The following is a 54977-nucleotide window of genomic DNA, read 5'->3' as shown; positions in this document are numbered from 1 at the left end:
CCGTGTCGCCGAAGCCGCGCGTCGCGAGCGCCGGCGTGCCGATGCGCAGGCCCGAGGTGACCATCGGCGGGCAGGAGTCGGGGAGGCGGTCGCCTCGATCCCTCTCGACGCCGGTGCGCCGACGGGATCGTGGGACGGCTTTTGTTGCGGCGGGCGTCCCGTCCTCCCGGGGGTCGCGCGCGTCGCTCCGGCATCGTCCGACGCGGCCCGTCCGGCCACGGCCGGCACCGTGCTCCTCGGAGCGGCGCCGGAACCCCTGGACCGCCCCGCCGGATCGCCGTCCGCTGCACTCGTCCGGTCCGCGGCCTCCGGGTCCGTCTCCGGTCGGTCGGCGCTCGCCGTCGCTCCTCCGCTCGACGCCGGCGCAGCCGCCTCGGCCGTTGCGCGCTCGTCCACCCGCGCGGAGGCGTCCTCCGCCGCCACGAGCGCGCCGCCCCCGTTCCCGGACAGCAGCACCGCGCCGACGACTCCCGCGACCGCGAGTGCCGCCGCAGCGGACGCGGCGACGACCACTCCTGTTCCGCTGCCCACTCTCGACGCCCTTACCGCCGATGCGCGGACCGCGCTCGACGCCCGGACCGCGCTCGGCAGCGGACCGGAGGCCGCGCCGGAGCCCCCGCCCGCCGCCCAGGCGGCTGCGCCGCTCACCCCGGCGGTCAGCGGCAGCAGCACCGACGCGAGGCGGCGCGCAGTGCTCTCGGCCTCCGCCAGCGCCTCCCGGCAGGAGAGGCACCCGTCCAGGTGCCGGTCGATGCGGTGCCTGTCCCGGACGGGGGCTCGTCCTCGCGCGTACGTCCCCGCCCGCTCGAGCACCCACTCGCACTCGCCCGTCGCCGAGGCGTCCGCCACGTGCTCCCGGATCCACGCGGAGCGCAGCCCCTCCCGCGCCCGCACCCCGAGCGCTGCGACCGCGTTGGGCCGCAGGCCCATCAGCGGTGCGGCGGCGGCGGGGGACAGGCCCTCCACCTCCGTGTACCAGAGCACCTCCTGCCAGCGCGGCGGCAGCGCCCGGAACGCGCGCGCGCCCAGGTCGCGCTCGAGGGCGGCGAGGGCGTGCGCCTCGGGATCGGGGCCGGCAGAGGGGAGGGCGCGGTCGGCCTCGTCGAACGGCCGCTCGTGCCGGTCCCGCCGGGCCCAGGATCCCGCGACGTTGCGGACGGCGGTGAAGAAGTAGGGGCGGAAGGCGCCCTCGGGTCCGCCGCCGCGCTCGATCGCCCGCAGGACGCGGAGGAACGCCTCCGAGACCAGGTCGTCGGGGTCGGAGCTGCTCGCCCACGCCCGGGCCACGGTGCGCCCGGCCGAGGAGTGGCGGCGCCAGAGCTCGGAGACCGCGTCGGTGCGGCCCTCCCGGACCAGCGCGACGAGCTCCTCGTCGCTGCGGCCGTCGATGCGCTCGGAGCGGCGTCGAGGACTCACGGCGACGCCCTCCCTCCCGGTCCCGCGCCGGGACCGCCCGAGGGATCGTCGCACGATCGCGCGTGCCCGCCCCCGACTGGCGCGACTCCCGCGCCACCCGGCCTGCTTGCTAGAGTGAGCCCGCCGCGACTGGCGTTCGGATGGGTGACCATCAGGGAGCGGCACCTCCTCCGGGGCAGCGCCCCGGACACTTTTCCCGCCGCACGCCTGGGCTGGAACGGATACCGTAGATCGGGTCGCCCGAACGAGCCGTGTCGCGCCGCCGCGACCTGCCGGGCCCCTTCCGTTTCCCAGCCAAGGAGCGTCCGTGTCCTCTTCCCCCGCCAGCCCCGGCGTCGCCGCCTCGTTCGACCAGCCCGTGTCGGTGGTCGACCCCGAGATCGCCGCCGTGCTCCAGCAGGAGCTCGACCGCCAGCGCGGCTACCTCGAGATGATCGCGAGCGAGAACTTCGTGCCGCGCGCGATCCTCGAGTCGCAGGGCTCCGTCCTGACCAACAAGTACGCAGAGGGCTACCCCGGCCGCCGCTACTACGGCGGCTGCGAGTACGTCGACATCGCCGAGCAGCTCGCGATCGACCGCGCCAAGGCCCTCTTCGGCGCCGAGTTCGCCAACGTCCAGCCGCACTCCGGAGCCTCCGCCAACGCCGCGGCGCTCGCCGCGCTCGTGCAGCCCGGAGACACCATCCTCGGCCTCGAGCTCGCGCACGGCGGCCACCTGACCCACGGCATGAAGCTGAACTTCTCGGGCAAGCTCTACAACGCGACCGCGTACGGCGTCGACCCGCAGACCTTCCGCATCGACATGGACGCGGTCCGCGAGAAGGCCCTCGAGGTCCGCCCGCAGGTGCTCATCGCCGGCTGGTCCGCCTACCCCCGTCAGCTCGACTTCGAGGCGTTCCGCGCCATCGCCGACGAGGTCGGCGCGAAGCTCTGGGTCGACATGGCCCACTTCGCAGGCCTCGTGGCGGCGGGGCTGCACCCGTCGCCGGTGCCCTACGCCGACGTCGTGACCACCACCGTCCACAAGACGCTGGCCGGCCCGCGCTCGGGGCTCATCCTCGCGAAGCAGGAGTACGCCAAGAAGCTGAACTCGGCCGTCTTCCCCGGCCAGCAGGGCGGCCCGCTCATGCACGTGATCGCCGCGAAGGCGACCGCGTTCAAGCTCGCCGGCGAGCCCGAGTTCGCCGATCGCCAGGCACGCACCATCCGCGGCGCGCAGATCCTCGCCGAGCGCCTCACGGCGGCCGACTCGAAGGCCGAGGGCATCGACGTCCTGACCGGCGGCACGGACGTCCACCTCGTCCTCGCCGACCTGCGCGCCTCGCCGCTGGACGGCAAGCAGGCCGAGGACCGCCTCCACGAGGTCGGCATCACGGTCAACCGCAACGCCGTGCCGTTCGACCCCCGCCCGCCGATGGTCACCTCGGGCCTGCGCATCGGCACGCCGGCGCTCGCGACGCGCGGCTTCGGCGACACGGAGTTCACCGAGGTCGCCGACGTCATCGCCGAGGCGCTCAAGCCCTCGGCCGACCTCGAGGCGCTGCGCGGCCGTGTCGCCCGCCTCACCGACGACTTCCCGCTCTACCCCGGGCTGTAGTCGATCCGCTGCACCACCCGCGCGGCGGAGGACGGGGCACCGCCCCCCTCCGCCGCGCCACGACCGAGGAGCCCGAGATGACGGCACAGGTACTCGACGGCGTCGCGACGGCGACGGCGGTCAAGACGGAGATCGCGGAGCGGGTCGCCGCTCTGCGCGAGCGGGGCGTCGTGCCCGGGCTCGGCACGCTGCTGGTGGGGGACGATCCCGCCTCCCGCTCGTACGTCGCGGGCAAGCACCGCGACTGCGCGGAGGTCGGGATCGAGTCGATCCGCGTGGACCTCCCCGCGACCGCGTCGGCGGACGACATCCGCGCCGCCATCCGGCAGCTCAACGACTCGGAGGCCGTGACCGGGTACATCATCCAGCTCCCGCTGCCGAAGGGCATCGACGAGAACGCGATGCTCGAGCTCATGGATCCGGACAAGGACGCCGACGGCCTGCACCCCACCAACCTCGGCCGCCTGGTGCTCGGCGTCGAGGGTGAGCTGGACAGCCCGCTGCCCTGCACGCCGAACGGGATCGTCGAGATGCTGCAGCGCCACGGCATCCCGACCTCGGGCCGGCATGTCGTCGTCGTGGGCCGCGGGCTCACCGTCGGCCGTCCGCTCGGGCTCCTGCTCACGCGGAAGGGCCTCGACGCCACCGTGACCCTCACCCACTCCCGCACGGCCGATCTCGCCGCGGAGGTGCGCCGCGCCGACATCGTGGTGGCCGCCGTGGGCGTGCCCGGGCTCATCCGCGCCGACTGGGTGAAGCCCGGCGCCGCCGTGCTCGACGTGGGCATCACGCGGGTCGAGAACCCGGAGACGGGCCGCGCGAAGCTGACCGGCGACGTCTCACCGGAGGTGGCGGAGGTCGCGGGCTGGCTCTCGCCCGTGCCCGGCGGCGTCGGCCCGATGACGCGCGCGATGCTCATCCACAACGTGGTGACGGCGGCCGAGCGCGCCCTGCGCTGACCGGTCCCGCGCCACAGGACCCGCGCCGGACCGCGCTCGGGGGCGACGTCCAGTCGCCTGCCGGTAGCGTGGCCCGGCGCTCTCGCGTCCCCCACCCCGTCGGACACGTCCTCGGAGCGCGCCCCGCCCTACGAGGAGAACCCATGCTCACCGTCACCGCCTACGCCGCCCCCTCCGCGACCGAGCCGCTCGTCCCCACCACCATCGAGCGCCGTGACGTCGGACCGCACGACGTGCTCATCGAGATCGCCTATTCCGGCATCTGCCACTCCGACATCCACACCGTCCGCGGCGACTGGGGTCCGGTGGCGTACCCGCTGACCGTCGGCCACGAGATCGTCGGCGTCGTCGCCGAGGTCGGCTCCGAGGTCACCAAGCACTCCGTCGGCGACCGCGTCGGCGTCGGCTGCATGGTGAACTCCTGCCGCGAGTGCGAGAACTGCCTCGCGGGCGAGGAGCAGTACTGCCTGAAGGGCAACACCGGTACCTACGCCTCCGTCGACCGCGACGGCACCATCACCCAGGGTGGCTACTCCACGCACGTCGTCGTCGTCGAGGACTTCGTGCTCCGCGTCCCGGAGTCGATCCCCTACGAGGCAGCCGCCCCGCTGCTGTGCGCGGGCATCACGACCTACTCGCCGCTCTCGCACTGGGAGGCGGGCCCCGGCAAGCGAGTGGCCGTCGTCGGCCTCGGCGGGCTCGGCCACATGGCCGTCAAGTTCGCGCACGCGATGGGCGCCGAGGTCACCGTGCTCTCGCAGACCCTCAGCAAGAAGGAGGACGGCCTCCGTCTGGGCGCCGACCACTACTACGCGACGCGCGACGAGGCGACCTTCACCGGTCTCGCGAACACCTTCGACCTGATCGTCAACACGGTCAGCGCGCCCCTCGACCTCGACGCCTACCTGGGGCTCCTGCGCCGCAACGGCACGATGGTGAACGTGGGCGCTCCGGCCGAGGCGCTGCCGCTGCACGTCTTCACGCTCTTCGGCGCCCGTCGCTCCTTCGCGGGCTCGGGCATCGGCGGCATCCGCGAGACCCAGGAGATGCTCGACTTCTGCGCCGAGAAGGGCATCGCGAGCGAGGTCGAGGTCGTCTCGGCCTCGCAGATCAACGAGGCCTACGAGCGCGTCCTCGCCTCGGACGTCCGCTACCGCTTCGTGATCGACGCCTCCACGTTCGAGAAGTGAGCGCGGCCGGGGCGCTAGCCTCGGCGGCATGAGCGAACGGAGCCACCCGGCCGTCGACCGCGTCCTCGCCGACCTCGACCGGCACGGTGTGCATCCGACCGTGCACTGGCTCGACTCGGCCGCGTCGACGGCCGCGCTGGCGGCAGAGGCGCTGGGCGTCGACGTCGGTCAGATCGCGAACTCGCTCGTGTTCCTGCTCGACGGTGCGCCGCTGCTGGTCCTGACCAGCGGCGGCCACCGCGTCGACACCGCGTGGCTGGGCGTGCAGCTCGGCGGATCGGTCACCCGGGCGCCGGCCGCCGACGTGAAGTCCGCGACGGGCCAGACGATCGGCGGGATCGCGCCGGTCGGTCATCCCGCGCCGCTGCGCACCGTGGTCGACACGGCCCTCGCCGCCTCCGACGTGGTCTGGGCTGCGGCCGGGCACGCGCACACCGTCTACCCGACGAGCTTCGCCGAGCTGGTCCGGGTCACCGGGGGAGAAGCGCGCGCCGTCGTTCCGCCGGATCCGGCGCCGTAGCGGCTGGACGAGGAACGCCCCCTGCGACGCGAGGTCGCAGGAGGCGTCGACGGGAGCAGAGGTCAGAGCACGCGGCCCGCGCCGTCGGCGGCCGTGACCAGGAAGAGCTCCGGAGTCGTGAAGCCCTTCTCGGCGAAGGCGGCGAGGACCGCGGCGCGGACCTCCTCCTCCTTCTCCACCGGGGTGAGGGCGATCGCGGAGCCGCCGAAGCCGCCGCCGGTCATCCGGGCGCCGATCGCTCCGGCGCCGCGCGCCGCCTCGACGGCGGTGTCGAGCTCGGGCACCGAGATCTCGAAGTCGTCGCGGAGTGAGACGTGGCCGGCGTCGAGCAGATCGCCGATCGCCCGGGGACCGTGCTCGCGCAGGGTGCGGACGGTCTCGAGCACGCGGACGTCCTCGGTCACGACGTGCTTCACGCGCCGGTAGGTGACGTCGTCGAGGAGCTCCTGGGCGCGCGGCAGGTCGTCGACCGTCAGCTCGCGGAGCGACGGCACGCCGAGGGTCGCGGCGCCGAGCTCGCAGGAGGCGCGCCGCTCGGCGTAGCCGCCGGTGGCGTGCGCGTGCTCGACGCGCGTGTCGACGACGAGCAGGACGAGGCCGGCCTCCTCGAAGCCGAGGGGGACGACCTCGGTGTCGAGGCTGCGGCAGTCCAGGAACACCGCGGCGTCGCGCTTCCCGAAGAGGGAGGCGGACTCGTCCATGATCCCGGTGGGGGCGCCGACCGCGACGTTCTCGGCGCGACGGCCGACGCGGGCCATCGTCGCGCGGTCGAAGCCGAGGTCCCAGAGCTCGTCGAGGGCGACGGCCATCGCGCACATCAGCGCCGCCGAGCTCGAGAGCCCCGCGCCGACCGGCACGTCGGAGTCGACGTACGCGTCGAAGCCCGAGCGGGAGCCCAGGTCGACGCCGTACTCGGTGAGCGCCCAGACCACGCCGAGCGGGTAGGCCGACCAGCCGGTCACGGCGCCGGGGCCGAGCTCGTCGAGAGCGACCTCGACCACCTCGGGGGAGAAGGCGCTGCTGATCCGGATCAGGCGGTCCTCCCTCGGAGCGACGGCCATCGCCGTGGCGCGGTCGATCGCGAAGGGGAAGACGAAGCCGTCGTTGTAGTCGGTGTGCTCGCCGATCAGGTTCACGCGGCCGGGGCCGGCCCAGACGCCCGCGGCGGGGCGGCCGAAGGTGCGCTCGAAGGCGGCGGCCGCGCTCTCGGCGACGGCGGTCAGGGATGCGGGAGCGGCGGTCATCGGTTCTCCTCGGCGATGTCGGCGGCGGTGGTGGCGGGAGTGGCGGCGCCGCCGGGAAGCGAGTCGTCGCTGTGCGCGGCGACCGGCAGCGCCGCGTCGGGGCGCTGTGCGATCCCGGCCTCGAGCACGGCCGCTTCGGCCCGCTCGATCGCCGCGCGCAGGGCCGCGGAGCTCGTCTCGGGGGCGATGTCGCCGATCCAGGCGCCCATCGCGGCCTCGCTCCCCGCGAGGTACTTGAGCTTCGTCTCGGCGCGGCGGGGCGAGGTGATCTGGAGCATCAGGCGCACCTCGTCGCGGCGCTCGTGCACCGGGGCCTGGTGCCAGGCGGCGATGTAGGGCGTCGGGGTGTCGTAGAGGGCGTCGATGCCGCGGAGCAGGCGCTGGTACATCACAGCCAGCTCGTCGCGCTCCTCCGGGGTCGTCGCCGCCAGGTCCGGGACGTGGCGGTGCGGCAGGAGGTGCACCTCGACGGGCCAGCGCGCGGCGAACGGCACGAACGCGGTGAAGTGCTCGCCGCGGAGGAGGACGCGCTCGCCGGCCTGCTCGAAGGCGAGGACGTCGGCGAACATCGACGGCCCGTAGCTGTCGAGCGAGGCGAGCAGGCGGGTCGTGCGCGGCGTGACGTAGGGGTAGGAGTAGATCTGCCCGTGGGGATGGTGCAGCGTGACGCCGATCGCCTCGCCGCGGTTCTCGAACGGGAAGACCTGCTGCACGCCGGGAAGGGCCGAGAGGGCGCCCACGCGGTCGGCCCAGGCCTCGACCACGGTCCGGGCTCGGGAGGCGCTGAGCGTGGCGAACGAGCCCTCGTGCTCGGGGCTGAAGCAGACGACCTCGCAGCGGCCGACGCTGGTCAGCGTCCGGCCGAGCCCGAGAGTGCGCAAGTCCTCCAGGGAGGCGGGCGCGTCCGCGTCCTCGAGGAGCGGGCCGAAGGAGGGGGAGCGGTTCTCGAAGACGGCGACGTCGTAGCGGCTGGGCACCTCCGACGGGTTCGTCGGCGACGCCGGGGCGAGCGGATCGAGCTCGGCCGGCGGCAGGAACACGCGGTTCTGGCGCGACGCGGCGATGGAGACCCACTCGCCGGTCAGCACGTCCTGGCGCATCCGCGCGGTGGCAGGGCGGGGGTCGAGGTGGCGGGCGTCGGCGGCGCGCTCCGGGGGGAGGGTCGTGTCGGCGTCGTCGAAGTAGAGGAGCTCGCGGCCGTCGGCCAGCGTGTGCGGGCGCTTGACGACGCCGGCGGAGAGTGTGATCGCTTCGTTCATGGCAGGAGTCAGACTAGGGCCGCACCTTCGAAAAGGAAAGCTCGTTTTCCCTTTGACAAGTCCACCGGCCCGCGGGCACGATGGGCGGATGAGGACGGACGGCGAGCAGGAGTCCACGTCGGCGATCGAGCGCCGGCTGCGGCTGCGTCTGGCCGCCGAGAGCTCGGGCTTCGTCGGGGTCGCCCCGATGGCCGACATGCTCGGGGTCTCGGTCGTCACGGTCCGCTCCGATCTCGCCCTGCTCGCGAGCGAGGGCGTCCTCCAGCGGGTGCGCGGAGGGGCGATCCCGGCGCCGAGGCCCACCGGTGAGCGCTCGCTCGAGGAGGGCCTGAGCGCCGCCTCCGACGAGAAGGCCGCGATCGGCGAGGAGGCCGCCGCCTCCGTCTCCTCCGGGCAGAGCATCGTGCTCGACGTGGGCACCACCCCGCTCGCCATCGCGCACGCGCTCGTGGCGCGGGAGGAGCTGCGCGACGTCACGGTGATCACGAACGGCCTCTCCACGGCGCTGGCGCTCGAGCCGGCCATCCCGCGCTTCACGGTCGTCGTCACCGGGGGCACTCTGCGGCCGCTGCAGCACTCGCTGGTCGAGCCGCTCGCGTCCGAGCTGCTCGAGCGGATCCGCGCCGACATCGCCTTCATCGGCTGCACCGGCGTGCACCCCGAGGCCGGCGTCACCAACGTCAACCTCCCGGAGGCGACCCTGAAGCGCCGGATGCTGCAGGCGGCGACCCGCCGGGTCGTGGTCGCGGACTCCTCGAAGCTCGGAGTGGTCGACCTCGGCCGGGTCGCCGCTCCCGACGAGTTCGACCGTCTGCTCACGGGGGCGGGGGCCGCCGACGGAGTCGTCGCCGCTCTGGAGGAGGCGGGGCTCGCGGTCACCCGCTGCCGGACGCTCGGCGAGCGCGTCAGTCCGTAGGATCGAGGAATGGCCGACTTCACCCCCGCCCCCGCCACCGGGCGCCAGTTCTCGCTCGACCTCACCGCCGAGGGACGCACCCTGCACGCCGTCGTGACGGAGGTGGCCGCAGCGCTGCGCCACCTCTCGGTCGACGGAGTGGAGATCACCGCCTCCTACCCGGAGAGCACCGTCCCGCCGTTCGGCTCGGGCATCGTCCTGATGCCCTGGCCCAACCGCGTCAAGGACGGGCGCTGGCACCACCGCGGCGAGACGCTCCAGCTCGCGATCACCGAGCCGAAGTACCACAACGCCATCCACGGCCTCCTGGTGAGCACCCCGTACCGCCTCGTCGACCAGGGCCCGTCCTTCGTCGAGCTGGCCGCGCCGGTCGTGCCGCAGGCGGGCTACCCGTTCCACCTCGAGACCTCGGTCCGCTACGAGCTGCAGGCCGACGGGCTGAAGGTCGTCCACCGCGTCGTCAACGTCGGAGCCGACGAGGCGCCCGTCGCCATCGGCACGCACCCCTTCCTCGCCATCGGCGACGTCCCGACCGACGAGCTCGAGATCACCGTCGACGCGGCGGTGCACATCGAGGTCGACGAGCGCCTCAACCCCACCGTGCAGAACCCGGTCGAGGGCACCGAGTGGGACCTCCGCTCCGGCCGCCGCATCGGCGACCTCGAGCTCGACGACGCCTGGGCCGACGTCCGGATGGTCGACGGCGAGAGCGTGCACGGCCTCCGCGCCGCGGACGGCCGCCGCGTGCTCCTCTGGGCCGACGCCTCGCACAACTTCATCCAGGTCTTCATCACCCGGATCTTCCCCGACGGCGACGACGTGAAGACCGCGATCGCCGTGGAGCCGATGACCGCTCCCGCCGAGGCGTTCAACAGCGGGCAGGGCCTGCGCTGGCTCGAGCCGGGCGAGGAGTGGACCGTCGCGTGGGGCATCCGCCACGAGGGGTTCCCCACCGCGTCATGACCACCCTCGCGGCGGTCGGGCGCGACGACGAGGCCAAGCGCGTCGCTCTCGTCCGGATGAAGCGGCTCGCCACGGGCCTGCTCGTGGTGATGGCCGTCGTCTTCGCCGTGTCGTTCGCCCTGCAGGAGCGCTACCCGTGGCTGCAGTGGGTCCGGGCCGCGAGCGAGGGCGGGATGGTCGGCGCGCTCGCCGACTGGTTCGCCGTGACCGCGCTGTTCCGGCGGCCGCTGGGCCTGCCGATCCCGCACACCGCGATCATCCCGACCAAGAAGGACGAGATCGGCGCGAGCCTCGCGCAGTTCGTCGAGGAGAACTTCCTCCGCGGCGCCATCGTGCGCGAGAAGCTCGACTCCTTCGGGATCGCCCGGCGGGCGGGGCTGTGGCTCGCCGAGCCGGAGAACGCGCACCGGGTCGGCGGCGAGAGCGCCGCGGCCGTCCGCTCGGCGATCGCCCTGCTGGACGACTCCGACGTGCAGCGCGTGATCGAGGCGCTGGCACGGCGCCACCTCCTCGACCCGCAGTGGGGCCCGCCGCTGGGCTCGCTGGTGGGCAGCGTGGTCGAGGCGGGCCACCACCGGCGCCTCGTGGACACGCTGGTGGAGCAGGCGGAGGCGTGGCTGACCGCGAACCCGCAGAGCTTCACCCGCATGGTCAGCGGCCGCCTGCCGAGCTGGCTGCCCTCCGCGGTCAGCCGAGCGGTGGACGAGCGGCTGTACCGCGAGGCGCTCGTCTTCGTCGCCGCGGTGCGCGAGGACCAGGTGCACCCGTTCCGGATCGCGATCGACGGCTACCTCGCCACGCTGGCGCAGGATCTGGGCACAGACCCCGACCTGATCGCCCGGGTCGAGGAGATCAAGAACCGCGCCTTCGACAGCCCGCGCGTCCGCGAGCTCGCCGGGGACGCCTGGGAGGCGACGAAGGCCTCCCTCCTCGGCGCGATGGACGACCCGTCGAGCCCCCTCCGCGGCAGCATCGAGTCGATCGTGGTCGATCTGGGCCGCCGGCTCTCGACCGACGCCGGTCTCGCGGCGACCGTCGACTCCTGGATCGGATCGGTCGCGGCCAACCTGGTCGACCGCTACCGCACCGACATCGCCAGCATCATCGGCGACACCATCCACCGCTGGGACCCGCGTGAGACGTCCGAGAAGCTCGAGCTGCAGGTCGGGAAGGACCTCCAGTTCATCCGGATCAACGGCACCGTCGTGGGCTCCCTGGCCGGGCTGGTCATCTTCACCGTCGCGCACGCGCTGCTCGGCTCGTGAAGCGGGGCGCCCGGGCCCGCTCCGCAAGCCCTCGTCGGCGTCGGTGGTCGGGCGTACGGTCGCACCATGAGCGATGACAACACCACCGATCCCGATGTCAAGACCGAGGGCGACGTCCTCGGCGCCCGTGCCGACGACGGCAGCGACACCAGCGCCAGCAAGGACCCGTCCGACTGGGTCACCGGCGACGAGCCGATGACCGGCCCGCAGCGCAGCTACCTCGACACCCTCGCGCGCGAGGCGGGCGAGACCCTGCCCGCCGACCTCACCAAGGCCCAGGCCTCCGAGCACATCGACCGCCTGCAGTCCTCCACGGGCCGTGGCGACGGCAGCAACGGGCACGACTGATCCCGCCGGGGCGCCCCGGGGCTGAGCATCAGTCCCCGTCGGCGCCCCCGTCCGGGGCGCGCACACCGCGCCCCGGCGTCCCTAGGGTTCCGTCATGGCGATCTCCCGCACCACGCGCAACGCCCTCGACCTCATCGACGCGATCCGGATCCCCGGCCGCATCGATCCCCGTCTGGCCCGGCAGGTGACCCTGTCCCTCCGCCAGCTCCTCGAATCCGGAGCCTTCGGCCCGAGCGAGCGGCTCCTCCGCCGCCGCGCGAGGAGGCTCCGCTCCCGCACCCGCGAAGCGGCCGCGTTCCGGCAGACGCGCCCGGCCGGCTGCACCGTCCACCCCTGAGCCTGCTGAACGGAGCCGCTCCGCTGTGACCGGCGACGGGACAGACACCGTCCGCGCGGTCGTCTAGAGTTCCTGGCATCCGGTCCGCCGGATGCCCGCCGCAGTCTCCCGGCCGGTCGACAACGGAGTCGTCCCGGTGCGGGTCATCCCCCCGTTCGCGCGTCGAACGTTCCGCTGGTTCCAGCACCCCGCTCCCTCCTCGAGAAGGGACTCCCGCGATGACGACCCGCGTCTCGCACACCGCGACCACTGTCCGCCTCGTCCGCTGGTACCGGATCGACTCCGACTGGCTCTCGGAGGTCGTCACCGGCCGCCTGCTCGAGCACCAGGACGGCCGCTGGCGCCTGCTCGTCGGCGAGAAGGTCCGTGACTACCCGGACGAGGTGTGGTCGCTCTGCCACGAGTGACGCCGTCGCGGAGCACCGCGGCCCGGACGAGGCGTCAGAGGTAGAGGTAGTACGTCTTCGCGCAGTCCGTCGAGCAGAACGGGTCACGGCGGCGGGCCGGCCGGACGCGGCACGCCTCGCACAGCCGAGGCCGGCGCAGGAGGACGCGGAGGACGGTCAGCACCTCTGCACGGTAGTGCGGCGACCTGGCTGCGCCCTGGCACTGTCCGGAAAGCGCGACCAGGCGGTCGAGTGGTGGGCCCCGTCGGGCTCGAACCGACGACCCGCGGATTAAAAGTCCGCTGCTCTGCCAACTGAGCTAGAGGCCCGCGCGCTCCAGGGTAGCGGGCCGTCGACGCCCCCGGAGCAGGTGCGGCCCGGAGCAGGTGCGGCCCGTAGCGCGGACGATCCCGGAGCGGACCGCGTCCTCCGCGCGGGCATACCCGCCCAGCCGCGGGCGTTACCCTCCTCGAACCCCCTACGGAGCGCGAGCGCGAGAGCGTCCGCGCGCACGACCGCGGAAGGCGGCCCCATGACAGACGGCTTCCACAAGCCGACCAAGTTCCCCTCCCACGTCTTCGAGGCGTTCCAGGGAGGAGAGGACCCGGCGCAGATCAGCCGTGTCGCCCACGAGACCGCGATCGCGCTGCTGAGCCGTGTCCGGAACGACCCCGACCCGGTGGTCATCGACCGCCTGGTCGAGTACACCGACCACAACGGCATCGACGCGCTCGCCGAGCTCTGGGCGCGCTCCAGCGCGGCGAGCCTGCCGGGCGCCCTCTGGCGGATCTACCTGCTGCGGCTGGTCATCCGGCAGGACCCGGAGAGCACGAGCTTCCTCTACCAGCGCGGAGTCGAGCTGTCCGCCACGATCGACCCGGTGGTCGCCGGAGCCAGCACTCCCACGGGGCCGGCCGAGATCACCGAGCTGGCCGACCGGATCCTCCGCGGCGTCTTCGACGGCGACTTCGCGGTGGCACTGGACCGCGCCGCGGCGTTCTGCCGCGTGAGCGCCTCCGGAGCCGTCTCGGTCGCCGACGACGTGGAGCCGGTGAACCCCGCCCGGGCGAGCGAGCTGACCACCCGCGCCCTGCGCCTCTCGACCACCGCGGCCGAGCTCGTGAGCTGCGCGCGGCTGTGGCGGAGCGACTCCCTGGAGTGACGCGCAACCCGCGTTCACCCATTGCGAACGCCGCTCGCCGCCACCGCGGAGGCCTTTGGTAGACTGGCGGAAGCCGGATCGCAGTAACCCCGGGCTCCACTTATAGCCGCTTCGAGCGGCCTCGCGCCGAGAGGCGTTCCTGCGGTCCGGCCCCTTCTCTGCTCGCATCGAGGCCACGGTGCGCGAGGCGAGGGCCCAGGAGGAGTCGATCCTCGCCCGAGTCCCCACAGACAGGCGCCAGCGGAATGAAGAACAGCAGAGCTCTCCGGATCGGCGCGCGCGTCTGGGCGGGGACGGGGCTGCTGGTCGTCGCCGCCCTCTACCTCCTCGCCGCGCCGAGCGTCGACGACGCGGAGGGCGCCCAGTTCGCCGCGGGGGTCTCGCTCTCGCAGGGCACGGTGATGCGCGTCCTCGCGGTCCTCGACGTGCTCGCCGGGCTCTGGGTCCTCATCCGCCCGCGCAGCTATCCGGGCATCACCGCTGCGGCGGTGGCCGTGATCTCGCTCTGGCTGGCCCCCCGGCTGGGCGACCCCGCGCTCGTGCCGATCGGCACGTTGGCGCTGGATGTCCGATTCGTGACGCACCCGATCGAGGTGTCGGTCGTCGTTGCAGGCCTGGCCGTGACAGCCTTCTGGATGACGCGGAATCTTTCAGCCCGGGCGCGGGCGAGGCGGGGCTGATGACGGACGACACCACAGCGGAGGCGGCTGTCCTCCTCGAGCGCATCGCCGGGGGAGAGCAGGCCGCGTTCGCCGCGCTCTACGACCAGATGGCCGGCCGGGTCCTCGGCCTGATCATCCGCGTCCTCGTCGACCGCTCCCAGTCCGAGGAGGTGGCCCAGGAGGTCTTCCTCGAGATCTGGCAAACCGCTGGGCGTTTCGCTCCGAATAAAGGAAGCGCGACGACCTGGATCCTCACGATGGCACACCGCAGGGCCATCGACAGGGTCCGCGCGGCTCAAGCCGGCCGTGATCGGGACATGCGCATCGGAATCCGAGACCTCGGACGCGACTACGACCAGGTCTCCGAGCAGGCGGAGGTGTCCCTCGAGCACGAGAAGGTCGCGGCCGCCATGGGCCGCCTGACGGAACTGCAGCGGCAGGCGCTGCAGCTCGCTTACTACGGCGGATACTCGCACAGCGAGATCGCGGGGATCCTGCAGTGCCCCGTGGGAACCGTCAAGACACGCCTGCGTGACGGAATGATCAGACTTCGAGAAGAGATGGGGGTGGCCCTGTGAACGATGTGCGACTCCCCGACGGGATGGACGACCCGCGCGATCTCGCGGCGGGTCACGCACTGGGCATCCTGACGCCCGAGGAGCAGGAGCGCTACGAGCGCTTCCTCTCCGAGCACCCGGAGGCGCGCGGCGAGGCCGACGCGTTCGCCGAGGTGGCGGAGGCGCTGGTCGCCGACGCACCCGCCGTGGAGCCCTCGCCGGGCTTCAAGGCCGACCTGATGGCGCTCATCGCCACCACTCCGCAGCTGCCGCTGGAGGAGCCCGACGAGGACCACGAGGCGCCCGCCGCGCCCCGTCTTGTCCCCGTCGCCTCCGAGGGCGAGCGGAGCGGTCCGACGGCTCGCCGGGACGGTGGCGGCAGCGCCGCGAACCGCGCACGGAGCCGCTGGTTCGCCCGCCCCGCGGTCTACCTCTCGGCGGCCGCGGCCGCCGCGGTGATCGTGGTCGGCGGAGTGACCCTTCCGCCGCTGCTCTCGTCCGGCCCCGGCCAGACGCAGCAGCAGACGGCTCTGGAGCAGATCCGCAGCGCCCCCGACGCGCAGGAGACGACCGGCACGGTCGCCACCGGCGAGCAGGCGACGCTGGTCTGGTCGAGCTCGCTCGGCCGCTCCGCCCTCGTGGTGGACGACCTGGCGCCGCTGCCGGAGGACAAGACCTACGAGCTCTGGTACATCGGCTCATCCGGTCCGGTCGCCGCAGGGACGTTCGACGGGGGAGAGGGCAGCACCGTGGCCCCGCTCGAGGGGAGCCTGACCGAGGGCGGAGTCGTCGCCGTGACGGTCGAGGACGCCGGCGGCTCGCCGACTCCGACCACCGATCCGATACTGGCGATCGACATCGCCTGACGGCCCGAGAACGAGAAGAGCCGCACTCCCATGACGGAGTGCGGCTCTTCTCGTTCCCGGAGGGAACGCGGTGGAACGAGAGCGAGCCGCGACCCCGGAGGGACGCGGCTCGCTCTCGTCTGCGGCGGATCAGCCGAAGCGGCCCGAGACGTAGTCCTCGGTCGCCTGGACGGACGGCCGCGAGAACATCGTCGCGGTGTCGTCGTACTCGATGAGCTTGCCCGGCTTGCCGGTGCCCGCGATGTTGAAGAACGCGGTGCGGTCCGAGACGCGCGAGGCCTGCTGCATGTTGTGGGTCACGATGACGATCGTGTAGTCGTTCTTGAGCTCCTCGATGAGGTCCTCGATCGCGAGGGTCGAGATCGGGTCGAGGGCGGAGCAGGGCTCGTCCATCAGGAGGACGTCGGGGGAGACGGCGATGGCGCGGGCGATGCACAGACGCTGCTGCTGGCCGCCGGAGAGACCGGAGCCCGGCTTGTCGAGGCGGTCCTTCACCTCGTTCCAGAGGTTCGCGCCCTGGAGCGAGCGCTCGACGAGCGCGTCCGCGTCCGACTTCGAGATGCGGCGGTTGTTGAGCTTCACGCCGGCCAGCACGTTGTCCCGGATGGACATCGTCGGGAACGGGTTGGGGCGCTGGAAGACCATGCCCACCTGCCGGCGGACCTGCACCGGGTCGACGCCCGGGCCGTACAGGTTGTTGCCGTCGATCAGGACCTCGCCCTCGACGTGCGCGCCGGGGATGACCTCGTGCATGCGGTTGAGCGTGCGGAGGAAGGTCGACTTGCCGCAGCCGGACGGGCCGATGAAGGCGGTGACCGTGCGGGGCTCGATGGCGAGCGAGACGCCCTCCACCGCGAGGAACTGGCTGTAGTAGACGTTGAGGTCGTTGACCTCGATGCGCTTGGACATTGCTTCCTTCGGGGATTCCGGCCGGAGCCGAGTGGTGGGTGTCAGCGGCCGAGCTTGGGGGCGAAGATCTTCGCGATCAGGCGGGCGACCAGGTTCAGCGCCATGACGATCAGGATGAGGGCCAGCGCGCCGGTCCAGGCCCTGTTGAGGAACGCCTCGGCGTCGGGGCCCTGGTTCGCGTACTGCGTGTAGACGAAGACCGGGAGGGTCATCATCCGCTCGCTGAAGAGGTCGTAGTTCATCGACGCGGTGAAGCCGGCGACGATGAGCAGCGGGGCGGTCTCGCCGATGACGCGGGCGATCGCGAGGGTGATGCCCGTCGTGATGCCGGCGATGGAGGTCGGCAGCACGATCTTGACGATGGTCAGCCACTTCGGCACGCCGAGGGCGTAGGACGCCTCGCGCAGCTCGTTCGGGACCAGCTTCAGCATCTCCTCCGACGAGCGGACGACCACGGGGATCATCAGCACGGCGAGGGCGATCGAGCCGGCGAAGCCCATCCGGACGCCGGGGCCGAGGAGCAGCGCGAAGAGCGCGTAGGCGAACAGGCCCGCGACGATGGAGGGGATGCCCGTCATCACGTCGACGAAGAAGGTGATCGCCCGGGCGAGGTGGCCGCGGCCGTACTCGACGAGGTAGATCGAGGTGAGCAGGCCGATCGGCACCGAGATCAGCGCGGCCATGGCCGTGATCTCGAGCGTGCCGATGATCGCGTGGAGGGCGCCGCCGCCCGCGTCGATGACGTTGCGCATCGACGAGGAGAAGAAGAGCGGATCGAACCGCGCGACTCCGTTGGAGACGACCGTGTAGAGCAGGGAGATCAGCGGGAGCAGCGCGATGATGAACGCGGTCGCGACCAGCGAGGTCACGAGGCGGTCGACAGCCTTGCGGCCGCCCTCGACCAGGCGCGAGACCACGTAGATGGCGACGTCGAAGAGGACGGTGCCCCAGAAGATCGCGCCGACGAGGCTGAAGTCGTTCATCATGCCGGCCGCCTGGAGGATCAGGAAGACGGCGGCGAACACGACCCAGCTGCCGACGAGCAGCATCCAGGGGGTGCCCTTGGGCAGCTTGCCCGCCTGCAGCGAGAAGGGCATCGACGAGGTGGCGGCGGACATCAGTTGGCTCCCGAGAAGGCCTTGCGGCGGTTGACGATGAACCGCGCGACCGAGTTCACGACGAGGGTGATGACGAAGAGGATGAGGCCCGAGGCGACGAGGACGTTGACGCCGACTCCGCTCGCCTCCGGGAACTGCAGCGCGATGTTCGCGGCGATGGTGTTCGAGTTCTGCGAGGTGAGCAGGAGGAAGGAGACGACCGTCGCAGGCGAGAGCACCATCGCGACGGCGAGCGTCTCGCCGAGGGCCCGGCCGAGGCCGAGCATGGCGGCCGAGACGATGCCCGGGGCGCCGAAGGGCAGGACGGCCATGCGGATCATCTCCCAGCGGGTCGCGCCGAGCGCGAGCGCCGCCTCCTCGTGCAGGCGCGGGGCCTGGAGGAAGATCTCGCGGCAGACCGCGGTGATGATCGGGATGACCATGACGGCCAGCACCACCGAGGCGGTGAGGATCGTCTTGCCGGTGCCCGACGCCTGGCCGCCGAAGAGCGGGAACCAGCCGATGTTCACGTTGAGGAAGAGGTAGAAGGGCTGCACCATCGGCGCCAGCACGGTCGCGCCCCAGAGGCCGAAGACCACCGAGGGGACGGCGGCGAGGAGGTCGACCACGTAGCCGAGGGCCATCGCGATGCGGCGCGGCGCGTAGTGCGAGATGAAGAGGGCGATCGCGATCGAGAGCGGCAGGGCGATCACCAGGGCGATCACCGCCGACCAGACCGTGCCGAACACCAGCGGGCCGACGTAGGCCCAGAAGCTCGTCGCGTCGCCGGGGAGGCTGCCGGCCGGCGCGGTGAACGCGGGGATCGACTGCGCGATGAGGAAGATCGCGACGGCGGCGAGGACGAGGAGGATGAGGGAGCCGGCGGCGACGGTCGAGATCGAGAAGACCCGATCTCCGACACGCACCTTCGCCTTCGGGCGGACGACGGTCTCAGTTGCCATTCCAGGGGACTCTCTTCAGACGAGGGGGTTCGGCGGGGCGCACAGGGAGATGCTAGGGCTCGGAGGGGCGTCCGGTGGGTCGAGCCCGGCACAGGCGGGGCCCGTCCCGCGGATCGTGCTGCGAGACGGGCCCTGCCGGTGGGACTACTTGATCGACTCGATCGCGGTGGCGACGGTCGAGGCGAGCTCGGAGCTCAGGGGAGCGGAGCCGGCCTGAGCGGCGGCGGCCTCCTGGCCCTCCTCGCTCGCGACGTAGGAGGCGAAGGACTTGACGACCTCGCCCTTGTCGGCGTCCGCGTACTCCTGGCACACGATGAGGTAGCTGACCAGGACCATCGGCCAGGCGTCCGCCTCGGTGCCGGTGCGGTCGATCTTGATCGCGAGGTCGTTGTCCTCGCGGCCGTCGGCGATGGGCGAGGCGGCGACGACCGCCGCGGCTCCGTCGGCCGAGATGGTCGAGAACGCGTCGCCGACCTTCAGCTGGGCCATGTCCATGCCCTGGGCGCCGGACTCGTCGGCGTAGCCGATCGTGTTGGTGCCGTTCTTGACCGCGTCGACGACACCCGAGGTGCCCTTGGCGCCGTCACCGCTCTGGTACGGGAAGGTCTGCGCGGCGGGAGCGTCCCAGACGTCGCTCGCGGTGGCCGCGAGATAGTCGGTGAAGTTCTGCGTGGTGCCCGAGTCGTCCGAGCGGTGCACGGAGGTGATGTTCGCCGACGGGAGGGTCGCGTCGGGGTTCAGGGCCTTGATCTCCGGGGCGTCCCAGGAGGTGATGGTGCCCTTGAAGATGCCAGCGATGGTGGCCGCGTCGAGCTTGAGCTCGTCGACGCCCTCCACGTTGAAGATGACCGCGATCGGCGAGATGTAGACCGGGAGGTCGATCGCCTTGGTGTCGGGGGCGCAGGCGGCGAAGGTGCCTGCGAGCTCCTCGTCCTTGAGCGCGGAGTCGGAGCCGGCGTAGTCGGCGGCGCCGTCGATGAAGTTGGTGCGGCCGGCGCCGGAGCCCTGCGGGTCGTAGTTGACCGTGACCTCGGGGTTCGCGGTCTGGAACGCGGCGGCCCAGGTGGTCTGCGCGGTGCCCTGAGCGGACGAGCCGATCCCGGTGATGGTGCCGGAGAGCGTGGAGGTGGTGGCGGAGCCGGAGCTGCCGCCTGCGGCCGGTGCCTCGTTGGCAGCGCAGGAGGTCAGCGTGATCGCTGCGACGGCGGCGACGACGGCCGCCTGGCCGAGACGCGAGAATCTCACAAGTATCCCTTTCGGGTAGGAAAGCGTGGAAAACAGAACAGGGCCTGGTGCAGCCCGCGAGCGAGAGTACGGAGGGGTCGTGTCCTGGCACCGACCGCTCGGTGAACGCGCGGTGAACGGGTCCGCCTCGGGGATTGCGGAGCGACGGGGCGGCGGGGAAGGCGCGGTGCGTCCGGCGGGTCCCGGCGGCGCGACCGGCTTGGTGCGGACGGACCCGTCGAGCCGGTCACGCAGCGCGCCCGGGCGGTCAGGCCAACGGCGTGTGCGTCTCGATCGCTACGATGCCGGATCCGGGATGACCGGTGGAGAGGTGCACCACGGCGAAGCCCCCGGTCGGGAGCGCTGCCGCCTCGTCGAGGTAGGCGCCGAGAGGGGTCGCCGTGGCGAGGGCGATCTCGCGCAGGATCTCGGGGATCACCGGCCGGTGGCTGCAGAGGACGGCGGTGCGGCGGGCGCGGACCCGCTTGCCGACCAGGGCGCGGACGTCGGCGGTGCCCTGCTCGTGCGCCTCCTGGCTGAGGTCGTCGCGCAGCTTGACCGGCTTCCTGACCAGACCGGACAGCGGGGCGATGGTCGACCGGCAGCGCTTGGCGGTGCTCGAGACGAGGCGGCGCGGGCGCCAGGCGGCCACGGCCTGAGCGGCGGCAGCGGCCTCGACCCGGCCGCGCCCGGTGAGGCGGCGGGTGGAGTCGCGGCCGTCCCAGGAGGAGGCGGGCACCGCCTTCGCGTGCCGCAGGACCACGATCGCGAAGGTCTCGAGCGCACCGCGTGCGGCTATCCGGGCGAACTCGTCGACGATCGTCACGTCGTGCGGATAGGTCAGGTAGCTCCGGGCCCGCTTGAGCGTCACCCACTCGAGCGCCTCGACCTCGTCGTTCGGGAGGAAGTCGGACGCCAGGACGGCCTTCTCGGTCACCTGCGCCGCCCAGTAGTAGACGGCCTTCGGGCGCCCGCTCGGCAGCGTGTACTCGGTGCACCCCAGCGGCACCCCGAGCGCCACCGAGAGCCCGGTCTCCTCGCGGATCTCGCGGACCGCGGTCTCCGGGAGGGACTCGCCCGCGTCGACCTTGCCCTTGGGCAGGCTGACGTCCCGGCGGTGCGGCCGGTGGATCACGAGGATGTGCGGGCGGCCCTCGATGATCCGCCAGCACACCGCTCCTGCTGCGTAGACGGTGCCCGTCACGGGCGTCAGCGGCTGGAGGCCCGGTTGGCGGACCGTGTCGCCGCGCGCTTGCGATGGGTGATGTGCTGCATCAGCTGGTTCTGGAGGTCGGCGAGCGGAGCGCCCTCCTCGTCGAGGTGGTGCCGCGTCCAGTCGCCGTCCGGGCCGAGCCACCAGGAGGCGGTCCGCTCGTCCATCGCCCGCTCGAACATGTCGTCGATCTCGCTGAGGTGCGCCGGCTCGACGATCCGCACCAGAGCCTCGACGCGGCGGTCGAGGTTGCGGTGCATCATGTCGGCGCTGCCGATGAAGACGTCCGGCTCGCCGCCGTTGACGAAGCTGAAGATGCGGGAGTGCTCGAGGTAGCGGCCGAGGATCGAGCGCACGCGGATGGTCTCGGAGAGCCCCTCCTGGCCTGGCTTCAGCCCGCAGATGCCGCGCACCCAGACGTCGACCGGCACGCCGGCCTGGCTGGCGCGGTAGAGCGCGTCGATCACGGACTCGTCGACGATCGAGTTGACCTTGATCCGGATGCCCGAGGGCCGCCCCGCGCGGGCGTTCTCGGTCTCGGCGGCGATCCGCTTGAGCAGGCCCTTCCGCAGGTGGCGCGGCGCGACGAGCAGGCGCTTGAACTTCTTCTCGATCGCGTAGCCCGAGAGCTCGTTGAACAGACGCGTGAGGTCCTTGCCGACCTCGGGGTCGGCCGTCAGGAGTCCGAGGTCCTCGTAGATGCGCGAGGTCTTCGGGTTGTAGTTGCCGGTGCCGATGTGGGAGTAGTGGCGGAGCACTCCGCCCTTCTCCTGGCGGATGACGAGCGCGAGCTTGCAGTGGGTCTTCAGCCCGACGAGCCCGTAGACCACGTGCACGCCCGCCTTCTCGAGCTTGCGCGCCCACGAGATGTTCGCCTGCTCGTCGAAGCGCGCCTTGATCTCGACCAGGGCGAGCACCTGCTTCCCCGACTCGGCCGCGTCGATGAGCGCCTCGACGATGGGGGAGTCGCCGGAGGTGCGGTAGAGCGTCTGCTTGATCGCGAGCACGTCCGGATCGGCCGCCGCCTGCTCGAGGAACGACTGCACGCTCGTCGCGAAGGACTCGTAGGGGTGGTGCAGGAGCACGTCGCCGCGGGAGACCGCCTTGAAGACGTCCTGCCGCTGGTTGGGCTCGCTGGGCGAGAGCTGCACTGCCGTCGTCGGGACGTGGTTGGGGTACTTCAGGTCCGGGCGGTCGATCTTCTGCAGGCTGAAGAGCCCGCTGAGGTCGAGCGGGGCCGGGAGCTTGTAGACCTCCTGCGTCGTGATGTCGAGCTCGCGGACCAGCAGGCCCAGCGTCTCGTCGTCCATGTCGTCGGTGACCTCGAGGCGGATGGGCGGGCCGAACCGGCGGCGCAGCAGCTCCTTCTCGAGGGCCTTGATCAGGTTCTCGGTCTCGTCCTCGTCGACCTCGACGTCCTCGTTGCGCGTCACCCGGAACACGTGGTGGTCGAGGATCTCCATGCCGGGGAACAGGTCGTCCAGCTGGTTGGCGATCAGGTCCTCGAGCGAGATGAACCGCATCGGCTCGCCCGGCGCCGCGACTCCGGCGATCCGCACGAAGCGGGGGAGCATCTGCGGCACCTTGAGGCGCGCGAACTCGACCTTCTGCGTCTTCGGGTTCCGCACCCGCACCGAGAGGTTGAGCGAGAGGCCGGAGATGTAGGGGAACGGGTGCGCCGGGTCGACCGCGAGCGGCATCAGCACCGGGAACACCTGGGCCGAGAAGTAGTCGTCCAGCACGGTGCGCTCGGCGTCGCTCAGCTCGTCCCAGCGGACGAGGTCGATGCCGCCGTCGCGCAGGGCGGGCTCGACGAGCTCCTTGAACGCTCGGGAGTGGCGCTGCTGCAGCAGGTGCGCCTTCTCCGAGATGTCGGTCAGCACGTCGACCGGCACGCGGCCGATGTTCGTCGGCAGGGCGAGCCCCGTGAGGATGCGGCGCTTGAGGCCGGCGACCCGGACCATGAAGAACTCGTCGAGGTTGGACGAGAAGATCGCCAGGAAGTTCGCCCGCTCGAGCGCCGGAACCAGCGGATCCTCCGCGAGCTCGAGCACGCGCTGGTTGAACGCGAGCCAGCTCAGCTCCCGGTCGAGGTAGCGGTTGTCGGGGAGGAGCGGGTCCGAGTGCTCCTCCTCGTCGTCGAAGTCGTCGTCGAGGTCATCGCTGAGACCGTCTTCGAGAAGCAGGTTGTCGCCGTCCATGCGACCATCCTGGCACCGCGCCCGTCCGCTCCGCGCCGCCGCTCGTGAATGCCGGATGAACGGGGCCGGGGGAGGCCCTGTGGAGGAGTGCCGGCTCAGCGCAGCGGCGCGGCGCGCTGCAGGTACTGCACGTCGACGGAGGCGTCCGTGAACCCGAGCGAGCGGTAGAGCGCCACCGCCGACCGGTTCTCGGCCTCGACGTAGAGGTCGGCCGCGGTGCAGCCGCGCTCGAGCATCCGCGCGAGCCCGGCGTTCAGCAGGGTGCGGCCGAGTCCCCGTCCGGCCGCCTCGGGGGCGACCCCGAGGACGTAGATCTCGCCGGTCGTCGATCCGGGCTCGATCTTGAGCCAGTCGTATCCGAGGAGCGTTCCGTCGACGTCGCGGAGCAGGAGGAAGTCGCCCTCGTCGAACCACGGCTCGGCGCGGCGGGCCGCCAGGTCCTCCTCCGTCATCCGCCCCTGCTCGGGGTGCGCGGCGAAGATCCGCGCGTTCAGGGCGATCCACTCGGCCGGAGCGAGGTCGCGGGCGTCCGAGAGGACGACGCCCTCGGGGACGCGGACCTCGGGGGCGGCGAGCGGCTCGAGCTCGAGGTGCAGGAGGGTGCGAACCGGTGCGAAGCCGTGGGAGGCCGCGAGGGCCCGGGCGGCGGGGTGGTCGCCGTGCGCCCAGGCGAGCAGGCCCGTCCGGCCGCTCGCGAGGACCTGCTCCAGGGTCGCGGTGCCGAAGCCGACCCCGCGCCACTCCGGATCGACGACGAACTCCAGCTCGCCCTGCCCGAGGATCGCCGCCGCCACGACCACGTCCGCGCGCAGCCCCACGAGGAGGGTGCGCGAGCCGGCCCGGGCGTCGACGAGCGTCTGGTCGCTGAAGGGGGGCTGGTGGTCGAACCAGGCGGCGCGCCCGATCAGGTGCTCGAGGCCGGCCGCCACCGCGGGATCGGCCAGGTCCTCAACGGACAGGTTGAGCGACTCGCTCATTGTCCTCTTCGTACACGTTGAAGCGGTATCCGACGTTGCGGACCGTGCCGATCAGCGACTCCAGGTCGCCGAGCTTCGCGCGGAGGCGCCGCACGTGCACGTCGACCGTGCGGGTGCCGCCGAAGTAGTCGTAGCCCCACACCTCGCTCAGCAGCTGCTCGCGGGTGAAGACGCGCGAGGGGTGCGTGGCGAAGAAGCGGAGGAGCTCGAACTCCTTGAAGGTGAGGTCGAGCGGGCGCCCGTGCACCTTGGCGGAGTAGCTGGCCTCGTCGATCACGACGCCCGACGCCTGGATGCGCGAGGTCGACTGCTCCTGCGCCAGCCGGCCGATCACCAGGCGGATGCGGGCGTCGACCTCGGCGGGGCCGGCCGAGTCGAGGATGACGTCGTTGACGCCCCAGTCGGCCGAGACGGCCGTGAGCCCGCCCTCCGTGAGGATCAGGATGAGGGGGACGTTGATGCCCGTGGTCGTGAGGATCTTGCAGAGCGACTTGGCGCTGGCGAGGTCCTGCCGCGCATCGACCAGGATCAGATCGCAGCTCGGGGCGTTCACGAGCTGGGCGGGCTCCGCGGGGATCTGCCGGGTTCGGTGGCTGAGGAGCCCCAGTGCGGGGAGCACCTCGGCGCCTCCCGCCGAGGTCAGTATCAACAACTGCGCCACGGATCCTCCAGAACTGGTCTGCCCGCAATACTAGCGGCGGGCCGGGAGGGGCGTCCGCCTGGGGCACAATTGTCGGATGGGCAGGGATCGGGTGGGCATCGGAGTCGTCTGGGCGCTCGCACTCGCGGGCTCCGTGCTGACTCTGGCGATCGCCGCTCCGGAGTCCCGGCAGCTCTGGCTCGCGCTGACGTTCGGCGGCTGCGTGCTCGCGACCTTCGCGGTGCAGCTCGCCGTGGCCCGCGCCGAGGGGTACCTCCTCCGCGCGATGACGAGCATCGTCGGAGCGATGGCCGTGGTCGCGGTTGCGAGCGGGATCGCCCTCCTCCTCCCCGCCTGAGCGGTCGCGCCGTCCTGTCCCGAGCACCCGGATCCGCACCGCCTGAGCGGCCGCGTCCGCCCCGCCCCGGCGTCGGAGGCGGCGGGTAGGATGAGCGCATGCTTCTCGCCCTGGAACTCTTCTACCTCGGTCTGCTCGGGCTCGCCTCCCTCGCCATCGCGTGGGTCTCCGGCGTGGTCGTCTACAAGCTCTACCGCGGCCAGCGCTAGCCGCCGCCGGAGCCCGAGTGATCTCGCTTCCGTCGGGCCTGCCGCCCGAGCTCGTCCCCCTGTCCTGGCTGCTCGGCGTCTGGGAGGGCTCGGGCGTCATCGACTACACGATCGGCGACGACTCCGTCCAGGCCGAGTTCGGCCATCGCATCAGCTTCAGCTACGACGGCCTCCCGTACCTCAACTACAACTCCTACACGTGGCTGATCGAGGAGGGCGCCGAGGAGGCGCCCCGGCCGCTGGTCACCGAGACCGGCTACTGGCGCCTCAGCCGCGCTCTGACCGACTCCGACGCCGGCCCGGGAATGCTGCCCGGCCGCGGCGCACCCGCCTTCCCCGACGCGGAGTCCGTCGAGACTCTGCGCAACGCCGCCGGCGGGTTCGACATCGAGGTCTCGCTCGTGCACCCGGACGGGGTCAGCGAGCTCTACCTCGGTCAGGTCAAGGGGCCGCGGATCGACCTCGCGACCGACGCGGTGATGCGCACCGCCGCGGCGAAGGACTACGCCGCCGCCACGCGCCTCTACGGCCTGGTCGACGACCACCTGCTCTGGGCGTGGGACATCGCCGCGCTCGGCCAGGGCCTGCGGACCCACTCCTCCGGACGGCTCGCCCGTGTCGACTGACGCGCCCTCCCCGCTCCTGGCCGCCCCGGGCGCCGTCGCGACGACGAGCGCCGCCGAGCCCGGCGTCGCCGCCCACTACGGCGAGCCCTTCCGCGAGCAGCGCGCTCTCGCCGCGGGCACCGCGCTCGTCGACCTCTCCGGCCGCGGCGTCGTGACCGTCACGGGGCCGGACCGCCTCACCTGGATCGACTCGCTCACCAGCCAGGCCGTCTCGCGCCTCGCTCCCGGCGCGTCCGCCGAGACGCTCCTGCTCGACCCGACCGGCCGGATCGAGCACGTCATCCGCCTCGTCGACGACGGCGAGACCGCCTGGCTCCTGCTCGACCGCGACGAGACGGCCGGCCTGGCCGCCTGGCTCGACCGGATGCGCTTCATGCTCCGCGTCGAGGTCGCCGACCGCACCGACGACTTCGCGACCCTCGCCGTCCTCGGCGACGGGCCGGCCCTGACGCTCGCCCTGTCCCTGGCCGAGGAGCCCGTCGTCTGGAGCGACCCGTGGTCGCTGGTCCAGCCGGGCGGCTGGCAGTACGCGCTGACCACAGAGCACCCCGGGGCCTCCTGGGAGCTCCGCGAGGTCCTGGTCCCGCGAGCGGCCCTCGAGGCCCTCGCGGAGACGGCCGTCGGGGTGGGAGTGGCCCTCGCCGGGGTCGACGCCCTCGAGGCCCTGCGCATCGCCGCCTGGCGCCCGCGCCACGCGACGGAGGTCGACGAGCGGTCCATCCCGCACGAGCTCGACCTCCTCCGCTCGAGCGTGCATCTCGCCAAGGGCTGCTACCGGGGCCAGGAGACGGTGGCGAAGGTGCACAACCTCGGGCACCCGCCGCGGCGCCTGGTCCTGCTGCAGCTCGACGGCTCCGACTCGGTCCTCCCCGCCCACGGCGACGTCGTCACGGCGCTCAAGGGCGGCGAGCCGGTCGAGGTCGGCACGGTCACCTCCAGCGCCTGGCACTACGAGGACGGACCGGTCGCCCTCGCGGTCGTCAAGCGGAGCGTCCCGGTGGACCTCGAGCTGACCGTGCTGGCCGGCGACTCGCGCGTGGCCGCGGCCCAGGAGGTCGTGGTCCCGCCCGGAGCCGGAGCGGAGGCGGGAGTGCCCCGCCTGCCCCGCCTCGGGGCGACGACCAGGTAGGCCACGCCGTGGTGGCCGCACGTCCCGCCGAGCGGGGCCGGGCGGCCGAGCGGCTGCGCGGTCTCGTCCGGACCCCCGAGCTGAGTCCCGCGCGCGCCCTCGCCCGCGCGGGGGCGTCGCTCCCCGCCGTGCTGCAGATCGTGCTCGCGGCGACCCTCGCCTACTCCGTCGCGCACTTCCTCCTCGGGCACCCCGCGCCGGTGCTGGCGCTGACGGCCACGATCTCGAGCCTCGGCATCGCGCGCGACACCCGCCCCAAGCAGGTGGCCGAGACAGCGACGGGGATGCTCATCGGCATCACGGCCAGCGAGGTCCTGCTCCTGCTGTGGGGGAGCGGCGTCTGGCAGCTCGCCGTCGTCCTCGCGATCGTCTTCACGCTCGGCCGGGCCCTCTCGCCCTCGCCGGGGTTCGCGGTGGCCGCCGGGACCCAGGCGATGCTGGTGATGGTCCTCCCTGCGCCGGACGGAGGCGTCTTCACCCGGAGCGTCGACGGCCTGATCGGCGGGCTCGCGGCGCTGCTCTGCACGGCGATCGTGCCCCGCCCGCCGCTGCGCACAGCGCGGGCCGAGGCGCACCGGCTCCTCACCGCGCTCAGCCGGACCGTGGAGGAGCTGGCCGAGGCGCTCCGCCGGGGCGACTCCTCGGCGTCCACCGCAGCCCTCGAGCGGATCCGCGGGACGCAGCCGGTCATCGACGGCTGGACCGCGGCGCTCGACTCCGCGACCGGCGTCGCCCGGATCTCGCCGTTCGTCCGCCGGCACCGCGGCGAGCTCTCCCGCCAGGCCGTGATGCTGTCCGCGCTGGACCTCGCGACCCGCAACCTGCGCATCGTCGCGCGCCGCACCGACTTCCTCGTCCGGGACGGCGCCCCGCGGCCGGAGCTCGCCGGAGCGGTCGCCGCCCTCGGCCCGGGCATCGCGCTGCTCGGCCGCGCGGTCGCCGATCCGTCGGTGCTCGCCCTGGCGCGTCAGGACATCGTGCTGCTCGCGACCACGCTCGACCCCCAGCGGCTGATCCCGGAGGCGCGCCTCGCCGAGAAGACGGTGCTCGTCCTGCTCCGCCCGCTCGTCGTCGACCTGCTCACGGCGACCGGCGCCGCTCCCGCCGAGGCGCGGGCCGCCCTGCCCCCGCTCGCCTAGGGCTCAGGAGGTCCGGTGCTCAGTCGGGCGCTCAGGAGGAGGGGGCGACCGCCTCCCACGCGACCGTCACCTCGCCCAGGCGCCAGCGCCGCGGCCCGCCGAGGACCGGCCACTCCGGCCGGAGGTCCCGGACCGCCGCGATCCAGCGCTGACCCGGACCGTAGACGGCGAGAGGGGCGTTCAGCGTCCACGCCCGCTCGAGGGAGGAGAGGAAGGCGTGCACGCCCTCGCCGGGCACGTTGCGGTGGATGAGGGCCTTCGGCAGGCGCTCGGCCGCCGTCATCGGCGAGGGGATCGCCGCGAGCCGGAGCGAGAGGGTCAGCGAGCGCGGGCCCTCCCGGCCGACCTCGATCCAGGTGCAGATGCGGCCGATCTCGTCGCAGGTGCCCTCGACCAGGACGCCGTCGGGCTGCAGACGGTCCGTCATCGTCGCCCAGGCTCCCTCCACCGCGTCCTCGTCGTACTGGCGGAGCACGTTGAAGGCGCGGATGACGCCCGCCCGCCGCCCCGCGGGCAGGGGCACCTCGAAGCCGCCGCGCTCGAAGCGCACGCGCGCGTCCGCGGGGAACGGCGTGCCGCCCTCCCTCACCCGGGCGAGCTGGCGCCGAGCGGTGTCGACCCGTGCGGGCTCGATCTCGAGGCCGAGCACCTCGACGTCGGGCGCGGCCCGGACGAGCCGGCGGTGCAGCTCGAGCGTGGTGACCGCGCTCGCCCCGAAGCCGAGATCGACGACGAGCGGGGAGGCGGTGCTGCGCAGGACGGGCAGCTCGGCGAGCCGGCGGTCGACCCGGCGGAGGCGGTTCGTGCCCGTCGTTCCGCGGGTGACGGCTCCGATGGGCATGCTCTCCAGCGTATCCGCGGGCGAGGGGGCCGCCTCTAAGCTGGACGCATGTCCGAGACCTACACCCTCATCCTCGTGCGCCACGGCAACAGCGAGTGGAACCAGAAGAACCTCTTCACCGGCTGGGTCGACGTGCGCCTGACCGAGCAGGGAGTCGCGGAGGCCACCCGCGCCGGCGAGCTGCTGACCGAGGCGGGCCTGCACCCCGACATCGTCTACACGTCGCGCCAGACGCGTGCGATCCAGACCGCCAACATCGCCCTCGAGGTCGCCGACCGCCTGTGGATCGACGTCAAGCGCTCCTGGCGCCTCAACGAGCGCCACTACGGCGCCCTGCAGGGCAAGGACAAGGCGCAGACCCTCGCCGAGTACGGCCCCGAGCAGTTCCAGACCTGGCGCCGCTCCTTCGACGTGCCGCCGCCCCCGCTCGACGACGACGACCAGTACTCGCAGGCGCACGACGAGCGCTACGCCGACCTCGGCGACGCCCTGCCCCGCACCGAGTCGCTGAAGCTCGTGATCGAGCGGATGCTCCCGTACTGGGAGTCCGACATCAAGCCGGACCTCGCCTCGGGCAAGACCGTCATGATCACCGCGCACGGCAACTCCCTCCGCGCGCTGGTGAAGACCCTCGACGGCATCTCGGACTCGGACATCGCGGAGCTCAACATCCCGACCGGGATCCCGCTCGTCTACGAGCTGAACGAGGACTTCGAGCCCATCGGCGAGGCGCGCTACCTCGACCCCGAGGCCGCGGCCGCCGGTGCCGCCGCCGTCGCCGCCCAGGGCGCCAAGAAGTAGCACCGCGCCGCACGCGCGAACGGCCCGCCCGAGTCCTCGACTCCGGCGGGCCGTTCCCGTAGCCCCGGAGGCGGAGCGCACGGACACGTCCGGCCCGCAGGAGACGCTCGTTCCTGCGGGCCGGACGGTGAGACGGGCCGGAGCCCGAGGTGTCGACTAGGAGTAGTCGCCCGAGATCAGGTACTGGACCTTCTTGGCGATCGACACGGCGTGGTCGGCGAAGCGCTCGTGGTAGCGGCTGGCGAGGGTCGCGTCGACGGTGTCGGCGGCCTGGCCCTTCCACGCCTCGCTGAGCACCTTGTCGAAGACGCTGACGTGCAGCTCGTCGATCTTGTCGTCCTCGTCGCGGATCTCCTCGGCGATGCGCGGGTCCTGCGAGCGGAGCAGGTCGGTCAGCTTGTGTGCTACGACCACGTCGAGGCGGCCCATCTCGACGAACGTCGGACGCAGGCTCTTGGGGACCACCTTGTCGGGGAAGCGGTAGCGCGAGAGCTGGGCGATGTGCTCGGCGATGTCGCCCATCCGCTCGAGCGACGCGCTGATGCGCAGCGCCGAGACGACGATCCGCAGGTCGCGGGCGACCGGGTTCTGCCGGGCGAGGATGTCGATCGCGAGCTCGTCGAGGCTGATGGCCAGCTCGTCGATGCGCGCGTCGCTCGCGATGACCTCCTCCGCGAGGGTGACGTCGGAGTGGTTGAACGCCTGGGTCGCCTTCTCGATGGCGATCTCGACGAGTCCGGAGATCTCGACGAGTCGTTCCTGGACCTCGGCCAGCTCCTGCTGGAAAACTTCGCGCATCTGTGTTCGACCCTCTCTACGGCGCGCGCGGACGACGGCGCCGGATCTGCGGCGAGCACCTCGCACGCCGCTGCGACTGCACTCCGTGGGCGCAGGCGCAGTCATGATGACCACGGCAGGTTAACGGACGGTGCCGGGCGTTTGAACAGTACTCGACCCCCGGAGGATCGACGGGAGTCCGGTAGGGGGACGCCCGGTGGATGGTTAGCCTGGGTCCGTGGATTCGGGCTTGATCGTGGTTCTGTCGCTCGTTCTCGGTGTCGCGATCGGGATCCTTCTGACGACCGTGCTCACGCTCGCCGCCCGCCAGGGCCGCATCGCGCAGGACGTGATCTCGGTCGGGCTCCCCGAGGGGATCGAGGCGATCATCGACGCCGTCGGCTCGCCCGCCTTCGTGACCGACCCGTCTCACAACGTGCTGAAGGCGTCCACCCGCGCCGTCGCGCTCGGCCTGGTCTCGCAGGACACGCTGCTCCACCCCGACCTCGCCGCCATCGTCGACCGCGTCCGCCGCTTCGGCGACGACATCGTCCAGGACCTCGAGCTCGCGACCAGCCCGCTCTCCGACGCCGCCGTGACGCTCGTCGTCCACGCGACCCGCCTCGGCTCCCGCTACGTCCTCGTCATCGCCGAGGACCACACCGAGGCGCGCCGGCTCGAGGCCGTCCGCCGGGACTTCGTCGCCAACATCTCCCACGAGCTGAAGACCCCGATCGGCGCCGTCGGCCTGCTCGCCGAGGCCCTCGACTCCGCCGCCGACGACCCCCAGCAGGTGCGCCGCTTCGCGCACCGGCTGACCCAGGAGTCGCACCGCCTCGCGAAGATCACGCGCGAGATCATCGAGCTCTCCCGCCTCCAGGCCGCCGACGTCGCCGGCTCCGCCGAGATCATCCGCGTCGACGACGTCGTCACGGCGGCGCTCGAGACCACCCACGTCATGGCGGAGTCGCACGACGTCACCCTGGTCAAGGGCGGGATGAAGAAGGCCTACGTCGTGGGGCAGGAGAAGATGCTCGTCTCGGCGCTGCACAACCTCCTCGCCAACGCCATCCAGTACTCGCCCGCAGGCTCCCGCGTGGGCATCGGCGTCCGCTCCACCGGCGGAGTCGTCGAGATCGCCGTCACCGACCAGGGCATCGGCATCCCGGAGGAGGACCTCGACCGGGTGTTCGAGCGCTTCTACCGCGTCGACCAGGCCCGCTCCCGCCACACCGGCGGCACCGGCCTCGGCCTCAGCATCGTCAAGCACGCCGTGCAGAACCACGGCGGCGACGTCCGCGTCTGGTCCAAGCCCGGCCGCGGCTCCACCTTCACCATCCGGCTCCCCGAAGCCGACCCCGCCCGGACGCCCTTCGCGGCGACCGCCCCGATAGGAGAACACGCGTGACCAGCATCCTGCTCGTCGAGGACGAGAGCGCCCTCAGCGAGCCCCTCAGCTACCTGCTCGAACGCGAGGGCTACGACGTCACCGTCGCCGAGGACGGCAACCGCGCCGTCGCCGCCTTCGACGAGGGCGACTACGACCTGATCCTCCTCGACCTCATGCTGCCCGGCATGCCCGGCACCGAGGTCTGCCGCGAGATCCGCACCCGCTCCTCCGTCCCGATCATCATGGTCACCGCCAAGGACTCCGAAGTGGACATCGTCGTCGGCCTGGAGCTCGGCGCGGACGACTACGTCACCAAGCCCTACTCCACCCGCGAACTGCTCGCCCGCATCCGCGCCGTCCTCCGACGCCGCACCGAGGAGCCCGGCGAGGAGCGGATCGTCGTCGCGGGCCCCGTCCGCATGGACATCGAACGCCACACGGTCGAAGTCGACGGCGTCGAGACCCCGATGCCCCTCAAGGAGTTCGAGCTCCTCGAGATGCTCCTCCGCAACGCGGGCCGCGTCCTCACCCGCGGCCAGCTCATCGACCGCGTCTGGGGGAGCGACTACTTCGGCGACACGAAGACCCTCGACGTCCACGTCAAGCGCATCCGCTCGAAGATCGAGAAGACGCCGAAGGAGCCGGTGCTCCTGGTTACTGTCCGCGGCCTCGGCTACCGCTTCGACGCTTGATCGCGGGCCCTGGCGGGGCGATCTGCGGCGTTGTCGTCGGTTGCGATACCGCTGGTATCGCGCCCTCCTCCGCCTTGCAGCTCACCCCGCCAGGACCCGCGATCAACCCTGTGCTGGAGGGGTGAAGTGCGGGGCCGTCGCTGCGCGACGAGCCGCGGGGTGGGGCCGTCGCTGCGCGACGAGCCGTCGATGGTGGGGCCGTCGCTTCGCGACGAGCCGGGCGGGGGCGTCGCTCAGGGCGTGGTGCTCGAGTGGTCGGCGTATCAAGACCCGCGCAGCCGGACGTCGCCCGCCTGGTGGTCGAGTAGCCGGCGGAGCGGGTGTGTCGAGACCTGCGGGGACGACGAAGGGCCGCCCACCGGGGTGGACGGCCCTCGAGGGCGGAGGGGGCTACTCCGCGGCGGGAGCGTCGACGCCGGGCTCGGCGGTCGGAGTGGGGAGCGCGGTCCGGGCGGGGTCGGCCGTCGGGGTGACGGTCGGCGTCGCGGAGGGCGCGGGGGTCAGCGTCGAGTAGGCCTCGAGGGCGTTCGTCAGGACGGGGACGAGGAGCTCCTTGCCCTGCTCGGAGCCGTACTGGAAGTAGACGGGGAGCAGGCCGCCGGGGATTGTGTCGATGTCGTCCATCTGGACGGCCTCGGTGCTGTCGGGGCGGACCTCGGTACGGCCGGGGACGGCGTCGACGGTGTCGCTGGTGCGGCCCGCGGAGCCCTCGTACTGCACCTCGACGCTCAGCGCCTCATCGGTGGAGTTCACGAGCGTCACGATCAGGGTGCCGGCCTCGCCGTCGTCCGAGACGATCATCGCGTTGCGGATGGCGAGATCGCCGATCGTCGCGCCGACTCCGTCGCTCGGGTCGTAGATCTTGCGCGTCGCCTGCGGGGCGACGAGGTTGCAGCCGGCGGTAGCGAGGGCGACGCCGACCGCGAGAACGACGGATGCAGCGATACGCGCCTTCACAGGAACCTCCAGATCGTCGGCCCCGCTCGCCCCGGACAGGGCGACTTCACTGTGCACGAGCCGACACCAGGCTAGCGTAGCGAGCACCGCGGCTCCGCCCGTCCGGACTCCCTTCCCGCTCGGCGCGCATGGTAATCTGTCCGCCGCTGAAAGGACGTCGCATGCAGTTCGAGGTCGGAGAGACGGTCGTCTACCCCCATCACGGAGCCGCCACGATCGCCGAGGTGAAGACCCGGACGATCAAGGGCCAGGAGAAGACGTACCTGAAGCTCCGCGTCGCGCAGGGCGACCTCGTCATCGAGGTGCCCGCCGACAACGTCGACCTGGTCGGCGTCCGCGACGTCATCGGCCGCGAGGGCGTCGAGCGCGTGTTCGAGGTCCTGCGCGCCGAGGTCGTCGAGGAGCCGACCAACTGGTCGCGCCGCTACAAGGCCAACCTCGAGAAGCTCGGGTCCGGAGACGTCGTCAAGGTCTCCGAGGTCGTCCGCGACCTCACCCGCCGCGACCGCGACCGCGGCCTCTCGGCGGGGGAGAAGAGCATGCTCGCCAAGGCCCGCCAGATCCTCGTCTCCGAGCTCGCCCTGGCCGAGAAGACCGACGAGGACGCCGCCTCCGTGCTCCTCGACGAGGTCCTCGCATCCTGAACGGTCCGGCCGGCGCGCCGACCGCGGCCGTCGTCGTCGTCGCCGCCGGCAGCGGCACGAGGCTCGGCCGCGAGCGCCCCAAGGCCTACGTCGACTGCGCGGGGAGGACGATCCTCGAGCGCAGCCTGCGCACGGTGCTGCTGCTCGCGGAGCCGGTCCAGATCGTCGTCGTGGCTCCCGCCGCCCTCCTCGAGGAGACGGCCGCTCTGACGCACGCCGCCGGAGCCCCGGACGGCTCCGTCAGCGTCGTCGCCGGAGGCGCCAGCCGCCAGGAGTCGGTCGCTCGAGGGCTCCGGGCGCTCGGCCCGGCCGTCGAGACGGTGCTCGTGCACGACGCCGCCCGCGCCCTCACGCCCGTCGACCAGTTCGAGCGGGTGATCGCGGCGGTCCGGGAGACGGGCGGCGGAGTGATCCCGGGTCTGCCGGTCACCGACACGATCAAGCGCATCCGCGCCGACGGCGGGATCCTCGGCACGGTGGACCGCTCCGAGCTCGCCGCGGTGCAGACGCCGCAGGGCTTCCCGCGCGCGCTCCTCGACGAGGCCTACGCCTCGGCGGAGGAGGACTTCACCGACGACGCGGCGCTCCTCGCCTCGCGCGGCGGTCCCTCGATCGTCGTCGCCGGCGACCCGCTCGCCTTCAAGATCACCACCCCCTGGGACCTGGCCCGCGCCGAGCAGGTGCTCGCACCGCCGCCCGCCGTCGTCGTGCCGCGCGTCGGCATCGGCACGGACGTGCACGCGTTCGACGACGCGTCGCCGCTCTGGCTCGCCGGGCTCCACTGGCCGGGGGAGCGGGGCCTGTCCGGGCACAGCGACGGCGACCCGGTCGCCCACGCGATCTGCGACGCGCTCCTGGCGGCGGCGGGTCTCGGCGACATCGGCTCCCGCTTCGGCACGACCCACCCGCGCTTCGCGGACGCCCACGGCGAGGTCTTCCTCCGCGCGACCCGCGAGCTGGTGGAGGCCGCCGGCTTCGCCATCGGCAACGTCTCGGTGCAGCTCATCGGCAACCGCCCGAAGTTCTCGCCGCGGCGCGAAGAGGCGCAGAGGCTGCTCTCGGAGCTGCTCGGCGCACCGGTCAGCGTCGCCGCCACCACCTCGGACGCGCTGGGCTTCACCGGCCGGGGCGAGGGGGTCGCCGCGACCGCGACGGCACTCGTCCTCCCCACCCCCGCTGTCGCCCGGTAGTCCCCGGGCGGAGCCGCCGACCCGGCCGGGAGCGGTCCGCCCGGTAAACTCGCCCGCGTGACTCTGCGACTGCATGACTCGAAGGCCCAGGCCCTCGTCGATTTCGTCCCCCTCCGCGAGAACGAGGTCGGGATGTACGTCTGCGGACCCACCGTTCAGTCCTCGCCCCACATCGGGCACCTGCGCTCCGCCCTCGCCTACGACCAGCTGCGCCGCTGGCTGGCGTACCGCGGCTTCCAGGTCACCCTGGTGCGCAACGTCACCGACATCGACGACAAGATCCTCGCCATCGCCGAGGACGCGCGGCGTCGGGTGCCCGAGGGCGCGCCGGTCGAGCAGTGGTGGGCGCTCGCCTACCGCGTCGAGCTCGAGTTCACCGCCGCGTACACGGCCCTCGGCATCCTCCCGCCGACCTACGAGCCGCGCGCGACCGCGAGCATCGCCGAGATGATCACCCTCATCCAGACCCTGATCGAGCGCGGTCACGCCTACCCGGCGCCCGACGACTCCGGCGACGTCTACTTCGACACGCGGTCCTGGCCGGACTACGGCTCGCTCACCCACCAGCGCCTCGAGAGCATGGAGGCGGCGACCGACGCCGACCCGCGCGGCAAGCGCGACCCGCACGACTTCGCTCTCTGGAAGGGCGCCAAGGCGGAGGAGCCCGAGTCGGCCGCCTGGGCCTCGCCGTGGGGCGCCGGGCGCCCCGGCTGGCACATCGAGTGCTCCGCGATGTCGACGAAGTACCTCGGCACCCAGTTCGACATCCACGGCGGCGGGCTCGACCTGCGCTTCCCCCACCACGAGAACGAGCTCGCCCAGTCCAGCGCCGCCGGCCACGCCTTCGCCAGCTACTGGCTGCACAACGGTCTCGTGTCCGTCATCGGCCAGAAGATGAGCAAGTCGCTCGGCAACTCGGTGTTCGCCTCCGAGCTGCTCGAGGCGGCCCGCCCGCTCGTCGTCCGCTACTACCTCGGCTCGGCCCACTACCGCTCCACCCTCGAGTTCCACGACGGGGCCCTCGAGGAGGCCGAAGCGGCGCTGGAGCGGATCGAGGGCTTCCTCGAGCGCTCCCGCCGCCGCCTCGACGGCACGCGGTTCGCCGCGCTCGGCGAGCCGGTGGTCCCGGAGGAGTTCGCCGAGGCGATGGACGACGACCTGTCCGTCCCGCAGGCCATCGGCGTCCTGCACGAGACCGTGCGCGCCGGCAACGCCGCCCTCGACGCCGAGGACCTCGGCTCCGTCTCGGCCCTGCGCACCCAGGTGCTCGCGATGGCGGCCGTGCTCGGCATCGACCCGGAGGCGCCCGAGTGGGCGCGCTCCGACGACGAACCCTCGTACCGCGCGCTCAGCGTGCTGGTCGACCGCCTGGTCGCCGAACGCCAGACCGCGCGCGAGCAGCGCGACTGGGCGAGCGCCGACCGCATCCGAACCGATCTCGCCGCGGCGGGAATCACGATCGAAGACACCCAGACGGGTGCGCATTGGAGTCTCGATGGCGAATAAGCCCGGCCGCCCCGGAGCGGTCCGAAAGAAGAGCAAGGGCAAGGCCGTCGGTTCCGGCGGTCAGGGCCGTCAGGCCCTCGAGGGCAAGAAGCCCACGCCCAAGGCCGAGGACCGGCCCTACCACCCCGCAGGCAAGGCGAAGCTCGCGCGCGAGCGCTTCGTCGCCGCAGGCGGCAAGGGCCGCCCCGGCGGAGCCCTCTCCGCGGCCGCCCGCGGACAGGGGCGCCCCGCTCCGTCGCGCAAGCCCAAGAGCGGCGACGACTTCGAGATGGTGACGGGCCGGAACTCGGTCCTCGAGGCGTTGCGCGCCAGCATCCCGGCCACCACCCTCTACCTCGCGACCCGCATCGAGATGGACGACCGGGTCAAGGAGGCGCTCAAGATCGCCACCGCCCGCGGCCTTCCCGTGCTCGAGGTCATGCGCCCGGAGCTCGACCGCCTCGCCGGCCCCGACTCCGTGCACCAGGGCCTCGTGCTGAAGGTGCCGCCCTACGAGTACGCCCACCCGAGCGACCTGCTCGAGCGCAGCGTCTCCCGCGGAGCGGTCCCCCTCCTCGTCGCCCTCGACGGCATCACCGACCCGCGCAACCTCGGAGCGATCATCCGCTCCGTCGCCGCGTTCGGCGGCCAGGGCGTCATCGTCCCGCAGCGCCGCTCCGTGGGCCTCAACTCCGCCGCCTGGAAGACCTCCGCCGGAGCCGCCGCGCGCATCCCCGTCGCGATGGCGTCCAACCTCACCGCCATGATCAAGGACTTCAAGCGCGCCGGCGTCTTCGTCATCGGACTCGACGGCGACGGCGACGTGATGCTGCCCGGCCTCGAACTCGCCGACCGGCCGCTCCTCGTCGTCGTCGGCAGCGAGGGCAAGGGCCTCTCCCGCCTCGTCACCGAGCAGTGCGACGCCGTCGTCTCCATTCCGATCAGCTCCGCCACCGAATCCCTCAACGCCGGGATCGCGGCGTCGGTCGCGCTCTACGAGATCTCCAAACTCCGCTCCGCCTCCGAGTAGCGCGGGCGCTGGCACGGCGATCTGCGGCGTTGTCGTCGGGCGCGATACCGCCGGTATCGCTTCCTCCTCCGCCTTGCAGCTCACCGCGCGGGCGCCGGCGCGGCGATCTGCCGCGTTGTCGTCGGGCGCGATACCGCCGGTATCGCTTCCTCCTCCGCCTTGCAGCTCACCACGCCGGCACCCGCGCTACGGGTCTGGATGTCAGGGGCGCCGCCTGCGGCGAGCGAGCCGGGGGAATGCGAAAAGGGCCCGTGCTGATGGCACGGGCCCTCTTGCGGTGGTGGGGGGTCAGACGTTCTTCGTCCAGTCGACGTCGGCGTCCTCGTCGGTGAGCTCGGCGTCGCCGGACTCGTCGAGGACGAGGTTCGGGAGGGTCAGCGCCTCGGTGGGAGGAGCGATGACCGTCGCCTCGTCGCGGCGGTGACGCAGGATGTCGTTCACGTAGGCGGTGACCGCCTCCGCCAGGGGGACGTCGCGCGCCTGCTGCTGCGACATGAACCAGCGGTGCTCGAGCAGCTGGTGGAACATCTCGGCCGGCTCCAGGCGGCCCTTGAGATCACGGGGGATCGAGCGGATGACCGGCTCGAACACCTGCGCCAGCCACTCGTGCGCCACCATCTCCTCGTCCAGGCCCTGCTTGTCGTAGGTCGCCGTGTACGAGTCGAGGTCGTTGAGCAGGCGCCGCGCCTGGTTCTCCTGCGCGTCCAGCCCGGTGAGACGGAGCAGCCGCCGCTGGTGGTGGCCGGCGTCGACCACCTTCGGCTGGATGCGCACCGTCGACCCGGCCTCGTCGGTCTTGATCGCGAGCTCCTCGATGTCGAAGCCCAGCTCGTTCAGCCGGTTCACGCGGTCGTTGATCCGCCAGCGCTCCGACGTCGCGAACGACTCGGCACCGGTCAGCTCCTTCCAGAGGCTGCGGTACGCCGCGACGATGCCGTCGGAGACCGTGATCGGGTCGAGGTCGTCGTCGACGCGACCGCCGGCCTCGAGGTCGAGCAGCTCGCCGGCGATGTTGACGCGGGCGATCTCCAGATCGTTCTCGCGCTGGCCGTTCGAGAGGCCGCCCGAGTAGAGCTGCCCGGTCTCCGCATCGACCAGGTAGGCGGCGAAGGCGCCGGCATCGCGCCGGAAGAGAGTGTTCGAGAGCGAGACGTCGCCCCAGAAGAAGCCGATCACGTGCAGGCGGACCAGGAGGAGCGCCAGCGCGTCGACCAGACGGGTCGCCGTGTCCGGCCGCAGCGTCTGCGAGAAGAGCGCCCGGTAGGGGAGCGAGAACTTGAGGTGACGGGTGACCAGCACGGCGGGCAGGGCCTCGCCCTCGTCGTCGGTGCGGTTCGTGATCACCGCGCCCGGAACCACGCACGGCACGTCGAGGCGCTGCAGCGTCTTCAGCATCTCGTACTCGCGCCGCGACATCTCGGCGGTCGTCTCCTTGACGGCGACGACGTGACCGGAGAGGTGGGCGAAGCGGACCGTGTGCCGCGAGATGCCCTTCGGCAGGGCGGCGATGTACTCGTCGGGCCAGTCGTCGAGCCGCAGGTTCCACGGCAGGTCGAGCAGGGCCGGGTCGACGGTGGCCGAGGTGATGTTCAGGGAGCCGGACATGGTGCGCCGTTCGTGTCGCGTGTCGGACGGTGGGGGAGCCGCAGACGACGCTGCCGCCGCCCTGGAGGGGACGGCGGCAGCGTGCGGTGCAGGAGGAGGCTCAGGAGAGGCGCTCGCCCGACTCCGCGTCGAAGATGTGCACGCGGTGGTTCGCGGTCACGTACACGCGGTCGCCCGCGGTGGGGTGCACGCGGCCGTCGACGCGCGCGACGATGTCGGTGCGGCGGCCCTCGACCTCGGTGTGGCCGTAGAGGTAGCCGTCCGAGCCGAGCTCCTCGATGAGGTCGACCTCGATCGGCAGTCCGCCGGGCTGGGTCGAGACGGTGACGTCCTCGGGGCGCACGCCGAGCGTGACGACCTTCTGGCTCGTCTTCGCGAGCGCCTCGCGGGCGATCGGGAGGACGGTGTCGCCGAACTTGACGCCGCCGTCGGTGACGTCCGCGTGGAACAGGTTCATCGCGGGCGAGCCGATGAAGCCGGCCACGAAGACGTTGTTCGGGTTCTCGTACAGGTCGCGGGGCGAGCCGACCTGCTGGAGGAGGCCGTCCTTGAGGACCGCGATGCGGTCGCCCATGGTGAGCGCCTCGGTCTGGTCGTGGGTGACGTAGACCGTGGTGATGCCCAGGCGGCGCTGCAGCGTGCCGATCTGGGTGCGGGTGGACACGCGGAGCTTGGCGTCGAGGTTCGACAGCGGCTCGTCCATGAGGAAGACCTGGGGCTTGCGGACGATGGCGCGGCCCATCGCGACGCGCTGGCGCTGGCCACCGGAGAGCGCCTTCGGCTTGCGGTTCAGGTAGGGCTCGAGGTCGAGCATCTTCGCGGCCTCGAGGACCCGCGCGGCGCGCTCGTCCTTGTTGACGCCGGCGATCTTGAGCGCGAAGCCCATGTTCTCGGCGACCGACATGTGCGGGTACAGCGCGTAGTTCTGGAAGACCATCGCGATGTCGCGGTCCTTCGGCGGAACGTCCGTGACGTTGCGGTCGCCGATGAGGATGCGGCCCTCGTTGACCTCTTCGAGGCCGGCGAGCATGCGCAGCGAGGTGGACTTGCCGCAGCCGGAGGGGCCGACGAGGACGAGGAACTCGCCGTCGCCCACCTCGAGGTTGAGCTTGTCGACGGAGGCGCGAGTGGCCCCGGGGTAGACGCGGGACGCGTGGTCGAAAGTTACGGACGCCATTGTTCTTGCTCCTTCACCGGCAGGTACGTGCCGGACGATCCGAGTGAATGGAAGTGATGGTCATCATCGCGTGGGCGACTCCGACCAACCGTCACAGTATGCCACGGGGCCGACAGTCGTCGGTCGGGCACCGCGTATCCGTCGTTTGGAGGTTTCCCAGGGCTCGCGCGTAGGATTCCGGCGAGTCGCGCCCGGCGACCCCCTTCTTCCCCCTCTCTCATTCGGAGCGTTCTTGTCATGACCACCGGCGGAGCCAATGACCGTCTCTCGAAGAACCAGCGACGAGAGGCCGCCCGAGAGAAGGCGCGCCGCCTGCGCGAGCAGCAGAAGCGCCGCGACCGCGTGAGCCGCTTCGCCCTGCAGGGCGGGCTCGCCGCCGTCGTGATCGCGGTCGTCGTGATCGTGGTCTTCGCCGTCACCTCGAGCATCCGCCCCGCGGGCCCGGGCCCGGCGAACATGGCGAGCGACGGTGTCGTCATCGGCGAGAACATGGTCGCGCAGACGAGCGGCGCCGTCGCCGCCGACGGGACGCCCACCCCCAGCGCGCTCGACACCTCGGCCGGCACGGTCGACATCCGGGTCTACCTCGACTACCTCTGCCCCTACTGCGGCCAGTTCGAGAAGACCAACGGCGACCAGATCAAGGAGTGGGTGACCAGCGGTGCCGCGACGGTCGAGATCCACCCGATCGCCATCCTCACGACCCGCTCCAACGGCACCAAGTACTCGGAGCGCTCGGCCAACGCCGCCGCGTGCGTCGCGGACCGCTCGCCCGACTCGTTCTTCGACTTCAACTCCCTGCTGTTCGCCAACCAGCCGGCGGAGGGGACCGACGGACTCTCGGACGACCAGTTGAAGGATTACGCCTCGCAGGCCGGCGTCGAGGACACGGCGGCCGTGAACACCTGCATCGACGACCAGAGCTTCGTGAGCTGGGTCCGCGCCGCGACCGAGCGCGCCACCTCGGGTCCGCTGCCCGGCACGGACGTGCCCGCAGTCACGGGCACCCCGACCGTCCTGGTCAACGGCGAGGCGTACTCGGGCTCGCTGACCGACCCGGACGCCTTCAGCTCCTTCGTGCTCTCGGCCGCCGCCGACTCCTACTCGTCGGCGACTCCCGCGCCCACCTCCTCCGAGACCCCGGCGCCGAGCGACACGCCCGCCTCGACCGAGGCCCCCGCGTCGACCGAGACGCCCGCGTCGACCGAGACCCCCGCTCCCAGCGACGCCCCGGTCTCCACCGAGGCTCCGGCCTCCTCCGAGCCCACTCCGGCCGCCGCGGGCTGAGCCCCGGACGCGCACGAGCCCCGCGCATGCAGAAGGCCCCGACCGCACACAGCGGTCGGGGCCTTCTTCTCTCCTGAGCCGACGACGGGACTTGAACCCGTAACCGCCCGATTACAAGTCGGGTGCGCTACCAATTGCGCCACGTCGGCAGGTGCGCTCGCGCGCCCGGCCACCCTATCGCGGGCCCCGGATCCGCCCGGATCGGGGCCCGCCGCGTCTCACGGTTCGAGGATGCTGAGGTGCCGCTCGGCGGGAGCGGGACGCTTGGGGCCGCCGATCTTCCCGTCGGGACGGCCGACGTAGAGCCAGCCGAGCAGCTCCTCGCCCTTCTCGAGGCGATGCGCCTTCCGCACGGCCTTGTCGCGCGTGTAGGAGCCGGTGCGCCAGAAGACACCCCAGCCCGCCTCGTCGAGCAGCAGGCTCAGGAGGTGGGCGACGCCCGAGGCGACGGCCTCCTGCTCCCAGGCCGGCACCTTCGACTTCTTGACGCTGACCACGACGGCCAGCAGCAGGGAGGCGCGGTGCGTCTTCTCGATGTACTTCCGCGGGTCCTTCTTCGCCCCCGAGGCGACCGCGAAGCTGCGGCCGACCCGGTCGCGGGCGGCGCCGCGGATCTCGATGACCCGCCACGGGCGCAGCGAGCTGTGATCGGCGAGACGCGACGCCGCCGAGACGAACGCCGCGATCTCGTCGTGCCCCGGAGCCTCCGGCGTCACCTTCGAGCGCGATCGGCGCGCGAGGACGGCCTCGAGCACGGGGGAGGAGGACACGGTCACTCGCCCTCGGCCTGGAAGTTCAGGGCGATCGAGTTCATGCAGTAGCGGTCGCCGGTGGGCGTGCCGAAGCCGTCGGGGAAGACGTGTCCCAGGTGGGATCCGCAGTTCGCGCAGCGGACCTCGGTGCGGACCATGCCGAGGGTGCTGTCCTCGATCAGCTGGACCGCGTCCGGGTTCACGGACTCGTAGAAGCTCGGCCAGCCGCAGCCGGAGTCGAACTTGGTGCCGCTCTTGAAGAGCTCGGCGTTGCAGGCGGCACAGGTGTAGAGGCCGGAGCGGTGCTCGTCGAGCAGCTCGCCGGTCCACGGGCGCTCGGTGGCCGCTTCGCGCAGGACCGCGTACTGGTCGCGGTCGAGCTCCTCGCGCCACTCGGCGTCGGACTTGTTCACGGAATACGACGACATGGGTCTCCCTCGGAATCCTCGTCAGTGTACGGGGGCGGTCGCGCCCCTCCACCTGGTCCAACCCCCGGGGCGACGGCTCCATTCCGCCTCCGCGGGCTGTGGAGGAGACTCCCCGCCTCCATGCCGCGACACGGTCACGAGGTGTTCGGAGCGCCTCCCCGGCGGCGGCCGTGGGCCTGCCTACCCTGGGGGGATGAGCAGGACGACGGACCCGAGGCCGGGCACCGGTCTGTCCGAGCGCGAGCTGCGGGTGCTCGCCTTCGAGCGCGAGTGGACGGCCCGCTCCGGGGACAAGGACGACGCGATCCGCTCCCAGTTCGGACTGTCGGCCGCCCGCTACTATCAGGTGCTCAGCGCGGTGCTCGCCTCTCCGGCCGCCCTCGCGCACGACCCGATGCTCGTCACGCGGCTGCAGCGCATCCGCGACCAGCGCGCCGGCGCCCGCGCCTCGCGACGCCTCGGGCGCCTCGAGTAGACGAGCTGCTCGAGTCCACCAACGGAAGGCCGGCCGTACCCCCGATGTCGAACACGCACCCGAGAGACCGCTTCGACGAGGTCCCGGCGACGGAGGCGCGCGTCGGCGCCCACCGCCGGCCGCCGGCCCCTCACGCCCGCGCCGTCGCGCTCGCCTGGGCCGCGCTCGCCACCGGAGTCATCGTCCTGCTCGGCTTCATCGGGCTGCTGGTCATCGACGACCGGGTGCAGTTCACGGACGTGTTCACTCCGCCGACCGCGACCGCGGAGGCGACTCCGACCGCTGCCGCGACGCTCGATCCCGAGCTCGCCGTCGCCATCCTCAACGGCACCGCCACCGTCGGACTCGCCGCCAGCGCCGGCGACGCCCTGACGACGGCCGGCTGGAGCGTCCCGACCGTCGCGAACGCGAACACCGAGGACATCGCCGCCACGACCGTCTACTTCACCGACCCGGCGCTCGAGGGAGCGGCCCTCGGTCTCGTCGACTCGCTCGGAACGGGGACCGTCCTGCTCTCGCAGGACTTCGTCGAGACGGGCTCCGTCGTCGTGGTCCTGGGGGCCGATTACGCGTCCGAGCAGGGCTGATCGGGGCCCTCTGTTACGGGCACGTTTCCTCCGTGTTGAATCCCGGGCAACTCTTCCCCGTGAGGCCCTTTCCAGCCCCTCCCGGGGCCGATAGCCGGATTAGTATTCCTGACCAGGCACCAGCACATCGCTCGTGCCGCGGGCATCACAGCACTGGGGAGTACAGAGATGGCGAACGGAACCGTCAAGTGGTTCAACGCTGAGAAGGGCTACGGCTTCATCACGGTCGACGGCGGCGGACAGGACGTCTTCGTCCACTACTCCGCGATCGACATGTCGGGGTACAAGGTCCTCGAGGAGGGGCAGCAGGTCGCGTTCGAGGTCGGCACGGGGTCGAAGGGCCCCCAGGCCGAATCGGTCCGCCCGGCCTGACCGCCGAGCCTCCCGGGAGCCGTCGTCCGCCTCGTGCGGGCGGCGGCTCCTTCGTGTCGGAGCGCGTGCCGGTCGCTTGCACTCGTCCACCGCGAGTGCCAGAATCGACCTTGGCACTCGCTCCGGTCGAGTGCCAGCACAGACATTTCACGACGTCCGGGAGGGACGAGAAACACACATGGCCAAGATCATTGCTTTTGACGAAGAAGCCCGCCGCGGCCTCGAGCGTGGACTCAACACTCTGGCCGACGCGGTCAAGGTGACCCTCGGCCCGCGCGGCCGCAACGTCGTCCTCGAGAAGAAGTGGGGCGCTCCCACCATCACGAACGACGGCGTCTCCATCGCCAAGGAGATCGAGCTCGACGAGCCGTACGAGAAGATCGGCGCCGAGCTCGTCAAGGAGGTCGCCAAGAAGACCGACGACGTCGCCGGCGACGGAACCACCACCGCGACCGTCCTCGCTCAGGCGCTCGTCCGCGAGGGCCTGCGCAACGTCGCGGCCGGCGCCGACCCGATCAGCCTCAAGAAGGGCATCGAGAAGGCCGTCAAGGCCGTCACCGCCGAGCTCATCGCCGGCGCGAAGGCGATCGAGACCAAGGAGGAGATCGCGGCGACCGCCTCCATCTCCGCCGCGGACCCCGAGATCGGCGCGATCATCGCCGAGGCGATCGACAAGGTCGGCAAGGAGGGCGTCGTCACCGTCGAGGAGTCGAACACCTTCGGCACCGAGCTCGAGCTCACCGAGGGCATGCGCTTCGACAAGGGCTACCTGTCGCAGTACTTCGTGACCGATCCCGACCGTCAGGAGGCGGTGTTCGAGGACCCCTACATCCTCATCGTCAACTCCAAGGTCTCGAACATCAAGGACCTGCTCCCGGTCGTCGACAAGGTGATCCAGGCGGGCAAGCAGCTGCTGATCATCGCCGAGGACGTCGACGGCGAGGCGCTGGCGACCCTGGTCGTCAACAAGATCCGCGGCATCTTCAAGTCGGTCGCCGTCAAGGCCCCCGGCTTCGGCGACCGTCGCAAGGCGCAGCTCCAGGACATCGCGATCCTCACCGGCGGCCAGGTCATCTCCGAGGAGGTCGGCCTCAAGCTCGAGAACGTCACCCTCGACCTGCTCGGCTCGGCCCGCAAGGTCGTCATCACCAAGGACGAGACCACGATCGTCGAGGGTGCCGGCGACGCCGAGGCCATCGCCGGCCGCGTCGCCCAGATCCGCGGCGAGATCGAGAACACCGACAGCGACTACGACCGCGAGAAGCTCCAGGAGCGCCTCGCGAAGCTCGCCGGCGGCGTCGCGGTCATCAAGGCCGGAGCGGCGACCGAGGTCGAGCTCAAGGAGCGCAAGCACCGCATCGAGGACGCCGTCCGCAACGCGAAGGCCGCCGTCGAGGAGGGCATCGTCGCCGGTGGTGGCGTCGCCCTCATCCAGGCCGGCAAGCTCGCCTTCGAGAAGCTCGAGCTCGTCGGAGACGAGGCGACCGGCGCGAACATCGTCAAGGTCGCCATCGACGCCCCGCTCAAGCAGATCGCCCTCAACGCGGGCATGGAGCCCGGCGTCGTCGCTGCGAAGGTCCGCGAGCTGCCCACCGGACACGGCCTCAACGCCGCGACCGGCGAGTACGTCGACCTCATCGCCGCGGGCATCATCGACCCGGTCAAGGTCACGCGCTCCGCTCTGCAGAACGCGGCGTCGATCGCCGGTCTCTTCCTCACCACGGAGGCCGTCGTCGCCGACAAGCCCGAGAAGAACCCGGTCGCCGCGGGCGGCGACCCCACCGGAGGCATGGACTTCTAGTCCGTCCCCCCACCACGCAGAAGGCGGTTTCCCTCCGGGGGAGCCGCCTTCGGCGTTTCCGGAGGCATCTGAGCGAGCAGCGGGGGACCCCGCCGGCAGGCGGTCGTGGACCGGCCCCGCGACCACAACGGCGGTCCTCCTGCGGTGGCACCGCCCTCCGCGCCGCCTCGGTCTCCTCAGCGGACACCGGCACCAGAAGCGCGTGGAGTGCGCCGGTGCGGGTCGCGACGTCCGGGGTCAGGGCGGAGATGTCTTCGGCCGAACGGATGCGGACGGCGATGCCGCAGGATCCGGTGACGCGGCATCCGTCGAGCGTCGGGTCTCATCTCCAGCGGTCTGGGCGGGCTCGCCGCCCGTTGGTCCCCAAGAGGAGAGAGTGAGCCGTGCGCGGCCGTGCGGGCCGGGTCGGCGAGGTCACGGTCGCTCGAGCGGATCGATCTGTGCCGCTCGCGGACGTCGACGGGAGAGCTCGGGCCGAAGAGCCCCCCGATGGGAGACGGGCGGCGGTGCGGATCAGACCGAGGCGGGGGAGGTCTCGCCGTTCTGGCCGACCGTGAGCAGCGGCAGCGCGACGCGGAAGGTCGCGCCTCCGCCCGGCGTCTCGACGACGTCCACGCGGCCCTTGTGCGCGGCGACGATCGAGGACACGATCGCCAGTCCGAGGCCGCTGCCGCCGGTCTCGCGGGTCCGCGACGTGTCCGCGCGCCAGAAGCGCTGGAAGATCTTCTCGCGGATCTGCGGCGGGATGCCCTCGCCGTGGTCGATGACCTCCAGCAGGGCGAGGCGGCGGGAGCGGTCGACGGCGACGCCGATCTCGATCGGAGTGTCCTCGGGCGTGTAGCGGACGGCGTTGCCGATCAGGTTCGTCAGGACCTGGCGGATCTTGTTCTCCTCCGCCATCACCATCGCGGGCACGCCCGGCTCCTCGGGGGCGGTGGCGGTGCCGGCGGCGATCTCCTCGGCGTTGACCCGGCGCGGACGCCGGCGGAATCGGGCGAGCCTCGCTCCTGCCGCGGCGATCGGGCCGGTGAGCCCGGGGTTCGTCAGCTCCATGGTCTGAGTGGCGGAGGCGCCGGCCTCGTCGGGCTCGAGCGCGGGCGTCTCCACGGGGGTGTCGTCGCGGGTCTCGACGCCGAAGTCGCGGTCGGGCCAGGAGGCCATCGCGTCCATCGCGGCGTCGCGGGCGAGCGGCATCAGATCGACGGGCGCGAGTGCGAGAGGCTTCGTCTCGTCGAGGCGGGCGAGCTCGAGGAGGTCCTCGACCAGGCCGCCCATCCGGATCGCCTCCTTCTCGATGCGCTCCATCGCCTGGCCGACGGCCTCGGGCGTCTGCAGAGCGCCCATCCGGTACAGCTCGGCGTAGCCGCGGACGGAGACCAGCGGGGTGCGCAGCTCGTGGCTGGCGTCGCCGACGAAGCGGCGCATCTGGTCGATCGTGCGGGCGCGGTCGCGGAAGGCGGAGTCGATCCGCCCGAGCATCGCGTTCAGGGAGCGGTTGAGGCGTCCGACCTCGGTGTTGGGTGTCGTGCCGTCCAGGCGCTGGCTGAAGTCGCCGTCGGCGATGGCGGCGGCGGTCTGCTCGACCTCGCGCAGCGGGGCGAAGGTGGTGGTGACCAGCAGGCGGGTGAGGAGTGCGCCGATCACGACGATCGCGACTCCGAAGCCGAGGAAGATCGTGAGGTACGTCGTCATGATGACGTCGACGCTGCGGGTCGACACCGCGAGCAGGAGCGTCTGGTACTCGGTGCCCCTCGTGAACACCGTCGACATGACGTGGTACTCGACCTTGCCGTTGGAGCTCCAGATCTCCATCGGCTTGTCGCCGCCCTGCAGCGCCTGCTCGAGGGTGAAGGTCTGCGGGAAGGCGGGGTCGGCCGCGCCGGACGCGTTCGTGTTGTCGAGCGTGCCGTACTGGTCGTAGACGGCGCCGAAGTCGGCCTTGGACTCGTCGATCGCGGCGAGGTCGTTGACGGAGAGGTCGCTCGCCGTCCGCTGGACCTGGTCGGCCAGCTGCGCGTCGAGCTGGGCGACGAGCTGCGGCTTCAGCATCGTCATCGTCCCGATCCCGGAGACGAGGAGTCCCAGCGTGAGCAGGAGGACCGTGACCGCGGTGATCTTCGTGCGCAACGAGATGGAGTTCCACCGCTCGGCCAGACCCTGGTGCATGGCGGTGGAACTCCCTCGGGATCGGCGGGCGCCGCGCCTCCGGCGGGAGGTGGCGCCGAGGTGGCGGAGGCTAGGCCTTCGCGACCTTCAGCATGTATCCGAATCCTCGCTTGGTCTGGATGAGCGATTCCTCCGAATGCGTGTCGAGCTTACGTCGCAGGTACGAGATGTAGGACTCGACGATGCCCGCATCGCCGTTGAAGTCGTACTCCCAGACGTGGTCGAGGATCTGCGCCTTGCTGAGCACCCGGTTCGGGTTGAGCATCAGGTAGCGGAGCAGCTTGAACTCGGTGGGGCTGAGCTCCACCGGCTCGTCGCCGACGAGGACCTCGTGCGTGTCCTGGTCCATCGTCAGCTCGCCGGCCCGGATGACGGCGTCCTCCTCGGCGTGCATGGTGCGGCGGAGGATCGCCTTGATGCGCGCGACGATCTCGTCGAGGCTGAACGGCTTCGTGACGTAGTCGTCACCGCCGACGGTGAGGCCCGTGATCTTGTCCTCGGTGTCGTCCTTCGCCGTGAGGAAGAGGATGGGGGAGGTGTACCCGGCCGAGCGGAGGCGCTTGGTCACGCCGAATCCGTTCATGTCCGGGAGCATCACGTCGAGGATGATCAGGTCCGGCTCCTCCTCGAGGACCGCCGAGATCGCCTGGGCCCCGTTGCCGACCGCACGCACGGCGAAGCCGGCGAAGCGGAGGCTCGTGGTGAGCAGGTCTCTGATGTTGGGCTCGTCGTCGACGATGAGAATGCGGGGTCCGTCCATGCAGGACAGTATCTGGCCGTCGGCTGTACGGAGTCTGGGAGTCGGTTGTCCGGGCGCTCGGTGCCGGCTCGGCGGCGGGGAACGCCGGATCGGAGGCGGTGCGGCGGGAGGAGAGCGCGTCCGATCAGGGCTGCGCGCGGCGGCGCCGGACCCCCACGATGAGCATCGCGATCATCATGAGGAACGCGATGGGCAGGCCCACCAGCGGCACGGCGAAGACGAACTGCCAGAACGGGCCGGCGTACTCGCGGATCCCGAGCGCGGGGGCGACCAGGATCGCGAGGAACGCGAGGACCGTCACGACGATGATCGCGATGAACATGTAGGCGAGCGTGCGCTCCGCGCGTCCGACGCCCGCCGGCTCCTGTGGCTTCACCCGTCAAGGATAGGGCGGCCCCGGTCGACTAAACTGATGGCTGCTTCATTTCCAGGAGGGGTCTGCATGCCTACCGGCAAGGTCAAGTTCTACGACGAGGAGAAGGGCTTCGGCTTCATCAGCACTGATGACGGCCAGGAGGTCTTCCTGCACGCTTCCGCGCTGCCCTCCGGGACCGCGGTCAAGGCCGGCACCCGACTCGAGTTCGGCATCGCCGACGGCAAGCGCGGGGCGCAGGCGCTCTCGGCGCGCGTCCTCGACGCCCCGCCGAGCCTGGTGAAGCTCAACCGGAAGTCCGCGGACGACATGTCCGTGATCGTGGAGGACACGGTCAAGCTGCTCGACGGGATCGGCGCGGGGCTCAAGCGCGGCCGCTACCCCGACAAGGCGCACGGGCGCACGATCGCGGCGCTCCTGCGCCGGGTTGCGGACGAGCTGGATGCCTGACGCCGACGGCACGACCGACGAGCAGGGCCCGGTCGAGGAGACCGTCGCCGCTCCGACCCCGGAGGACGCTCGCGTGGAGCAGTCCTCGGGAGAGGGCGACTCCGGCGCCGAGCCTGACGCGACTCCCGCCGATTCTGACTCCTCCGCTGAGGACGCGCGCGGAGCCGACGAGGAGACCGACGCTGACCAGGCGGCTCCTGTCGACGAGGCTCCCTCCGGCGAGGGTGAGAGCGACGCGGCCCTCCCGGTGACCGAGGCTTCTGGCGAGGACTCCGCCTCTGCGGAGGAGACTCCTCCGGCCGACGACGTCGCCGCGGAGGCGGGAGTCTCCGGCTCGGGCACGGCTTCTGCTGCAGTGCCGGCTCCTGCTGAGAACGCGGCCACTGCTGACAACTCGACTCCTGCTGACGACGCGGGAACACCTGAGGACTCGGCTCCTGCTCAGGACCTGGCTCCTGCTGACGACTCGGCTCCTGCTGAGGATGCGACTTCTGCTGAGGATTCCGCCCTCGTCATGGACGAACCTTCCGAGGCCGATGGCGCACCGGCGGCGGACGCGACGTCAGCCGACGACGACGCTTCCACGGGGGAGGCGGACGAGGCCGCCGCGGACGAGGCTCCCGAGCCCGTCTACGAGGCGGACGCCGTGCTTGCCGGGTCTCTCGATGTCGCGCGCGCCGCGCTCGCCGAGATCGCCCCCGAGGGGACGATCGGCGAGCTGGTCACGACTCTGGCGCAGGGCGAGCACGTCGTGTCGCTGCAGTTCGCGAACCTCATGCGCGGGTACCCGGGTTGGCTGTGGACGGCGACGCTGTCCCGGATCGACGAGACCGAGGACGTGAACGTCCTGGAGGTCGAGCTGCTGCCGGGCGAGGGCGCGGTCCTCGCTCCGGACTGGGTGCCGTGGTCCGTGCGTCTCGCCGACTACCAGACCGCGCAGGACGCGCTCGGCGAGGAGGTCGAGGACGCGGACGACGACGAGCTCGAGGACGCCGAGGAAGACGACCTCGACGACGAGTCGGACGACGACTCCGACGAGGACGAGGACGACTCGGACGACGACGACGATCCGGTCGACGACGACGACGACTCGGACGACGATTCCGACGACGACGACTCGGACGACGATTCCGACGGCGACGACTCGGACGACGAGGACTCGGACGACTCCGACGACGACGACCCGGACGACGACTCGGACGACGAGGACTCCGACGACGTCGAGCCCGAACCCGCTCCCGCCCCGACCACCCGTCGCCGTCGCCGTCGCCGCTGATCCGGTCCGGCGCCGCCCGATGAGCATCGACTCCGACACCCGCATCGCTTATCCCGACGGCGCCGTGCGCTCCTCCGGGCGCGTGCAGCACGTGGGCCGGCTGGAGGACGGCCGCTGGGCGGTCGTCCTCGATGCGACCTCCGCTCACCCCGTCGACCCGACCTGGCCCGACCAGGGGCCCGACCGCGGCGCGCTGGCCGTGGCGGGGGAGCGGCATCCCCTCATCGACTGCCGCATCGGGGCGTGGCAGGGCGGCGAGCTGCACGTCGGCGAGCGGCTCCCGGCGCGGCTCGGCACTCCGGAGTGGAGCTTCGTCGTCGTCCACATCGTCGACGACGCCTCCTCACTCCACGTGGACGACGAGGTCGACGTCGAGGTCGACGCGGACCACCGGCACGAGCTCTCCCGCGGGCACACCGCCTGCCACCTCGCCTCCCTCGCCCTCAACGCCGCTCTGGCCTCGTTCTGGTCGAAGCCGGCGCGCACCGACGCCCTGGGCAACCCGGACTTCGACCAGGCGGCGATCCAGACCTCGCGGATCCGCGAGTCCGGCTCCACCGACGTCTACCGCCTCGGCAAGTCCCTCCGACGCAGCGGGATGGACACCGCCCGCCTGCTGGCGGAGATCGTCGAGGTGCAGGAGCGGGTGAACGCCCTCCTCGCCGAGTGGATCGCCTCGGACGCGGAGGTGCGCATCGAGCGCGACGACGACCTCCTCAGCACGCGGCGGACATGGCGCTGCACCCTCCCCGCGGGGGACGCCGCGATCGCGTGCGGCGGCACCCACGTCGAGCGCCTCGGCGAGTTCACCGGCCTGCGCGTCCGTCTCGAGCCGGAGGCCGACGGCACCGGGCTTCGAATGGAGACCGACGCGGTCTAGCGGCGGTTGCGGCTGTAGAACAGCCCGATCGTGCCGAGGACCAGCCCGATCACGACGGTCGACAGGACGACCGGCTCGATGACGGCTCCGACGGCCGTCGCCACGAGCACGGCCACGAGCGCGACCGCCCAGACAACGCACCCGACCAGCAGAGCCGTCGCGTCGTCGCTCGCGTAGGGCGGCGGCGCGGGCCGCCGCTCCTCCTCGCGCAGCCACAGCCGCATGGCGTGCCTCAGACCGCCAGGCGCTCGAGGACGTGGTCGATGCAGCCGAGCAGCGAGCGGACGTCGTCCGGCTCGATCGCGACGAACGTCGCCACGCGCAGCTGGTTGCGGCCGAGCTTGCGGTACGGCTCCGTGTCGACGATCCCGTTCGCGCGGAGGATCTTCGCGACGAGAGCGGCATCGACGGAGGCGTCGAAGTCGACGGTCGCGACGACCTGGGAGCGGTGCTCGGGCACCTCGACGAACGGGGTGGCGAGGCTCGAGGCCTCGGCCCAGTCGTAGATCGTGGAGGAGGACTCAGCCGTGCGCGCCGACGCCCAGGCCAGGCCGCCCGAGGCGTTCATCCACTTGAGCTGCGACTCCATCAGCAGGAGGGTCGAGAGCGCCGGAGTGTTCAGCGTCTGGTTCAGGCGCGAGTTGTCGACGGCGTTCTTGAGGCTCAGGAACTCGGGGATGTAGCGGCCGCTCGCCGCGATGCGCTCGATCCGCTCGATCGCGGCGGGGGAGAAGAGGCCGAACCAGAGTCCGCCGTCGGAGGCGAAGTTCTTCTGCGGGGCGAAGTAGTAGACGTCGGCCTCGGCGATGTCGACGTCGATGCCGCCCGCCGCGCTGGTGGCATCGATGACGGTGAGCGCGCCCTCGTCGCCGCGGACCCGGCGGACGGAGGCCATCACTCCGGTGCTCGTCTCGTTGTGGGGCCACGCGTACACGTCGATCCCCTCGACGACCTCGACCTCGCTCCGGGACCCCGCGGGGGCGGAGACGACGTGGGCCGGCTCGAGGAACGGCGCGGAGGCGGCGGCCGCGAACTTCTGGCCGAACTCGCCGAACGTGAGGTTCTCGGCGCGGCGCTCGATGAGGGAGAAGGCCGCGGCGTCCCAGAAGGCGGTCGAGCCGCCGTTGCCCAGCAGGACCTCGTAGCCCTCGGGGATTCGGAACAGCGTGGCGAGGTGCTCCCGCACGCGCCCGACGAGGTCCTTGACGGGCGCCTGGCGGTGCGAGGTCCCGAGGAGGTGCGCGCCCTGCGTCGCGAGGTGGGCGAGCTGGTCGTGCCGCACCTTGGACGGGCCGCAGCCGAACCGTCCGTCGTGGGGGAGCAGCTCGCGAGGAATGGTGAGGTCCGGCATGCGTTAATACTAGGGTTCCCGGCCCGCACCCCTCCTCCGAGCGACGGAGGCCTGCGTCGCGCCGCAGCACCGATGCTGCGTCGTGGCGACCACTAGGGTGGAGCGCGCCGAGACGGGAAGGCTGAGATGACGGATCTGATCGACACCACCGAGATGTACCTGCGCACCATCCTCGAGCTCGAGGAGGAGAACATCATCCCGCTGCGCGCGCGCATCTCGGAGCGGCTCAGCCACTCCGGGCCGACCGTGTCGCAGACCGTCGGTCGCATGGAGCGCGACGGCCTCGTCGTCGTCTCGGGCGACCGCCACCTCGAGCTCACCTCCGACGGCCGCCGCAAGGCGATCCACGTCATGCGCAAGCACCGCCTCGCCGAGCGGCTCCTCCACGACGTCATCAAGCTCGACTGGGAGTTCGTGCACGAGGAGGCCTGCCGCTGGGAGCACGTGATGAGCGAGCAGGTCGAGCGCCGCCTTCTCGAGATGCTCGACCACCCGACGGAGTCGCCCTACGGCAACCCGATCCCGGGCCTGGACGAGCTCGGCGACACCCCCGCCTCCCGCTTCGCCGACGGCGTCATCAGCCTGCCGCGCTTCGTCGCCGGGTCGAGCGAGCCCCGCCGCGGCGTCGTCCGTCGCCTCGGCGAGCCGGCGCAGGTCGATCCGGAGCTCCTCCTCCAGCTCAAGCAGGCCGGGGTCGTGCCCGGTGCCGAGGGCGAGTTCTCGGCCCTCAACGGCTACGTGCTCGCGCGCATCGACGGAGCCGAGGCGGGCATCGAGCTGCCCAACGAGGTCGCGGCGCACATCTTCCTCGTCGTCTGACCCGCGTCTCCCTGGGAGCGGCCCGTACGGGCCCTTACCGCATCCGGTGACCGGAGGCGAACGGGAGAGCGGTCTCTTCCCGCCGAGAAGGTGACAAATCGGTAACGGTCGCTTACGCTCTGTGGAGCCCTGCGGCCGAGCCTCGGTCTCAGGGCGCGGGATCCGACGCCCCCACACCCGTCTCGGATCCTGTGCACACCGATGCTTCGTGCATGAGACGGGACAGCTGCCTGGGCTGAGGGGACGTCGGAGGATCTCCCCCTTGCCCCAGAACCCCCTC

The 54977-nt window shown here is 71.9% G+C and carries 57 protein-coding genes, 2 tRNA genes and 1 pseudogene; 34 read left to right on the top strand and 26 right to left on the bottom strand.

Features of this window, described 5'->3' with window-relative positions:
• Window positions 1–729 precede the first annotated feature (729 nt).
• Window positions 730–1416, bottom strand: a pseudogene (locus tag C5C50_RS17325) (sigma-70 family RNA polymerase sigma factor); the annotation flags it as partial.
• Between the two features lie 307 nt (window positions 1417–1723).
• Here C5C50_RS17325 and glyA point away from each other — a divergent pair.
• The 4 genes from glyA (at window position 1724) to C5C50_RS10365 (ending at window position 5682) form a co-directional block, all read left to right on the top strand.
• Window positions 1724–3013: a serine hydroxymethyltransferase gene (glyA, locus tag C5C50_RS10380; protein ID WP_104273399.1), complete on the top strand. Its 1290-nt coding sequence runs from the start codon at window positions 1724–1726 to the stop codon at window positions 3011–3013.
• Between the two features lie 77 nt (window positions 3014–3090).
• Window positions 3091–3972 (top strand): bifunctional methylenetetrahydrofolate dehydrogenase/methenyltetrahydrofolate cyclohydrolase, encoded by an 882-nt coding sequence (locus C5C50_RS10375; protein ID WP_104268348.1) that lies wholly within the window; start codon window positions 3091–3093, stop codon window positions 3970–3972.
• A gap of 143 nt (window positions 3973–4115) precedes the next feature.
• The gene (locus C5C50_RS10370; RefSeq protein WP_104273398.1) at window positions 4116–5162 is read left to right on the top strand and encodes an NAD(P)-dependent alcohol dehydrogenase; all 1047 of its coding nucleotides are present in this window, start codon (window positions 4116–4118) and stop codon (window positions 5160–5162) included.
• A 28-nt stretch (window positions 5163–5190) separates the two neighbouring features.
• Window positions 5191–5682 (top strand): YbaK/EbsC family protein, encoded by a 492-nt coding sequence (locus tag C5C50_RS10365; protein ID WP_104273397.1) that lies wholly within the window; start codon window positions 5191–5193, stop codon window positions 5680–5682.
• 62 nt (window positions 5683–5744) lie between these two features.
• Here the strand turns inward: C5C50_RS10365 and galK are convergent, their stop codons facing one another.
• Together galK and galT are read right to left on the bottom strand one after the other, a co-directional pair.
• A complete protein-coding gene (gene galK / locus C5C50_RS10360) occupies window positions 5745–6926 on the bottom strand; it encodes a galactokinase (RefSeq protein WP_104224719.1) in 1182 nt (393 codons plus the stop codon).
• Window positions 6923–8185 (bottom strand): galactose-1-phosphate uridylyltransferase, encoded by a 1263-nt coding sequence (galT, locus tag C5C50_RS10355; RefSeq protein WP_104273396.1) that lies wholly within the window; start codon window positions 8183–8185, stop codon window positions 6923–6925. Before galT ends, galK begins: the two co-directional genes overlap by 4 nt.
• An 88-nt stretch (window positions 8186–8273) precedes the next feature.
• Here galT and C5C50_RS10350 point away from each other — a divergent pair, with 88 nt between their 5' ends.
• The 6 genes from C5C50_RS10350 to C5C50_RS10325 all read left to right on the top strand — a co-directional run bounded on the left by C5C50_RS10350 (window position 8274) and on the right by C5C50_RS10325 (window position 12421).
• Window positions 8274–9101, top strand: a complete 828-nt coding sequence (locus tag C5C50_RS10350; protein ID WP_104224717.1) for a DeoR/GlpR family DNA-binding transcription regulator — start codon at window positions 8274–8276, stop codon at window positions 9099–9101.
• Window positions 9102–9110: 9 nt separating this feature from the next.
• Window positions 9111–10064, top strand: a complete 954-nt coding sequence (locus tag C5C50_RS10345; RefSeq protein WP_104263066.1) for an aldose 1-epimerase family protein — start codon at window positions 9111–9113, stop codon at window positions 10062–10064.
• Window positions 10061–11329 carry a DUF445 domain-containing protein gene (locus C5C50_RS10340; protein WP_104224715.1) on the top strand — a complete coding sequence of 423 codons (1269 nt, stop codon included), beginning with the start codon at window positions 10061–10063 and terminating at the stop codon, window positions 11327–11329. The genes C5C50_RS10345 and C5C50_RS10340 overlap by 4 nt, the downstream gene beginning before the upstream one ends.
• 66 nt (window positions 11330–11395) lie before the next feature.
• Complete coding sequence (locus C5C50_RS10335; protein ID WP_104224714.1) at window positions 11396–11677, top strand: DUF3072 domain-containing protein; 282 nt, start codon at window positions 11396–11398, stop codon at window positions 11675–11677.
• Between the two features lie 94 nt (window positions 11678–11771).
• The gene (locus tag C5C50_RS10330; protein WP_104273395.1) at window positions 11772–12014 is read left to right on the top strand and encodes a hypothetical protein; all 243 of its coding nucleotides are present in this window, start codon (window positions 11772–11774) and stop codon (window positions 12012–12014) included.
• Between the two features lie 218 nt (window positions 12015–12232).
• Window positions 12233–12421, top strand: coding sequence for a hypothetical protein (locus tag C5C50_RS10325; protein ID WP_104224712.1), 189 nt, complete (start codon window positions 12233–12235; stop codon window positions 12419–12421).
• 34 nt (window positions 12422–12455) lie between these two features.
• Here the strand turns inward: C5C50_RS10325 and C5C50_RS17320 are convergent, their stop codons facing one another.
• Window positions 12456–12584, bottom strand: a complete 129-nt coding sequence (locus C5C50_RS17320) for a hypothetical protein (RefSeq protein WP_258059535.1) — start codon at window positions 12582–12584, stop codon at window positions 12456–12458.
• 69 nt (window positions 12585–12653) lie between these two features.
• Window positions 12654–12729 (bottom strand) — tRNA-Lys (locus C5C50_RS10320).
• A gap of 203 nt (window positions 12730–12932) precedes the next feature.
• Here C5C50_RS10320 and C5C50_RS10315 point away from each other — a divergent pair.
• The 4 genes from C5C50_RS10315 (at window position 12933) to C5C50_RS10300 (ending at window position 15647) form a co-directional block, all read left to right on the top strand.
• The gene (locus C5C50_RS10315; protein ID WP_104227273.1) at window positions 12933–13562 is read left to right on the top strand and encodes a DNA-directed RNA polymerase subunit beta; all 630 of its coding nucleotides are present in this window, start codon (window positions 12933–12935) and stop codon (window positions 13560–13562) included.
• Between the two features lie 245 nt (window positions 13563–13807).
• Window positions 13808–14242: a hypothetical protein gene (locus C5C50_RS10310; protein WP_104227272.1), complete on the top strand. Its 435-nt coding sequence runs from the start codon at window positions 13808–13810 to the stop codon at window positions 14240–14242.
• Window positions 14242–14802: an ECF RNA polymerase sigma factor SigK gene (sigK, locus tag C5C50_RS10305; RefSeq protein ID WP_104224709.1), complete on the top strand. Its 561-nt coding sequence runs from the start codon at window positions 14242–14244 to the stop codon at window positions 14800–14802. The genes C5C50_RS10310 and sigK overlap by 1 nt, the downstream gene beginning before the upstream one ends.
• Window positions 14799–15647, top strand: a complete 849-nt coding sequence (locus C5C50_RS10300) for an anti-sigma factor domain-containing protein (protein ID WP_146076502.1) — start codon at window positions 14799–14801, stop codon at window positions 15645–15647. The genes sigK and C5C50_RS10300 overlap by 4 nt, the downstream gene beginning before the upstream one ends.
• Before the next feature lie 129 nt (window positions 15648–15776).
• On the opposite strand, the gene pstB is transcribed toward C5C50_RS10300, so the two are convergent.
• From pstB to C5C50_RS10260, 8 genes are all read right to left on the bottom strand, one after another.
• Window positions 15777–16556 (bottom strand): phosphate ABC transporter ATP-binding protein PstB, encoded by a 780-nt coding sequence (pstB, locus tag C5C50_RS10295; protein ID WP_104224707.1) that lies wholly within the window; start codon window positions 16554–16556, stop codon window positions 15777–15779.
• A gap of 41 nt (window positions 16557–16597) precedes the next feature.
• The gene (pstA, locus tag C5C50_RS10290; RefSeq protein WP_104224706.1) at window positions 16598–17674 is read right to left on the bottom strand and encodes a phosphate ABC transporter permease PstA; all 1077 of its coding nucleotides are present in this window, start codon (window positions 17672–17674) and stop codon (window positions 16598–16600) included.
• A complete protein-coding gene (gene pstC, locus C5C50_RS10285) occupies window positions 17674–18615 on the bottom strand; it encodes a phosphate ABC transporter permease subunit PstC (RefSeq protein ID WP_104227270.1) in 942 nt (313 codons plus the stop codon). Before pstC ends, pstA begins: the two co-directional genes overlap by 1 nt.
• A gap of 144 nt (window positions 18616–18759) precedes the next feature.
• Complete coding sequence (gene pstS, locus C5C50_RS10280; RefSeq protein WP_104224704.1) at window positions 18760–19860, bottom strand: phosphate ABC transporter substrate-binding protein PstS; 1101 nt, start codon at window positions 19858–19860, stop codon at window positions 18760–18762.
• 247 nt (window positions 19861–20107) lie between these two features.
• Window positions 20108–21043 carry an NUDIX domain-containing protein gene (locus tag C5C50_RS10275; protein ID WP_104224703.1) on the bottom strand — a complete coding sequence of 312 codons (936 nt, stop codon included), beginning with the start codon at window positions 21041–21043 and terminating at the stop codon, window positions 20108–20110.
• Between the two features lie 5 nt (window positions 21044–21048).
• Window positions 21049–23253, bottom strand: a complete 2205-nt coding sequence (locus C5C50_RS10270) for an RNA degradosome polyphosphate kinase (protein ID WP_104224702.1) — start codon at window positions 23251–23253, stop codon at window positions 21049–21051.
• A 95-nt stretch (window positions 23254–23348) separates the two neighbouring features.
• Window positions 23349–24230: a mycothiol synthase gene (gene mshD, locus C5C50_RS10265; protein ID WP_104224701.1), complete on the bottom strand. Its 882-nt coding sequence runs from the start codon at window positions 24228–24230 to the stop codon at window positions 23349–23351.
• Window positions 24202–24891, bottom strand: coding sequence for a winged helix-turn-helix domain-containing protein (locus C5C50_RS10260; protein WP_104224700.1), 690 nt, complete (start codon window positions 24889–24891; stop codon window positions 24202–24204). The genes mshD and C5C50_RS10260 overlap by 29 nt, the downstream gene beginning before the upstream one ends.
• Window positions 24892–24967: 76 nt before the next feature.
• Between C5C50_RS10260 and C5C50_RS10255 the strand changes: the two genes are divergently transcribed.
• The 4 genes from C5C50_RS10255 to C5C50_RS10240 all read left to right on the top strand — a co-directional run bounded on the left by C5C50_RS10255 (window position 24968) and on the right by C5C50_RS10240 (window position 28331).
• A complete protein-coding gene (locus C5C50_RS10255; protein ID WP_146076503.1) occupies window positions 24968–25228 on the top strand; it encodes a hypothetical protein in 261 nt (86 codons plus the stop codon).
• Between the two features lie 226 nt (window positions 25229–25454).
• Window positions 25455–26063, top strand: coding sequence for an FABP family protein (locus tag C5C50_RS10250; RefSeq protein WP_104224698.1), 609 nt, complete (start codon window positions 25455–25457; stop codon window positions 26061–26063).
• Complete coding sequence (locus C5C50_RS10245; RefSeq protein WP_104273394.1) at window positions 26053–27192, top strand: folate-binding protein YgfZ; 1140 nt, start codon at window positions 26053–26055, stop codon at window positions 27190–27192. The genes C5C50_RS10250 and C5C50_RS10245 overlap by 11 nt, the downstream gene beginning before the upstream one ends.
• An 8-nt stretch (window positions 27193–27200) precedes the next feature.
• A complete protein-coding gene (locus tag C5C50_RS10240) occupies window positions 27201–28331 on the top strand; it encodes an aromatic acid exporter family protein (RefSeq protein ID WP_104247690.1) in 1131 nt (376 codons plus the stop codon).
• A 31-nt stretch (window positions 28332–28362) separates the two neighbouring features.
• Here the strand turns inward: C5C50_RS10240 and C5C50_RS10235 are convergent, their stop codons facing one another.
• The gene (locus C5C50_RS10235; protein ID WP_104261013.1) at window positions 28363–29172 is read right to left on the bottom strand and encodes a class I SAM-dependent methyltransferase; all 810 of its coding nucleotides are present in this window, start codon (window positions 29170–29172) and stop codon (window positions 28363–28365) included.
• Between the two features lie 48 nt (window positions 29173–29220).
• On the opposite strand from C5C50_RS10235, the gene C5C50_RS10230 reads away from it, so the two are divergent.
• Window positions 29221–29973: a phosphoglyceromutase gene (locus C5C50_RS10230; RefSeq protein WP_104224694.1), complete on the top strand. Its 753-nt coding sequence runs from the start codon at window positions 29221–29223 to the stop codon at window positions 29971–29973.
• Window positions 29974–30129: 156 nt separating this feature from the next.
• Here the strand turns inward: C5C50_RS10230 and phoU are convergent, their stop codons facing one another.
• Window positions 30130–30771: a phosphate signaling complex protein PhoU gene (gene phoU / locus C5C50_RS10225; RefSeq protein ID WP_104224693.1), complete on the bottom strand. Its 642-nt coding sequence runs from the start codon at window positions 30769–30771 to the stop codon at window positions 30130–30132.
• 217 nt (window positions 30772–30988) lie between these two features.
• Between phoU and C5C50_RS10220 the strand changes: the two genes are divergently transcribed.
• Window positions 30989–32158 (top strand): cell wall metabolism sensor histidine kinase WalK, encoded by a 1170-nt coding sequence (locus tag C5C50_RS10220; protein ID WP_104224692.1) that lies wholly within the window; start codon window positions 30989–30991, stop codon window positions 32156–32158.
• Complete coding sequence (locus tag C5C50_RS10215; RefSeq protein ID WP_104227263.1) at window positions 32155–32832, top strand: response regulator transcription factor; 678 nt, start codon at window positions 32155–32157, stop codon at window positions 32830–32832. The genes C5C50_RS10220 and C5C50_RS10215 overlap by 4 nt, the downstream gene beginning before the upstream one ends.
• Window positions 32833–33222: 390 nt before the next feature.
• Here the strand turns inward: C5C50_RS10215 and C5C50_RS10210 are convergent, their stop codons facing one another.
• Entirely contained in the window at window positions 33223–33789 is a 567-nt protein-coding gene (locus tag C5C50_RS10210) for a hypothetical protein (RefSeq protein ID WP_104273393.1), read from the bottom strand.
• A 161-nt stretch (window positions 33790–33950) separates the two neighbouring features.
• On the opposite strand from C5C50_RS10210, the gene C5C50_RS10205 reads away from it, so the two are divergent.
• The 4 genes from C5C50_RS10205 to rlmB are packed head-to-tail and all read left to right on the top strand — an operon-like array spanning window position 33951 to window position 38138.
• Entirely contained in the window at window positions 33951–34433 is a 483-nt protein-coding gene (locus tag C5C50_RS10205; RefSeq protein ID WP_104224589.1) for a CarD family transcriptional regulator, read from the top strand.
• Window positions 34427–35623 carry a 2-C-methyl-D-erythritol 4-phosphate cytidylyltransferase gene (gene ispD, locus C5C50_RS10200; RefSeq protein WP_181127862.1) on the top strand — a complete coding sequence of 399 codons (1197 nt, stop codon included), beginning with the start codon at window positions 34427–34429 and terminating at the stop codon, window positions 35621–35623. Before C5C50_RS10205 ends, ispD begins: the two co-directional genes overlap by 7 nt.
• A 57-nt stretch (window positions 35624–35680) precedes the next feature.
• On the top strand, window positions 35681–37129 hold the full coding sequence (gene cysS, locus C5C50_RS10195; RefSeq protein ID WP_104247688.1) for a cysteine--tRNA ligase: 1449 nt from the start codon (window positions 35681–35683) through the stop codon (window positions 37127–37129).
• Window positions 37119–38138, top strand: a complete 1020-nt coding sequence (gene rlmB / locus C5C50_RS10190) for a 23S rRNA (guanosine(2251)-2'-O)-methyltransferase RlmB (RefSeq protein ID WP_104224591.1) — start codon at window positions 37119–37121, stop codon at window positions 38136–38138. Before cysS ends, rlmB begins: the two co-directional genes overlap by 11 nt.
• A gap of 288 nt (window positions 38139–38426) precedes the next feature.
• Here the strand turns inward: rlmB and C5C50_RS10185 are convergent, their stop codons facing one another.
• Together C5C50_RS10185 and C5C50_RS10180 are read right to left on the bottom strand one after the other, a co-directional pair.
• Window positions 38427–39743, bottom strand: coding sequence for a DUF4032 domain-containing protein (locus C5C50_RS10185; RefSeq protein ID WP_104226481.1), 1317 nt, complete (start codon window positions 39741–39743; stop codon window positions 38427–38429).
• Between the two features lie 100 nt (window positions 39744–39843).
• Window positions 39844–40920, bottom strand: a complete 1077-nt coding sequence (locus tag C5C50_RS10180; protein WP_104224593.1) for an ABC transporter ATP-binding protein — start codon at window positions 40918–40920, stop codon at window positions 39844–39846.
• A 237-nt stretch (window positions 40921–41157) separates the two neighbouring features.
• Here C5C50_RS10180 and C5C50_RS10175 point away from each other — a divergent pair, with 237 nt between their 5' ends.
• Window positions 41158–42207: a thioredoxin domain-containing protein gene (locus tag C5C50_RS10175; RefSeq protein WP_104224594.1), complete on the top strand. Its 1050-nt coding sequence runs from the start codon at window positions 41158–41160 to the stop codon at window positions 42205–42207.
• Window positions 42208–42283: 76 nt separating this feature from the next.
• Here C5C50_RS10175 and C5C50_RS10170 read toward each other — a convergent pair.
• The 3 genes from C5C50_RS10170 to msrB all read right to left on the bottom strand — a co-directional run bounded on the left by C5C50_RS10170 (window position 42284) and on the right by msrB (window position 43387).
• Window positions 42284–42356: transfer RNA gene (locus C5C50_RS10170), tRNA-Thr, on the bottom strand.
• A 69-nt stretch (window positions 42357–42425) separates the two neighbouring features.
• Window positions 42426–42983, bottom strand: coding sequence for a nitroreductase family protein (locus C5C50_RS10165; protein WP_104226480.1), 558 nt, complete (start codon window positions 42981–42983; stop codon window positions 42426–42428).
• Window positions 42980–43387 carry a peptide-methionine (R)-S-oxide reductase MsrB gene (gene msrB, locus C5C50_RS10160; RefSeq protein WP_104255437.1) on the bottom strand — a complete coding sequence of 136 codons (408 nt, stop codon included), beginning with the start codon at window positions 43385–43387 and terminating at the stop codon, window positions 42980–42982. Before msrB ends, C5C50_RS10165 begins: the two co-directional genes overlap by 4 nt.
• Before the next feature lie 193 nt (window positions 43388–43580).
• On the opposite strand from msrB, the gene C5C50_RS10155 reads away from it, so the two are divergent.
• The 4 genes from C5C50_RS10155 (at window position 43581) to groL (ending at window position 46622) form a co-directional block, all read left to right on the top strand.
• Window positions 43581–43862, top strand: a complete 282-nt coding sequence (locus tag C5C50_RS10155; RefSeq protein WP_104224597.1) for a DUF3263 domain-containing protein — start codon at window positions 43581–43583, stop codon at window positions 43860–43862.
• Between the two features lie 44 nt (window positions 43863–43906).
• Window positions 43907–44449 (top strand): LytR C-terminal domain-containing protein, encoded by a 543-nt coding sequence (locus C5C50_RS10150; protein WP_104266885.1) that lies wholly within the window; start codon window positions 43907–43909, stop codon window positions 44447–44449.
• Window positions 44450–44617: 168 nt separating this feature from the next.
• Window positions 44618–44821, top strand: coding sequence for a cold-shock protein (locus tag C5C50_RS10145; protein WP_104224599.1), 204 nt, complete (start codon window positions 44618–44620; stop codon window positions 44819–44821).
• Window positions 44822–44999: 178 nt separating this feature from the next.
• Window positions 45000–46622: a chaperonin GroEL gene (groL, locus tag C5C50_RS10140; protein WP_104224600.1), complete on the top strand. Its 1623-nt coding sequence runs from the start codon at window positions 45000–45002 to the stop codon at window positions 46620–46622.
• 513 nt (window positions 46623–47135) lie between these two features.
• Here groL and C5C50_RS10135 read toward each other — a convergent pair.
• The 3 genes from C5C50_RS10135 to C5C50_RS10125 form a co-directional block, all read right to left on the bottom strand.
• Window positions 47136–48788 carry a HAMP domain-containing sensor histidine kinase gene (locus C5C50_RS10135; RefSeq protein ID WP_104224601.1) on the bottom strand — a complete coding sequence of 551 codons (1653 nt, stop codon included), beginning with the start codon at window positions 48786–48788 and terminating at the stop codon, window positions 47136–47138.
• A 70-nt stretch (window positions 48789–48858) separates the two neighbouring features.
• On the bottom strand, window positions 48859–49548 hold the full coding sequence (locus C5C50_RS10130; protein ID WP_055787731.1) for a response regulator transcription factor: 690 nt from the start codon (window positions 49546–49548) through the stop codon (window positions 48859–48861).
• Window positions 49549–49672: 124 nt separating this feature from the next.
• Window positions 49673–49924 (bottom strand): hypothetical protein, encoded by a 252-nt coding sequence (locus C5C50_RS10125; RefSeq protein WP_258061220.1) that lies wholly within the window; start codon window positions 49922–49924, stop codon window positions 49673–49675.
• Between the two features lie 66 nt (window positions 49925–49990).
• Between C5C50_RS10125 and C5C50_RS10120 the strand changes: the two genes are divergently transcribed.
• The 3 genes from C5C50_RS10120 to C5C50_RS10110 are packed head-to-tail and all read left to right on the top strand — an operon-like array spanning window position 49991 to window position 52527.
• Window positions 49991–50371: a cold-shock protein gene (locus C5C50_RS10120; protein WP_104224602.1), complete on the top strand. Its 381-nt coding sequence runs from the start codon at window positions 49991–49993 to the stop codon at window positions 50369–50371.
• Window positions 50364–51647 carry a DUF3027 domain-containing protein gene (locus C5C50_RS17315; RefSeq protein ID WP_258067731.1) on the top strand — a complete coding sequence of 428 codons (1284 nt, stop codon included), beginning with the start codon at window positions 50364–50366 and terminating at the stop codon, window positions 51645–51647. Before C5C50_RS10120 ends, C5C50_RS17315 begins: the two co-directional genes overlap by 8 nt.
• Before the next feature lie 19 nt (window positions 51648–51666).
• A complete protein-coding gene (locus tag C5C50_RS10110) occupies window positions 51667–52527 on the top strand; it encodes a metal-dependent hydrolase (RefSeq protein WP_104273391.1) in 861 nt (286 codons plus the stop codon).
• On the opposite strand, the gene C5C50_RS10105 is transcribed toward C5C50_RS10110, so the two are convergent.
• Together C5C50_RS10105 and serC are read right to left on the bottom strand one after the other, a co-directional pair.
• Window positions 52524–52751, bottom strand: coding sequence for a DUF2530 domain-containing protein (locus tag C5C50_RS10105; protein WP_104224604.1), 228 nt, complete (start codon window positions 52749–52751; stop codon window positions 52524–52526). The two genes, C5C50_RS10110 and C5C50_RS10105, sit on opposite strands and share 4 nt — an antisense overlap.
• A gap of 8 nt (window positions 52752–52759) precedes the next feature.
• On the bottom strand, window positions 52760–53878 hold the full coding sequence (serC, locus tag C5C50_RS10100) for a phosphoserine transaminase (protein WP_104273390.1): 1119 nt from the start codon (window positions 53876–53878) through the stop codon (window positions 52760–52762).
• Window positions 53879–54004: 126 nt separating this feature from the next.
• On the opposite strand from serC, the gene C5C50_RS10095 reads away from it, so the two are divergent.
• Window positions 54005–54697, top strand: coding sequence for a metal-dependent transcriptional regulator (locus C5C50_RS10095; RefSeq protein WP_104224606.1), 693 nt, complete (start codon window positions 54005–54007; stop codon window positions 54695–54697).
• The last annotated feature ends 280 nt before the right edge of the window (window positions 54698–54977 follow it).

This window comes from Rathayibacter sp. AY1D9, assembly GCF_002932395.1.
In the GTDB taxonomy this organism is placed as follows: Bacteria; Actinomycetota; Actinomycetes; order Actinomycetales; family Microbacteriaceae; genus Rathayibacter.
This window is presented reverse-complemented; position numbering and strand designations above follow the sequence as displayed.

Bases quoted from the DNA above. Each gene is read 5' to 3' on its own strand.
- C5C50_RS10375 (WP_104268348.1), top strand. From the start codon at position 3,091: ATGACGGCACAGGTACTCGACGGCGTCGCGACGGCGACGGCGGTCAAG.
- C5C50_RS10370 (WP_104273398.1), top strand. From the start codon at position 4,116: ATGCTCACCGTCACCGCCTACGCCGCCCCCTCCGCGACCGAGCCGCTC.
- C5C50_RS10365 (WP_104273397.1), top strand. From the start codon at position 5,191: ATGAGCGAACGGAGCCACCCGGCCGTCGACCGCGTCCTCGCCGACCTC.
- galK (WP_104224719.1), bottom strand. From the start codon at position 6,926: ATGACCGCCGCTCCCGCATCCCTGACCGCCGTCGCCGAGAGCGCGGCC.
- galT (WP_104273396.1), bottom strand. From the start codon at position 8,185: ATGAACGAAGCGATCACACTCTCCGCCGGCGTCGTCAAGCGCCCGCAC.
- C5C50_RS10350 (WP_104224717.1), top strand. From the start codon at position 8,274: ATGAGGACGGACGGCGAGCAGGAGTCCACGTCGGCGATCGAGCGCCGG.
- C5C50_RS10345 (WP_104263066.1), top strand. From the start codon at position 9,111: ATGGCCGACTTCACCCCCGCCCCCGCCACCGGGCGCCAGTTCTCGCTC.
- C5C50_RS10340 (WP_104224715.1), top strand. From the start codon at position 10,061: ATGACCACCCTCGCGGCGGTCGGGCGCGACGACGAGGCCAAGCGCGTC.
- C5C50_RS10335 (WP_104224714.1), top strand. From the start codon at position 11,396: ATGAGCGATGACAACACCACCGATCCCGATGTCAAGACCGAGGGCGAC.
- C5C50_RS10330 (WP_104273395.1), top strand. From the start codon at position 11,772: ATGGCGATCTCCCGCACCACGCGCAACGCCCTCGACCTCATCGACGCG.
- C5C50_RS10325 (WP_104224712.1), top strand. From the start codon at position 12,233: ATGACGACCCGCGTCTCGCACACCGCGACCACTGTCCGCCTCGTCCGC.
- C5C50_RS10315 (WP_104227273.1), top strand. From the start codon at position 12,933: ATGACAGACGGCTTCCACAAGCCGACCAAGTTCCCCTCCCACGTCTTC.
- C5C50_RS10310 (WP_104227272.1), top strand. From the start codon at position 13,808: ATGAAGAACAGCAGAGCTCTCCGGATCGGCGCGCGCGTCTGGGCGGGG.
- sigK (WP_104224709.1), top strand. From the start codon at position 14,242: ATGACGGACGACACCACAGCGGAGGCGGCTGTCCTCCTCGAGCGCATC.
- pstB (WP_104224707.1), bottom strand. From the start codon at position 16,556: ATGTCCAAGCGCATCGAGGTCAACGACCTCAACGTCTACTACAGCCAG.
- pstA (WP_104224706.1), bottom strand. From the start codon at position 17,674: ATGTCCGCCGCCACCTCGTCGATGCCCTTCTCGCTGCAGGCGGGCAAG.
- pstC (WP_104227270.1), bottom strand. From the start codon at position 18,615: ATGGCAACTGAGACCGTCGTCCGCCCGAAGGCGAAGGTGCGTGTCGGA.
- C5C50_RS10270 (WP_104224702.1), bottom strand. From the start codon at position 23,253: ATGGACGGCGACAACCTGCTTCTCGAAGACGGTCTCAGCGATGACCTC.
- mshD (WP_104224701.1), bottom strand. From the start codon at position 24,230: ATGAGCGAGTCGCTCAACCTGTCCGTTGAGGACCTGGCCGATCCCGCG.
- C5C50_RS10255 (WP_146076503.1), top strand. From the start codon at position 24,968: ATGGGCAGGGATCGGGTGGGCATCGGAGTCGTCTGGGCGCTCGCACTC.
- C5C50_RS10235 (WP_104261013.1), bottom strand. From the start codon at position 29,172: ATGCCCATCGGAGCCGTCACCCGCGGAACGACGGGCACGAACCGCCTC.
- C5C50_RS10230 (WP_104224694.1), top strand. From the start codon at position 29,221: ATGTCCGAGACCTACACCCTCATCCTCGTGCGCCACGGCAACAGCGAG.
- phoU (WP_104224693.1), bottom strand. From the start codon at position 30,771: ATGCGCGAAGTTTTCCAGCAGGAGCTGGCCGAGGTCCAGGAACGACTC.
- C5C50_RS10205 (WP_104224589.1), top strand. From the start codon at position 33,951: ATGCAGTTCGAGGTCGGAGAGACGGTCGTCTACCCCCATCACGGAGCC.
- rlmB (WP_104224591.1), top strand. From the start codon at position 37,119: ATGGCGAATAAGCCCGGCCGCCCCGGAGCGGTCCGAAAGAAGAGCAAG.
- C5C50_RS10185 (WP_104226481.1), bottom strand. From the start codon at position 39,743: ATGTCCGGCTCCCTGAACATCACCTCGGCCACCGTCGACCCGGCCCTG.
- C5C50_RS10180 (WP_104224593.1), bottom strand. From the start codon at position 40,920: ATGGCGTCCGTAACTTTCGACCACGCGTCCCGCGTCTACCCCGGGGCC.
- C5C50_RS10175 (WP_104224594.1), top strand. From the start codon at position 41,158: ATGACCACCGGCGGAGCCAATGACCGTCTCTCGAAGAACCAGCGACGA.
- msrB (WP_104255437.1), bottom strand. From the start codon at position 43,387: ATGTCGTCGTATTCCGTGAACAAGTCCGACGCCGAGTGGCGCGAGGAG.
- C5C50_RS10155 (WP_104224597.1), top strand. From the start codon at position 43,581: ATGAGCAGGACGACGGACCCGAGGCCGGGCACCGGTCTGTCCGAGCGC.
- C5C50_RS10150 (WP_104266885.1), top strand. From the start codon at position 43,907: ATGTCGAACACGCACCCGAGAGACCGCTTCGACGAGGTCCCGGCGACG.
- C5C50_RS10145 (WP_104224599.1), top strand. From the start codon at position 44,618: ATGGCGAACGGAACCGTCAAGTGGTTCAACGCTGAGAAGGGCTACGGC.
- groL (WP_104224600.1), top strand. From the start codon at position 45,000: ATGGCCAAGATCATTGCTTTTGACGAAGAAGCCCGCCGCGGCCTCGAG.
- C5C50_RS10135 (WP_104224601.1), bottom strand. From the start codon at position 48,788: ATGCACCAGGGTCTGGCCGAGCGGTGGAACTCCATCTCGTTGCGCACG.
- C5C50_RS10130 (WP_055787731.1), bottom strand. From the start codon at position 49,548: ATGGACGGACCCCGCATTCTCATCGTCGACGACGAGCCCAACATCAGA.
- C5C50_RS10120 (WP_104224602.1), top strand. From the start codon at position 49,991: ATGCCTACCGGCAAGGTCAAGTTCTACGACGAGGAGAAGGGCTTCGGC.
- C5C50_RS17315 (WP_258067731.1), top strand. From the start codon at position 50,364: ATGCCTGACGCCGACGGCACGACCGACGAGCAGGGCCCGGTCGAGGAG.
- C5C50_RS10110 (WP_104273391.1), top strand. From the start codon at position 51,667: ATGAGCATCGACTCCGACACCCGCATCGCTTATCCCGACGGCGCCGTG.
- C5C50_RS10105 (WP_104224604.1), bottom strand. From the start codon at position 52,751: ATGCGGCTGTGGCTGCGCGAGGAGGAGCGGCGGCCCGCGCCGCCGCCC.
- serC (WP_104273390.1), bottom strand. From the start codon at position 53,878: ATGCCGGACCTCACCATTCCTCGCGAGCTGCTCCCCCACGACGGACGG.
- C5C50_RS10095 (WP_104224606.1), top strand. From the start codon at position 54,005: ATGACGGATCTGATCGACACCACCGAGATGTACCTGCGCACCATCCTC.